Origin of the sequence: Pseudomonas sp. MWU349, assembly GCF_017947325.1 — a bacterium.
GTDB classification, from domain to species: Bacteria; Pseudomonadota; Gammaproteobacteria; order Pseudomonadales; family Pseudomonadaceae; genus Aquipseudomonas; species Aquipseudomonas protegens.
Map to the genome: position 1 here is coordinate 287,935 of NZ_JAFEVP010000001.1, position 55,036 is coordinate 342,970.

Annotated in this window: 56 protein-coding genes (2 of these 56 running past the window's edge); 23 read left to right on the forward strand and 33 right to left on the reverse strand. The window is 62.8% G+C overall.

All coding sequences use genetic code 11. From position 1 onward, the window contains the following. The 15 genes from nuoG to KCG88_RS01265 form a co-directional block, all read right to left on the reverse strand. A protein-coding gene (gene nuoG, locus KCG88_RS01195; RefSeq protein WP_210711546.1) for an NADH-quinone oxidoreductase subunit NuoG crosses the window boundary here: on the reverse strand, positions 1-2,031 show its 5' portion. The gene continues 684 nt to the left of window position 1, outside the view; 2,031 of the gene's 2,715 nt are visible here — the first part of the coding sequence; its start codon is at positions 2,029-2,031; the stop codon falls past the left edge of the window. A 137-nt stretch (positions 2,032-2,168) separates the two neighbouring features. Then, complete coding sequence (nuoF, locus tag KCG88_RS01200; RefSeq protein WP_011062189.1) at positions 2,169-3,524, reverse strand: NADH-quinone oxidoreductase subunit NuoF; 1,356 nt, start codon at positions 3,522-3,524, stop codon at positions 2,169-2,171. Next, complete coding sequence (gene nuoE / locus KCG88_RS01205; RefSeq protein ID WP_011062188.1) at positions 3,521-4,018, reverse strand: NADH-quinone oxidoreductase subunit NuoE; 498 nt, start codon at positions 4,016-4,018, stop codon at positions 3,521-3,523. Before nuoE ends, nuoF begins: the two co-directional genes overlap by 4 nt. A 2-nt stretch (positions 4,019-4,020) precedes the next feature. Beyond that, positions 4,021-5,802 carry an NADH-quinone oxidoreductase subunit C/D gene (gene nuoC / locus KCG88_RS01210; RefSeq protein WP_011062187.1) on the reverse strand — a complete coding sequence of 594 codons (1,782 nt, stop codon included), beginning with the start codon at positions 5,800-5,802 and terminating at the stop codon, positions 4,021-4,023. 70 nt (positions 5,803-5,872) lie between these two features. Next, positions 5,873-6,547: an NADH-quinone oxidoreductase subunit B gene (locus KCG88_RS01215; RefSeq protein WP_011062186.1), complete on the reverse strand. Its 675-nt coding sequence runs from the start codon at positions 6,545-6,547 to the stop codon at positions 5,873-5,875. Between the two features lie 10 nt (positions 6,548-6,557). Continuing rightward, positions 6,558-6,971, reverse strand: coding sequence for an NADH-quinone oxidoreductase subunit A (locus tag KCG88_RS01220; protein ID WP_022639645.1), 414 nt, complete (start codon positions 6,969-6,971; stop codon positions 6,558-6,560). Between the two features lie 603 nt (positions 6,972-7,574). After that, positions 7,575-8,900, reverse strand: a complete 1,326-nt coding sequence (gene aceA / locus KCG88_RS01225) for an isocitrate lyase (protein WP_016964777.1) — start codon at positions 8,898-8,900, stop codon at positions 7,575-7,577. Positions 8,901-9,414: 514 nt separating this feature from the next. After that, a complete protein-coding gene (locus KCG88_RS01230) occupies positions 9,415-10,170 on the reverse strand; it encodes a secretin N-terminal domain-containing protein (RefSeq protein WP_047287901.1) in 756 nt (251 codons plus the stop codon). 178 nt (positions 10,171-10,348) lie between these two features. Beyond that, a complete protein-coding gene (locus KCG88_RS01235; RefSeq protein ID WP_011062182.1) occupies positions 10,349-10,771 on the reverse strand; it encodes a GNAT family N-acetyltransferase in 423 nt (140 codons plus the stop codon). After that, complete coding sequence (locus KCG88_RS01240) at positions 10,764-11,930, reverse strand: cupin domain-containing protein (protein WP_047287900.1); 1,167 nt, start codon at positions 11,928-11,930, stop codon at positions 10,764-10,766. The genes KCG88_RS01235 and KCG88_RS01240 overlap by 8 nt, the downstream gene beginning before the upstream one ends. Before the next feature lie 83 nt (positions 11,931-12,013). Further along, positions 12,014-13,384 (reverse strand): adenylosuccinate lyase, encoded by a 1,371-nt coding sequence (purB, locus tag KCG88_RS01245; protein WP_047287899.1) that lies wholly within the window; start codon positions 13,382-13,384, stop codon positions 12,014-12,016. A gap of 119 nt (positions 13,385-13,503) precedes the next feature. Next, entirely contained in the window at positions 13,504-14,127 is a 624-nt protein-coding gene (hflD, locus tag KCG88_RS01250; protein WP_011062179.1) for a high frequency lysogenization protein HflD, read from the reverse strand. Then, a complete protein-coding gene (gene mnmA / locus KCG88_RS01255) occupies positions 14,124-15,257 on the reverse strand; it encodes a tRNA 2-thiouridine(34) synthase MnmA (protein WP_047287898.1) in 1,134 nt (377 codons plus the stop codon). Before mnmA ends, hflD begins: the two co-directional genes overlap by 4 nt. A 71-nt stretch (positions 15,258-15,328) precedes the next feature. Next, positions 15,329-15,775 carry an NUDIX hydrolase gene (locus KCG88_RS01260; protein ID WP_210711547.1) on the reverse strand — a complete coding sequence of 149 codons (447 nt, stop codon included), beginning with the start codon at positions 15,773-15,775 and terminating at the stop codon, positions 15,329-15,331. 147 nt (positions 15,776-15,922) lie between these two features. Then, positions 15,923-18,148 carry an NADP-dependent isocitrate dehydrogenase gene (locus KCG88_RS01265; RefSeq protein WP_047287896.1) on the reverse strand — a complete coding sequence of 742 codons (2,226 nt, stop codon included), beginning with the start codon at positions 18,146-18,148 and terminating at the stop codon, positions 15,923-15,925. A gap of 504 nt (positions 18,149-18,652) precedes the next feature. On the opposite strand from KCG88_RS01265, the gene icd reads away from it, so the two are divergent. After that, positions 18,653-19,909: an NADP-dependent isocitrate dehydrogenase gene (gene icd, locus KCG88_RS01270; protein WP_011062175.1), complete on the forward strand. Its 1,257-nt coding sequence runs from the start codon at positions 18,653-18,655 to the stop codon at positions 19,907-19,909. Positions 19,910-19,988: 79 nt separating this feature from the next. On the opposite strand, the gene cspD is transcribed toward icd, so the two are convergent. Then, complete coding sequence (gene cspD / locus KCG88_RS01275; protein WP_019092905.1) at positions 19,989-20,252, reverse strand: cold shock domain-containing protein CspD; 264 nt, start codon at positions 20,250-20,252, stop codon at positions 19,989-19,991. 218 nt (positions 20,253-20,470) lie between these two features. On the opposite strand from cspD, the gene clpS reads away from it, so the two are divergent. Next, entirely contained in the window at positions 20,471-20,833 is a 363-nt protein-coding gene (gene clpS, locus KCG88_RS01280) for an ATP-dependent Clp protease adapter ClpS (protein ID WP_011062173.1), read from the forward strand. 29 nt (positions 20,834-20,862) lie between these two features. After that, on the forward strand, positions 20,863-23,133 hold the full coding sequence (gene clpA / locus KCG88_RS01285) for an ATP-dependent Clp protease ATP-binding subunit ClpA (RefSeq protein ID WP_047287895.1): 2,271 nt from the start codon (positions 20,863-20,865) through the stop codon (positions 23,131-23,133). A 126-nt stretch (positions 23,134-23,259) separates the two neighbouring features. Here the strand turns inward: clpA and infA are convergent, their stop codons facing one another. The 4 genes from infA to trxB all read right to left on the reverse strand — a co-directional run bounded on the left by infA (position 23,260) and on the right by trxB (position 26,048). Beyond that, a complete protein-coding gene (gene infA, locus KCG88_RS01290) occupies positions 23,260-23,478 on the reverse strand; it encodes a translation initiation factor IF-1 (RefSeq protein WP_002553999.1) in 219 nt (72 codons plus the stop codon). Positions 23,479-23,578: 100 nt separating this feature from the next. Then, a complete protein-coding gene (locus KCG88_RS01295) occupies positions 23,579-24,286 on the reverse strand; it encodes an arginyltransferase (protein WP_047287894.1) in 708 nt (235 codons plus the stop codon). Positions 24,287-24,344: 58 nt separating this feature from the next. After that, positions 24,345-25,025: a leucyl/phenylalanyl-tRNA--protein transferase gene (gene aat / locus KCG88_RS01300; RefSeq protein ID WP_210711548.1), complete on the reverse strand. Its 681-nt coding sequence runs from the start codon at positions 25,023-25,025 to the stop codon at positions 24,345-24,347. Positions 25,026-25,097: 72 nt separating this feature from the next. Beyond that, complete coding sequence (gene trxB, locus KCG88_RS01305; protein WP_210711549.1) at positions 25,098-26,048, reverse strand: thioredoxin-disulfide reductase; 951 nt, start codon at positions 26,046-26,048, stop codon at positions 25,098-25,100. Positions 26,049-26,343: 295 nt separating this feature from the next. Between trxB and KCG88_RS01310 the strand changes: the two genes are divergently transcribed. The 6 genes from KCG88_RS01310 to cysG all read left to right on the forward strand — a co-directional run bounded on the left by KCG88_RS01310 (position 26,344) and on the right by cysG (position 33,866). Next, the gene (locus tag KCG88_RS01310) at positions 26,344-28,752 is read left to right on the forward strand and encodes a DNA translocase FtsK (RefSeq protein WP_019092904.1); all 2,409 of its coding nucleotides are present in this window, start codon (positions 26,344-26,346) and stop codon (positions 28,750-28,752) included. A 68-nt stretch (positions 28,753-28,820) separates the two neighbouring features. Beyond that, a complete protein-coding gene (gene lolA / locus KCG88_RS01315; protein WP_011062167.1) occupies positions 28,821-29,444 on the forward strand; it encodes an outer membrane lipoprotein chaperone LolA in 624 nt (207 codons plus the stop codon). Between the two features lie 33 nt (positions 29,445-29,477). Next, complete coding sequence (locus tag KCG88_RS01320; RefSeq protein WP_047287892.1) at positions 29,478-30,803, forward strand: replication-associated recombination protein A; 1,326 nt, start codon at positions 29,478-29,480, stop codon at positions 30,801-30,803. Beyond that, positions 30,800-31,174, forward strand: a complete 375-nt coding sequence (gene crcB, locus KCG88_RS01325; RefSeq protein ID WP_047287891.1) for a fluoride efflux transporter CrcB — start codon at positions 30,800-30,802, stop codon at positions 31,172-31,174. Before KCG88_RS01320 ends, crcB begins: the two co-directional genes overlap by 4 nt. 16 nt (positions 31,175-31,190) lie before the next feature. Then, positions 31,191-32,471 (forward strand): serine--tRNA ligase, encoded by a 1,281-nt coding sequence (gene serS, locus KCG88_RS01330; RefSeq protein WP_047287890.1) that lies wholly within the window; start codon positions 31,191-31,193, stop codon positions 32,469-32,471. Continuing rightward, the gene (gene cysG, locus KCG88_RS01335) at positions 32,472-33,866 is read left to right on the forward strand and encodes a siroheme synthase CysG (protein ID WP_047287889.1); all 1,395 of its coding nucleotides are present in this window, start codon (positions 32,472-32,474) and stop codon (positions 33,864-33,866) included. A gap of 71 nt (positions 33,867-33,937) precedes the next feature. Here cysG and KCG88_RS01340 read toward each other — a convergent pair whose 3' ends face one another. From KCG88_RS01340 to tusD, 6 genes are all read right to left on the reverse strand, one after another. Beyond that, positions 33,938-34,939: a glutathione S-transferase family protein gene (locus KCG88_RS01340; protein WP_011062162.1), complete on the reverse strand. Its 1,002-nt coding sequence runs from the start codon at positions 34,937-34,939 to the stop codon at positions 33,938-33,940. Positions 34,940-35,027: 88 nt separating this feature from the next. Beyond that, on the reverse strand, positions 35,028-36,029 hold the full coding sequence (locus tag KCG88_RS01345; RefSeq protein WP_210711550.1) for a glycosyl transferase family protein: 1,002 nt from the start codon (positions 36,027-36,029) through the stop codon (positions 35,028-35,030). Next, entirely contained in the window at positions 36,026-36,361 is a 336-nt protein-coding gene (locus KCG88_RS01350; protein ID WP_016966956.1) for a TusE/DsrC/DsvC family sulfur relay protein, read from the reverse strand. Before KCG88_RS01350 ends, KCG88_RS01345 begins: the two co-directional genes overlap by 4 nt. Further along, entirely contained in the window at positions 36,358-36,654 is a 297-nt protein-coding gene (tusB, locus tag KCG88_RS01355; protein ID WP_210711551.1) for a sulfurtransferase complex subunit TusB, read from the reverse strand. The genes KCG88_RS01350 and tusB overlap by 4 nt, the downstream gene beginning before the upstream one ends. After that, a complete protein-coding gene (gene tusC / locus KCG88_RS01360; protein ID WP_047287885.1) occupies positions 36,654-37,016 on the reverse strand; it encodes a sulfurtransferase complex subunit TusC in 363 nt (120 codons plus the stop codon). Before tusC ends, tusB begins: the two co-directional genes overlap by 1 nt. A gap of 1 nt (position 37,017) precedes the next feature. After that, the gene (tusD, locus tag KCG88_RS01365) at positions 37,018-37,410 is read right to left on the reverse strand and encodes a sulfurtransferase complex subunit TusD (RefSeq protein ID WP_047287884.1); all 393 of its coding nucleotides are present in this window, start codon (positions 37,408-37,410) and stop codon (positions 37,018-37,020) included. A gap of 186 nt (positions 37,411-37,596) precedes the next feature. Between tusD and KCG88_RS01370 the strand changes: the two genes are divergently transcribed. Then, the gene (locus KCG88_RS01370; protein WP_210711552.1) at positions 37,597-38,346 is read left to right on the forward strand and encodes an SDR family oxidoreductase; all 750 of its coding nucleotides are present in this window, start codon (positions 37,597-37,599) and stop codon (positions 38,344-38,346) included. A 15-nt stretch (positions 38,347-38,361) separates the two neighbouring features. Here KCG88_RS01370 and KCG88_RS01375 read toward each other — a convergent pair whose 3' ends face one another. The 3 genes from KCG88_RS01375 to KCG88_RS01385 all read right to left on the reverse strand — a co-directional run bounded on the left by KCG88_RS01375 (position 38,362) and on the right by KCG88_RS01385 (position 39,962). Continuing rightward, positions 38,362-39,066 (reverse strand): YoaK family protein, encoded by a 705-nt coding sequence (locus tag KCG88_RS01375; protein WP_047287882.1) that lies wholly within the window; start codon positions 39,064-39,066, stop codon positions 38,362-38,364. Between the two features lie 55 nt (positions 39,067-39,121). Next, a complete protein-coding gene (locus KCG88_RS01380; RefSeq protein ID WP_047287881.1) occupies positions 39,122-39,445 on the reverse strand; it encodes a DUF6388 family protein in 324 nt (107 codons plus the stop codon). 61 nt (positions 39,446-39,506) lie between these two features. After that, positions 39,507-39,962 carry an RDD family protein gene (locus tag KCG88_RS01385; protein ID WP_210711553.1) on the reverse strand — a complete coding sequence of 152 codons (456 nt, stop codon included), beginning with the start codon at positions 39,960-39,962 and terminating at the stop codon, positions 39,507-39,509. A 184-nt stretch (positions 39,963-40,146) separates the two neighbouring features. On the opposite strand from KCG88_RS01385, the gene KCG88_RS01390 reads away from it, so the two are divergent. Then, positions 40,147-40,899, forward strand: coding sequence for an outer membrane beta-barrel protein (locus KCG88_RS01390; protein WP_210711554.1), 753 nt, complete (start codon positions 40,147-40,149; stop codon positions 40,897-40,899). 72 nt (positions 40,900-40,971) lie between these two features. On the opposite strand, the gene KCG88_RS01395 is transcribed toward KCG88_RS01390, so the two are convergent. Beyond that, a complete protein-coding gene (locus tag KCG88_RS01395) occupies positions 40,972-41,880 on the reverse strand; it encodes a LysR family transcriptional regulator (RefSeq protein WP_210711555.1) in 909 nt (302 codons plus the stop codon). 125 nt (positions 41,881-42,005) lie between these two features. Between KCG88_RS01395 and KCG88_RS01400 the strand changes: the two genes are divergently transcribed. The 8 genes from KCG88_RS01400 to KCG88_RS01435 all read left to right on the forward strand — a co-directional run bounded on the left by KCG88_RS01400 (position 42,006) and on the right by KCG88_RS01435 (position 49,541). Continuing rightward, positions 42,006-43,154 carry a muconate cycloisomerase family protein gene (locus KCG88_RS01400; RefSeq protein WP_011062150.1) on the forward strand — a complete coding sequence of 383 codons (1,149 nt, stop codon included), beginning with the start codon at positions 42,006-42,008 and terminating at the stop codon, positions 43,152-43,154. A 10-nt stretch (positions 43,155-43,164) separates the two neighbouring features. Then, entirely contained in the window at positions 43,165-43,455 is a 291-nt protein-coding gene (catC, locus tag KCG88_RS01405; protein ID WP_011062149.1) for a muconolactone Delta-isomerase, read from the forward strand. 51 nt (positions 43,456-43,506) lie between these two features. Further along, positions 43,507-44,436 (forward strand): catechol 1,2-dioxygenase, encoded by a 930-nt coding sequence (gene catA / locus KCG88_RS01410; protein ID WP_210711556.1) that lies wholly within the window; start codon positions 43,507-43,509, stop codon positions 44,434-44,436. A 136-nt stretch (positions 44,437-44,572) separates the two neighbouring features. Further along, the gene (locus tag KCG88_RS01415; protein WP_011062147.1) at positions 44,573-45,529 is read left to right on the forward strand and encodes an AraC family transcriptional regulator; all 957 of its coding nucleotides are present in this window, start codon (positions 44,573-44,575) and stop codon (positions 45,527-45,529) included. A 222-nt stretch (positions 45,530-45,751) separates the two neighbouring features. Further along, a complete protein-coding gene (benA, locus tag KCG88_RS01420; RefSeq protein WP_210711557.1) occupies positions 45,752-47,116 on the forward strand; it encodes a benzoate 1,2-dioxygenase large subunit in 1,365 nt (454 codons plus the stop codon). Next, positions 47,113-47,601, forward strand: coding sequence for a benzoate 1,2-dioxygenase small subunit (benB, locus tag KCG88_RS01425; RefSeq protein WP_210711558.1), 489 nt, complete (start codon positions 47,113-47,115; stop codon positions 47,599-47,601). The genes benA and benB overlap by 4 nt, the downstream gene beginning before the upstream one ends. Before the next feature lie 10 nt (positions 47,602-47,611). Next, positions 47,612-48,625, forward strand: coding sequence for a benzoate 1,2-dioxygenase electron transfer component BenC (gene benC / locus KCG88_RS01430; RefSeq protein ID WP_210711559.1), 1,014 nt, complete (start codon positions 47,612-47,614; stop codon positions 48,623-48,625). Positions 48,626-48,767: 142 nt separating this feature from the next. Next, on the forward strand, positions 48,768-49,541 hold the full coding sequence (locus KCG88_RS01435) for a 1,6-dihydroxycyclohexa-2,4-diene-1-carboxylate dehydrogenase (RefSeq protein WP_053159416.1): 774 nt from the start codon (positions 48,768-48,770) through the stop codon (positions 49,539-49,541). Positions 49,542-49,616: 75 nt separating this feature from the next. On the opposite strand, the gene KCG88_RS01440 is transcribed toward KCG88_RS01435, so the two are convergent. The 3 genes from KCG88_RS01440 to KCG88_RS01450 all read right to left on the reverse strand — a co-directional run bounded on the left by KCG88_RS01440 (position 49,617) and on the right by KCG88_RS01450 (position 52,391). After that, positions 49,617-50,159, reverse strand: a complete 543-nt coding sequence (locus KCG88_RS01440) for a hypothetical protein (protein ID WP_210711560.1) — start codon at positions 50,157-50,159, stop codon at positions 49,617-49,619. Positions 50,160-50,349: 190 nt separating this feature from the next. Then, positions 50,350-51,732: an ATP-binding protein gene (locus tag KCG88_RS01445; RefSeq protein ID WP_210711561.1), complete on the reverse strand. Its 1,383-nt coding sequence runs from the start codon at positions 51,730-51,732 to the stop codon at positions 50,350-50,352. Next, entirely contained in the window at positions 51,729-52,391 is a 663-nt protein-coding gene (locus tag KCG88_RS01450; RefSeq protein WP_019092959.1) for a response regulator, read from the reverse strand. The genes KCG88_RS01445 and KCG88_RS01450 overlap by 4 nt, the downstream gene beginning before the upstream one ends. A 170-nt stretch (positions 52,392-52,561) precedes the next feature. Between KCG88_RS01450 and KCG88_RS01455 the strand changes: the two genes are divergently transcribed. The 4 genes in view from KCG88_RS01455 to KCG88_RS01470 are tightly spaced (at most 45 nt apart) and all read left to right on the forward strand, a layout consistent with a single transcriptional unit that may run on beyond the window. Further along, positions 52,562-52,828: a PepSY domain-containing protein gene (locus KCG88_RS01455; RefSeq protein ID WP_179600804.1), complete on the forward strand. Its 267-nt coding sequence runs from the start codon at positions 52,562-52,564 to the stop codon at positions 52,826-52,828. Then, on the forward strand, positions 52,828-53,373 hold the full coding sequence (locus tag KCG88_RS01460) for a cytochrome b/b6 domain-containing protein (protein ID WP_210711562.1): 546 nt from the start codon (positions 52,828-52,830) through the stop codon (positions 53,371-53,373). The genes KCG88_RS01455 and KCG88_RS01460 overlap by 1 nt, the downstream gene beginning before the upstream one ends. 45 nt (positions 53,374-53,418) lie before the next feature. Beyond that, complete coding sequence (locus KCG88_RS01465; protein WP_210711563.1) at positions 53,419-54,714, forward strand: sialidase family protein; 1,296 nt, start codon at positions 53,419-53,421, stop codon at positions 54,712-54,714. After that, positions 54,714-55,036 carry the 5' portion of a hypothetical protein gene (locus KCG88_RS01470; protein ID WP_210711564.1) on the forward strand. It continues 289 nt past the right edge of the window, so 323 of the gene's 612 nt are visible here — the first part of the coding sequence; it begins with the start codon at positions 54,714-54,716; its stop codon lies off the right edge, out of view. Before KCG88_RS01465 ends, KCG88_RS01470 begins: the two co-directional genes overlap by 1 nt.

The window sequence follows — 55,036 nt, forward strand, 5'->3', positions numbered from 1 at the left end:
CGCCGTGCTCGCGGCGCAGGCTGCGGTCACGTGGTCCAGTTGGGTCCAGTCCACCGGCTTGTTCAGCAGCGTGCTGCGCAGGGCGTGCAGCCAGCGCCAGCCTTCGTGGACCATGATGCTGGCGTCCAGGTAGGTCGGGTCGAAGACCTGGAAGAAACGCTGGGCGCGACCTTCCTGGCTGACCAGGGTACCGTCGCCTTCGGCAAAGCTGGCCGCCGACAGCACCAGGTGCGCGCGCTCGACGGTAGCGGTTTGTTGATGATCGGCAACGATCACCACCTTCGCCGCGTTCAGCGCTGCATCCACCTTGGCCGCGTCGGTGCGGGTGTACAGGTCGTTTTCCAGTACCACGATGGCGTCGGCACGACCGTCGATCACCGCCTGCAGGGCGGCGTCCACGGATTCACCACCGAGCATGGCCAGGCCGAGGCTGTTGGCCTCTGGCACCACCAGGCTGATGGAGCCGGCTTTCTCGCGTTGCTTCAGGGCCTTGGCAATGTTGGCCGCAGCTTCGATCAGCGCCTTGGAGCCCAGGGAAGTACCGGAAATGATCAGCGGGCGCTTGGCTGCCAGCAGGGCATCGGCGATGCGCTTGGCCAGTTCCAGGGCTTCGCTGTCCAGGCCTTCCACGGCAGGGGCGCTGGCGTCGATGGCATGGGCCACGGCAAAACCGATGCGCGCCAGGTCGTCTGGAGCGGCGTGTACACACTCCTCGGCCACGTCGTCGAGCTTGGTTTCAGCCAGGCTGGCGATGAACAGCGGGTTCAGCGCGTGCTGGCCGATGTTCTTCACCGCAGCGTCGAGCCAAGGCTGGACGCGCATGGCGTCGGCCATTTCCTCGGCCTTGCCCTTGACCGACTGGCGCAGGGCCAGGGCCATGCGTGCGGCGGTCTGGGTCAGGTCTTCGCCAAGGACGAAGACGGCGTCGTGGTCTTCGATGTCGCGCATGTTCGGAACCGGCAGCGGGCTGTCGTTCAGAACCTGCAGAACCAGGCGGATGCGCTCCAGCTCGGAGGCTTCGATGCCGGAGTAGAAGTGCTCGGCACCGACCAGTTCCTGCAACGCATAGTTGCTTTCCAGGCTGGCGCGGGGCGAACCGATACCGACGATGTTACGGCCACGCAGCAGGTCTGCGGCCTGATCCAGTGCCTGGTCCAGGGTCAGCTTGGTGCCATCGGCCAGGCGTGGCTGGCGTGGACGGTCCTTGCGGTTGACGTAGCCATAGCCGAAGCGGCCACGGTCGCAGAGGAAGTACTGGTTCACCGAACCGTTGTAGCGGTTCTCGATGCGGCGCAGCTCGCCGTAGCGCTCACCCGGGGAGATGTTGCAACCGCTGGAGCAGCCATGGCAGATGCTTGGCGAGAACTGCATGTCCCACTTGCGGTTGTAGCGCTCGGAGTGAGTCTTGTCGGTGAACACACCGGTCGGACAGACCTCGGTGAGGTTGCCGGAGAACTCGCTTTCCAGGGTGCCGTCTTCAACGCGGCCGAAGTACACGTTGTCGTGGGCGCCGTAGACGCCCAGGTCGGTACCGCCGGCGTAGTCCTTGTAGAAGCGCACGCAGCGATAGCAGGCGATGCAGCGGTTCATCTCGTGAGCGATGAACGGGCCGAGGTCCTGGTTCTGGTGGGTACGCTTGGTGAAGCGATAACGGCGCTCGTTGTGGCCGGTCATCACCGTCATGTCTTGCAGGTGGCAGTGACCGCCTTCCTCACAGACCGGGCAGTCGTGGGGGTGGTTGGTCATCAGCCATTCGACGACACTGGCGCGGAACGCCTTGGATTCTTCATCGTCGATGGAGATCCAGGTGTTGTCGGTGGCCGGGGTCATGCAGGACATGACGATACGACCACGGGTGTCGTTCTCGTCGGTGTACTGCTTGACCGCGCACTGGCGACAGGCACCGACGCTACCGAGAGCGGGGTGCCAGCAGAAATAAGGGATGTCGAGGCCTAGTGACAGACAAGCCTGTAACAGGTTGTCCGCCCCATCGACTTCGAGCGCTTTGCCGTCTACGTGGATAGTGGCCATGGTTCAAAGTTCTTCGTTGGCCCGGTGTCAGCGGGCGTGGCTAATGGAATCTTGTTATGCGTGCGAATCAACACAGCCGTTCACGGCGTCATCGCACCTCGAGCGCAGGGCACGGACCCGGCGCTCTCATTTAAGCGTTACGCGCCGACTACGATCGGTCGGGCCAGAGGCGGGACGGCGGCGCTGGTGGGCGCGATGCCGGCTTCGAACTCTGGACGGAAATACTTGATGGCGCTGCCCAAAGGCTCCACGGCACCCGGTGCGTGAGCACAGAAGGTCTTGCCTGGGCCGAGGAAGCCCACCAGGCCCAGCAGGGTCTCGATGTCCCCTTGCTGGCCCTGGCCTTTTTCCAGGGCCATCAGCAGCTTGACGCTCCAGGGCAGGCCGTCGCGGCACGGGGTGCAGAAGCCGCAGGATTCGCGGGCGAAGAACTGCTCCATGTTGCGCAGCAGGGACACCATGTTGATGCTGTCGTCCACCGCCATGGCCAGGCCGGTACCCATGCGGGTGCCCACTTTGGCGATGCCGCCGGCGTACATCTGGGCATCCAGGTGCTCGGGCAACAGGAAGCCGGTACCGGCGCCGCCTGGCTGCCAGCACTTGAGCTTGAAGCCGTCGCGCATGCCGCCGGCATAGTCCTCGAACAGCTCGCGGGCGGTCACGCCGAAGGGCAGCTCCCAGAGGCCAGGGTTCTTCACCTTGCCGGAGAAGCCCATCAGCTTGGTGCCGTGGTCTTCGCTGCCTTCGCGGGCCAGGGATTTGTACCATTCCACGCCGTCGCCGATGATCGCCGGCACGTTGCACAGGGTCTCGACGTTGTTCACGCAGGTCGGCTTGCCCCACACGCCCACGGCGGCAGGGAAGGGCGGCTTGGAACGTGGGTTGGCGCGACGGCCTTCCAGGGAGTTGATCAGTGCGGTTTCTTCACCGCAGATGTAGCGCCCGGCGCCGGTGTGGACGAACAGTTCGAAATCGAAACCGCTGCCCAGGATGTTCTTGCCCAGAAGGCCTGCGGCCTTGGCTTCTTCCACGGCGCGACGCAGGTGCTTGGCGGCGGTGGTGTACTCGCCCCGCAGGAAGATGTAGCCGCGGTAGGTTTTCAGTGCGCGGGCACTGATCAGCATGCCTTCGATCAGCAGATGGGGCAGTTGCTCCATCAGCATGCGGTCTTTCCAGGTGTTGGGTTCCATTTCGTCCGCGTTGCACAGCAGGTAGCGGATGTTCATGGATTCGTCTTTGGGCATCAGGCCCCACTTCACGCCGGTGGGGAAGCCCGCACCGCCGCGACCCTTGAGGCCGGCATCCTTGACGGTCTGCACGATGTCGTCCTGGGACAGGTCGGCGAAGGCCTTGCGGGCCGCCGCGTAACCGTTCTTGGCCTGGTACTCGTCGAACCAGACCGGCTCGCCGTCGTCGCGCAGGCGCCAGGTCAGGGGATGGGTTTCTGCGGTGCGCGCAATGCGGTTCGCAGGACCGAAAGAGGTCAGGGTCATACGTAGCCCTCCAACAGTTTGGCCACGCCAGCAGGCTGCACGTCGCCGAAAGTGTCGTCGTCGATCATCAGCGCCGGGGCCTTGTCGCAGTTGCCCAGGCAGCACACCGGCAGCAGGGTGAAGCGGCCGTCAGCGGTGGTCTGGCCGAGGCCGATGCCCAGCTCGCTCTGGATCTGGCTGACCACGGACTCGTGGCCGCCGATGTAGCAGACCATGCTGTCGCAGACGCGAATGATGTGGCGGCCCACTGGCTGGCGGAAGATCTGGCTGTAGAACGTCGCCACGCCTTCAACGTCGCTGGCGGGGATGCCGAGGATCTCGCCGATGGCGTAGACCGCGCCGTCAGGCACCCAGCCACGTTCCTTCTGGACGATCTTCAGGGCTTCGATGGACGCCGCGCGCGGGTCCTCGTAGTGATGCATCTCGTGCTCGATGGCCGAGCGCTCGGTTTCGCTCAGGGCGAAACGGTCTGTCTGGATAAGCGTGCTGTTCATGCTTAGCGGTCCACGTCGGCCATAACGAAGTCGATACTACCCAGGTACGCGATCAAGTCCGCGACCATGCTGCCGCGGATCACCGAAGGGATCTGCTGCAGGTGGGCGAAGCTTGGGGTACGGATCCGGGTGCGGTAGCTCATGGTGCCGCCATCGCTCGTCAGGTAATAACTGTTGATGCCCTTGGTCGCTTCGATCATCTGGAAGGATTCGTTGGCCGGCATCACCGGGCCCCACGAAACTTGCAGGAAGTGCGTGATCAAGGTTTCGATGTGCTGCAGGGTGCGCTCTTTGGGCGGCGGCGTGGTCAGCGGGTGATCCGCCTTGTACGGGCCTTCCGGCATGTTGCGCAGGCACTGGTCGATGATCTTGATGCTCTGGCGCATTTCCTCGACGCGAACCATGCAGCGGTCATAGGCGTCACCGTTGGCGGCCAGCGGGACTTCGAACTCGAAGTTCTCGTAGCCGGAGTACGGACGGGCCTTGCGCAGGTCGAAATCGCAACCGGTGGAGCGCAAGCCGGCACCGGTGACGCCCCACTCCAGGGCTTCCTTGGTGTTGTAGGCGGCAACGCCGATGGTCCGGCCCTTGAGGATACTGTTCTGCAGGGCGGCCTTGGTGTATTCGTCGAGGCGCTTGGGCAGCCATTCGACGAAGTCCTTGACCAGCTTTTCCCAGCCACGCGGCAGGTCGTGGGCGACGCCACCGATGCGGTACCAGGCCGGATGCAGGCGGAAGCCGGTGATGGCTTCGATCACGGTGTAGGCGCGCTGGCGGTCGGTGAAGGTGAAGAACACCGGGGTCATGGCGCCGACGTCCTGGATGTAGGTGCCCAGGAACAGCAGGTGGCTGGTGATGCGGAAGAACTCGGCCATCATGATGCGGATGACGTCGACCTTCTCCGGCACCTTGATGCCGGCCAGCTTCTCGACCGACAGCACGTACGGCAGGTTGTTCATCACCCCGCCGAGGTAGTCGATACGGTCGGTGTAAGGGATGAAGCTGTGCCAGGACTGACGCTCGGCCATCTTCTCGGCACCACGGTGGTGGTAGCCGATGTCCGGTACGCAGTCGACGATCTCTTCACCGTCCAGCTGCAGGATGATGCGGAAGGCACCGTGGGCCGAAGGGTGGTTCGGGCCCAGGTTGAGGAACATGTAGTCCTCGTTGGCACCGGAACGCTTCATGCCCCAGTCTTCCGGACGGAAGCGCGCGGCTTCTTCTTCCAGCTGCTGCTTGGCCAGGTTCAGGCTGAACGGATCGAACTCGGTGGCGCGGGCCGGAAAGTCCTTGCGCAGCGGGTGACCTTCCCAGGTCGGCGGCATCATGATCCGCGAGAGGTGAGGGTGGCCGGCAAAGTCGATGCCGAACATGTCCCAGACTTCACGCTCGTACCAGTTGGCGTTAGGCCAGATACCGGTCACGGTGGGCAGGCTGAGGTCGCCTTCAGAGAGGGCCACCTTGATCATCACGTCGCTGTTACGTTCGATCGACAGCAAGTGGTAGAACACGCTGAAGTCGGCGCCTGGCAGGCCCTGGCGCTTGGTGCGCAGGCGCTCGTCCACACCGTGCAGGTCATAGAGCATGACGTACGGCTTGGGCAGGTTGCGCAGGAAGGTCAGGACTTCAACGAGCTTGGAGCGGGTAACCCACAGCACCGGCATGCCGGTGCGGGTGGCCTGGGCAGTGAACGCCTCAGGGCCGAAACGGTTATTGAGTTCGACGACCACATCCTGGTCGTCAGCCTTATAAGGCGGGATGTACAGAGCACTGCCTGTAGTCATGGTTTTTTATCGCTTTCGGTCAACGTAAAGAGTGAAGCCAGGTTCGTTTCTTTGTCAGAACAGAACTGGATCAGACTTCGTCAGGGCTGCGCAGGTTGGTGACCTGTATACGCTGTTCGCGGCGCTGTTCCTTTTGCGACGGCATCTCGGCGCGATACACGCCTTGGTCGCCGACGACCCAGGAAAGTGGGCGACGCTCCTGGCCAATGGATTCCTGCAAGAGCATCAGGCCTTGCAGGAACGCTTCGGGGCGGGGCGGGCAGCCAGGTACGTAGACGTCCACGGGCAGGAACTTGTCCACCCCCTGGACTACCGAGTAGATGTCGTACATGCCGCCGGAGTTGGCGCACGAACCCATGGATATAACCCATTTAGGCTCGAGCATCTGCTCATAGAGACGCTGGATGATCGGCGCCATCTTGATGAAGCAGGTCCCGGCGATAACCATGAAGTCCGCCTGACGCGGCGATGCCCGGATCACCTCGGCGCCAAAGCGCGCGATGTCGTGGGGCGCCGTGAAGGCGGTGGTCATTTCCACGTAGCAGCAGGACAGGCCGAAGTTGTACGGCCACAGGGAGTTCTTACGCCCCCAGTTGACCGCGCCGCTCAGCACGTCTTCGAGCTTGCCCATGAAGATGTTTTTGTGGACCTGATCCTCTAACGGATCGGAAACGGTTTCCCGTTCGCCGATCGGGTACTGATCGTTAGGAGCATCGGGGTCGATCCGGGTGAGATTGTATTGCATCGCCAAAGCCTCATTGTTTTAGCTTCGCCTGCCGCTTACGACGACCTTCCGGAGCCCAGTCAAGAGCCCCCACCCGCCAAAGGTAGACAAGACCTGCCAACAGAATTGCTATGAAAACGAGAGCTTCGACGAATCCGGTCCAGCCGCTTTCGCGGACGGACACAGACCAGGCAAAGAGAAAGAGGGCTTCGATATCGAAGATCACGAAGAGCATCGCGACCAGATAGAATTTGGCTGAGAGCCGCAAGCGGGCGCCACCGGTAGGTAGCATGCCGGACTCGAACGGTTCGTTTTTGCTGCGGCCCCAGGCTTTTGACCCGAGGAGGCTGGAGAGGCCGAGCATGAAGGCGCAAAGGCCGACAACGCCCAGAAGGAAAATGGCAAAGCCCCAGTTGTGGGCCATGAGTCCTGTCGCTTCGGGCATGCTGGTAATCCTTAACAGAGAGCAAGAGTCTCTGAGCTTGATAAAGAAATAAAGCAGTGACGATATGTCGCAGCGCAATCAATCGCGCTGATTTTATGGCTAAACACCGGGCAAGTAAAATTTCTAAAGCGAAATTGTTTATCGTAATAAGGACATAGCTCACCCCGGTAGCCCCGTAAGCCGCGGCCTGCGGGCATTAGGGGAGGTTTTGTTAATTATGTTTTGTAGCGGCTGTAACGAAAGTTACAGCCGCTAAATGATAATCAATATTGTTTAGAGGCTGTTTTAATCTGCTTTCCTTCGGGGAGTGGGAAAGTTGCTTGTTATATCCCTGTTACTGCAAGTAGCAGGGGCGCACCTTTTAACCTCTTTCGCCCTTGCTAACACCGCCCTGGATCAATGTTTGGCCAGCTTTTTTGCAGGGGGCGGGCATGGCGAGGCTTTTGAGGAGGGCGCACGCAGGGTAGAGGTTCGCCGGCAAGCCGGCTCCTACAGGAGGGGGGCAAAAAAACGCCCCGAACCAGTCGGGGCGTTAGCTGTACAGCAATGCAGTTGTTTTTACCGGGTCTGCATTGGCCGCTCGATCAAGCCGTGAGGCCTAAATCAGTGGAACTGTTCTTCTTCGGTGGAGCCGGTCAGCGCGGTTACCGAGGACGAGCCACCCTGGATCACGGTGGTCATGTCGTCGAAGTAGCCGGTGCCCACTTCCTGCTGGTGGGCCACGAAGGTGTAGCCCTTGGCGGCGTCAGCGAACTCTTGCTCTTGCAGTTTCACGTAGGCGGTCATGTCGTTGCGGGCGTAGTCGTGCGCCAGGTTGAACATGCTGTGCCACATGTTGTGGATGCCGGCCAGGGTGATGAACTGGTGCTTGTAGCCCATGGCGGACAGCTCGCGCTGGAACTTGGCGATGGTCGCGTCGTCCAGGTTCTTCTTCCAGTTGAAGGAAGGCGAGCAGTTGTACGACAGGATCTGGTCCGGGTATTCCTTCTTGATCGCCTCGGCAAAGCGACGGGCTTCGTCCAGGTCCGGCTTGGCGGTTTCGCACCAGATCAGGTCGGCGTATGGAGCGTAAGCCAGGCCGCGGGCGATTGCCTGGTCCAGGCCGGCTTTCACTTTGTAGAAGCCTTCCTGGGTGCGGGTGCCAGTCACGAATGGCTGGTCGTACGGGTCGCAGTCGGAAGTCAGCAGGTCGGCAGCGTTGGCGTCGGTACGGGCCAGGATGATGGTCGGTACGCCGGCAACGTCGGCCGCCAGGCGGGCAGCGGTCAGCTTCTGTACGGCTTCCTGGGTTGGAACCAGTACCTTGCCGCCCATGTGGCCGCACTTCTTCACGGAAGCCAGCTGGTCTTCGAAGTGAACGCCGGCGGCGCCTGCTTCGATCATGCTCTTCATCAGCTCGTAGGCGTTCAGTACGCCGCCGAAACCGGCTTCAGCATCGGCCACGATAGGGGCGAAGTAGTCGATGTAGCCTTCGTCGCCCGGGTTCTTGCCGGCTTTCCACTGGATCTGGTCGGCGCGGCGGAACGAGTTGTTGATGCGCTTGACCACGGTTGGCACCGAGTCCACCGGGTACAGCGACTGGTCGGGGTACATGGATTCGGCGGAGTTGTTGTCCGCAGCCACCTGCCAGCCCGACAGGTAGATCGCCTGGATACCGGCTTTAACCTGTTGTACAGCCTGGCCGCCGGTCAGGGCGCCCATGCAGTTGACGAAATCTTTATCAGGACGGAAGGACGGCTTGGCACCTTGGGTGACCAGGTTCCAGAGCTTCTCGGCGCCCATGCGTGCCAGGGTGTGCTCGGGTTGAACCGAGCCACGCAGACGAACCACGTCGGCAGCGGAGTAGGTGCGAGTCACGCCTTTCCAGCGCGGGTTTTCAGCCCAGTCTTTTTCAAGGGCTGCAATTTGCTGTTCGCGTGTCAGTGCCATGGAGATAAACCTCGTCGCGTCTTGTGTAAAAAGTCGTTCTTGGTTGGAGAATTCCGGCTCCGCCGATCACGCGTCATAACGCTGCGTAAAAGGTTGCTCGCTGACCAGGAAGCTTATGGCGGTCAAGTCGGGTCTGGCGGGATGGCGACGGGTGAACGATGGGCTCGAGGGGAAAGTGAGCAGGTGAAGGCGAGCTGCGGGGCGCATGCGGGCGTCGTGGGCCTTGGTGCGTTCCATCAGTGTGTTGCCGATCTACCTAATTACGCTTCCGTCCCTCGGGACAACTTCGTTCCAGTCGCAATCTCGTCAAACACACCTTGTGGGCGGTACAGACACGAATCGGCTCAGGTGGGTAGGTTAGAGCGGCGATCCGAAGGCCCTTGCCAGGGCCCCTGATTAGCGGGAGCGAGGCCATCATGCCCGCGGTTTTTTGGCTCGTCAAATGTTTTGTAGTGCTTTTTTTGCGGCACTACATCTTTGGTCTAATACGACTAATCAGTCAGTTTTTGGTGCTTTAGTCCAAGGCATCGACCTTGACCCGCAAGGTCATGTCGTCCCGGCCTTGAGTCGAGTAGCTGCGGCCCGGGCCCTGTTTATCGGCCTGGGTCTGGCGATTGACTCCGGCCAGGGTGATCCATTCGCCCAGGCGCCCGCTGACAGTTGTGTCGGTGCTTTGCACGTTCACTACATCGGGACGTTCCTGGCTCATGCGGTCACGGTTGGTGCTGATGCTCAGGTGTACGGTTTCACCGGTAACGCTGGCAGTGACATAGAAGCCCTGGGTGACGTTGCGGTACTGGGTCTGGTTCTGCAGGCGCCCGTAGGGGTCGGTCTGGGTGGTGGTCAACGGCACGCTCTGGCCGACCTGGATCAGCGCTGGCACGCCTTCGCTGGCCTGGATCTGCTGGATGCCGCCGTCGCGGCTCTCGGTGCTGCGGTTGATGATCCGCGTCTGCGGTGCGCCGTTGACCGAATAGCCCTGGTTGTCCTGAAGGTTGTTTTCGTTGGTGTCGACGGTGATCAGCAGGCGTTTGGCGGCGGTGTCCAGCTGGGCGATAAAGGCTCGCAGTTCGGCGATCTTGCCCGGCTCGGCGTTGACGATCAGCTGGTTGCCATAGGCGCTGACCTTACCGTCCTTGCCGAGGAAATTCTGCGCCACCGGCAGCAGGTCGGCACTGGTGCGGTTGTTGAGGGGCACGATCTCGGTGGCGGCCATGACCGAACAGCTGAAGGTCAGCAGCAGCGTCGTGAGCAGGGTGCGTAGGGACATATCCGTTATCTCCGCGATTAGCTGGCGTAAAGCCTTGAGTTTGACACTTTGTCGGCTTTGGGTGGGGCAAGTTGAATCGCGCACGGCAAAACGCCCCGGCATCCTGGTCTCCAGCTTAGTTGCCGGAGGAGGGATGACGGGGCGTTTTGGCTGGCCGTTGCCGCGAGCGGCGTGTCGGTCAGGCGCCGCGAACCATGTCGACGTGGGGAATGCCCGCTTCGAGGAATTCCTCACTGACGATGGAGAAGCCCAGGCGCTCATAGAACGCCGTGGCCTGGACCTGGGCGCTGAGCATCTGCTGCTTCAGGCCGCGCTTTTCGGCTTCATCGATCACCGCGCGCATCAGCGCGTCGCCAACCTTCAGGCCGCGCCAGTCCTTGAGCACCGAAACCCGGCCCACATGGCCGTCGGGCAACAGGCGCGCAGTACCGATGGGGAAGTCGCCCTCGAAGGCCAGGAAGTGCACGGCGCTGTCGTCGTCGGCATCCCACTCCAGCTCGGGCGGCACCGATTGCTCGGCAATGAATACGGCTTCACGGATGCGCCGGATCTCGGCGTTGTCCTTTTGCCAGTCTGCGACACGTACGTGAATCTTATTCATCGGCAAACCCCAGGCTCCCTTGCTTGACCAGTTCACACAACAGGCCGCGCCCATCGTCATCCGCCAGCCACTGGCCGAGGTTGTCGATATGCAGGGCATCGGCGGCGCAAATCATTTTCAGCAGTTCGCGCAGCTTACCGGGAAGCAGGCGGCTTTGGCCGCTGGCGAACAGTAGCAGGTCTTCATCCACTTCCGACCAGGCCAGGCGCGCGCTCGGGTTGCGGATCAGGATCGCGCCCTGTTCCAGGCTGCCCAGCAGGTCTTCTTCTTCCAGTTCGGGGCCGACCACCAGTTCCGGGTAGCGTGGTTCGGTCATGAACTGGCCGAACCAGGTCAGCAGCAGGCGTTCATCGCTCATGTGCTCGGCCAGCAGGCCCTTGAGCCGGTCGAGGGCGTCCTGCTGGATCTGGTGCGGGTCGCTGGCCGGCTGCACGTCGGCGTCGGTGTAGCGGTCTTCGTCCGGCAGGAACTGGCCGAGGAAATCGGTGAAGTGGGTCAGGACTTCGGCGGCGCTCGGGGCGCGGAAGCCGACCGAATAGGTCATGCAATCGTTCACCGCAACGCCATAGTGGGCCAGGCGCGGTGGCAGATAGAGCATGTCGCCGGGCTCCAGGACCCAGCTTTCGGTTTCTTCGAATTCGGCGAGGATGCGCAGATCCGCGTGCTGCAGCAGCGGGCTTTCGGAGTCGCACATCTGGCCGATCTTCCAGTTGCGCTTGCCAAAGCCTTGCAGCAGGAACACGTCGTAGTTGTCGAAGTGCGGGCCGACGTTACCGCCAGGTGCGGCGAAGCTGATCATCACGTCATCGATGCGCCAGCTCGGCAGGAAGCGGAAGTGCTCCAGCAGCTCGGCGACTTCCGGGACGAACTGGTCCACGGCCTGGACCAGCAGGGTCCAGTCGCGTTCCGGCAGCTTGCTGAACTCGTCTTCGGCGAAGGGGCCGCGGCGCAGTTCCCATGGGCGCTCGCCGTTCTCGATCACCAGACGCGATTCGACTTCTTCTTCCAGGGCCAGGCCGGCCAGTTCGTCAGGTTCGATCGGGCTTTCGAAGTCAGGCAGGGCCTGACGGATCAGCAGGGGTTTCTTCTGCCAGTAGTCACGCAGAAATTCCCGTGCAGTGATGCCGCCCAGAAGTTGAAGAGGAATATCAGGATTCATGTGTAACCTATTGAAAAAGTGTACTTTTCTAGCAGGAATAAAAACGCCCGGCGCGGCCGGGCGTCAAAAGGTCGAGCAATCGGTCAGATGCGCTTGGCCTGGGCTGCGGCATTACCGATGTAGCTGGCCGGGGTGAGCTGCTTCAGCTCGGCCTTGGCCGCGGCGGGCATGTCCAGCCCGTCGATGAAAGTCTGCAGCGCTTCTGGGCTGATGCCCTTGCCGCGCGTCAGTTCCTTGAGCTTTTCGTAGGGGTTTTCGATGTTGTAGCGGCGCATCACGGTCTGGATTGGCTCGGCCAGGACTTCCCAGCAGGCGTCCAGGTCTTCGGCGATTTTCTGGGCGTTGAGCTCCAGTTTGCTGATGCCCTTGAGGCTGGCCTCATAGGCAATCACGCTGTGAGCAAAGCCCACGCCCAGGTTGCGCAGCACGGTGGAGTCAGTCAGGTCGCGCTGCCAGCGGGAGATCGGCAGTTTGCTTGCCAGGTGCTGGAACAGTGCGTTGGCGATGCCCAGGTTGCCTTCGGAGTTTTCGAAGTCGATCGGGTTGACCTTGTGCGGCATGGTCGAGGAGCCGATTTCGCCGGCAATGGTGCGCTGCTTGAAGTAGCCCAGGGAGATGTAGCCCCAGATATCGCGATCGAAGTCGATCAGGATGGTGTTGAAGCGTGCAATGGCATCGAACAGCTCGGCGATGTAGTCGTGCGGCTCGATCTGCGTGGTGTAGGGGTTGAAGGCCAGGCCCAGCTCGTCTTCGATGAAGGCGCGGGCGTTGGCTTCCCAGTCGATGTCCGGGTAGGCCGAGAGGTGGGCGTTGTAGTTGCCCACGGCGCCGTTGATCTTGCCCAGCAGGGGCACGGCGGCGACCTGGGCGATCTGGCGCTCCAGGCGGTAAACGACGTTGGCCAGTTCCTTGCCCAGGGTGGTCGGCGAGGCCGGCTGGCCGTGGGTGCGCGAGAGCATCGGCACGTCGGCGAAACGGATCGCCAGCTCACGGATGGCGTTGGCGGTCTGGCGCATCAGCGGCAGCATCACTTCATCACGGCCTTCGCGCAGCATCAGGGCGTGGGACAGGTTGTTGATGTCCTCGCTGGTGCAGGCGAAGTGGATGAACTCACTGACGTTGGCCAGTTCAGGCAACTTGGCAGCTTGCTCCTTGAGCAGGTACTCGATGGCCTTGACGTCGTGGTTGGTGGTGCGCTCGATCTCTTTGACGCGCTCGGCGTGCTCCAGGGAGAAGTTCTCTGCCAGGGCATTGAGGACGGCGTTGGCTTCGGCGGAGAACGCCGGCACTTCGCTGATGGCGCTGTGGGCGGCCAGGCGCTGGAGCCAGCGCACTTCAACGAGGACGCGAGCACGGATCAGGCCGTATTCGCTGAAAATGGGGCGCAGGGCCTGGGTTTTGCCGGCGTAGCGGCCGTCAACAGGGGAAACCGCAGTGAGCGAAGAGAGCTGCATGGGGTGTTCTCGGACAGTCGGGCAACGAAATGGGGCGCGTATCATACATGAAAATATCCGCCGGTCCGTTGCCAACTGACCAGCGTCTTACGCGCAGCTCTTGAAAAATCAGGCGCAGCTCAGCTGCTGCGCATCAACGGATAAAGCTCTTTGAGCAATTTGCGTCGGCTGATCACCAGTTGCCAGCGATGGCCGCCCAGCTGTCGCCACAGGCGTGCCGAGCGGATGCCGGCCAGCAGCAGGGCGCGGATCTTCGAGGCATTGCTGGGCTGCTGCAGGTTGCGCATGTCGCCGTGCACCTGAATGCGCTGGCGCAGGGTGCTCAGGGTGTCCTGGTACAGCCCGCCGCACGCGGCGATGACGTTTTCGTGGGCTGGACCGAAATGTTCGACCTGGGACTGGATCTGCGGCAGGCGTTTGCCGATGGTCTCCAGCAGGTCGTCGCGCTTGGCCAGCTGGCGCTCCAGGCCGAGCATCGACAAAGCGTAGCGCAGCGGTTCGCGCTGCAGGGTGCTGGGGTCGCGCTCCAGAGCGCCGATCAGGGCCCGGTAACCCTCGCGCAGGTTGATGTCGTCGCCGCCGTAGACTTCCAGGGTGTCTTTCGGGTCGCGGATCAGCAGGCTGCCGAGCATGCAGCTCAGGGCCGCTTCGCTGACCTGGCCGGTCTTGGCGATCCGGTCCACCAGCACGGCAGCCAGGAATACACCGCCCAGCGCCGTCAGTTGTTCCTGAATCGGGCTCATGGACGGGCGTCCTTGCTGCTCCAGGGTTCGGCCACTTCGATCACGCCGCCACCTAGGCAGATCTCGCCGTCGTAGAACACCACGGACTGGCCGGGAGTGACGGCGCGCTGTGGGTCGTCGAAGGTGGCGCGGTAGCCGTTGGCGGTCTTTTCCAGGGTACAGGGCTGGTCGCTCTGGCGGTAGCGCACCTTGGCGGTCAGGCGTCGCGGCTGGCTCAGGTCGACGGGGTTGACCCAATAGATGTCGGAGGCCAGCAGGGCGCGGGAGAACAGCCAGGGGTGATCATTGCCCTGGCCCACGATCAGCTCGTTGTGCTCCAGGTCCTTGATCAGCACGTACCACGGCTCTTCGCCGGCGTCTTTCAGGCCGCCGATGCCCAGGCCCTGACGCTGGCCAATGGTGTGGTACATCAAGCCGTGGTGGCGGCCGATGACTTCACCTTCGGTGGTCTTGATCTCGCCGGGCTGGGCCGGCAGGTATTGCTTGAGGAAGTCGCTGAAGCGCCGCTCACCGATAAAGCAGATGCCGGTGGAGTCTTTCTTCTTCGCCGTGGCCAGGTCGTGTTTTTCGGCAATGGCGCGCACTTCGGGCTTTTCCAGCTCGCCTACCGGGAACAGGGTCTTGGCGATCTGCTCGCCGCCAACGGCGTGGAGGAAGTAGCTTTGGTCCTTGTTCGGGTCCAGGCCCTTGAGCAGTTCGGTGCGGCCGTCGATGTCGCGGCGGCGCACATAGTGGCCGGTGGCGATCAGGTCGGCGCCGAGCATCATGGCGTAGTCGAGGAAGGCCTTGAACTTGATTTCGCGGTTGCAGAGGATATCCGGGTTCGGCGTGCGGCCGGCCTTGTATTCGGCCAGGAAGTGCTCGAACACGTTGTCCCAGTATTCGGCGGCGAAGTTGGCGGTGTGCAGCTTGATGCCAATCTTGTCGCACACGGCCTGGGCGTCGGCCAGGTCGTCCATGGCGGTGCAGTATTCGGTTCCGTCGTCTTCCTCCCAGTTCTTCATGAACAGGCCTTCCACCTGGTAACCCTGCTCCATCAGCAGGAGGGCGGAAACGGAAGAATCCACGCCGCCGGACATGCCGACAATGACGCGCTTCTTTTGGTTATCAGAAGGGGCTGGATCACGCATAGGAATTCAACGGGTGTCTTGAAAAAGGACGCGATTCTAACAGGCTGAGGCCTGCAAGGCTAAAACTGCGGTTAAAGCATAGGTCGGATCAGTGCCAGGCTGTGCAACGGGCCACCCAGGTAATCGTCCAGGCACTGCAGGATCAGCTCGCTGCGCCAGTGGGCCCGTTGCTCCAGCAGTTGCTCGCGGCTCAGCCAGCGCGGGCCGATGATGCCTTCATCCAGCTGATAGTCCGGGTGATGGCGCAGTGGCTTGGCGGCAAAGCACACGCGCTGGTAGGTCACGCCGTTGCTGGGGGCGGTGTAGAGGTAGATGCCGACCACGCCGGTCAACTCCACATCCCAGCCGGTTTCCTCCAGGGTTTCGCGGATGGCCGCCTGGAGCAGGCTTTCATTGGCATCCAGGTGCCCGGCGGGCTGGTTGAGCACGGCTTGTTCGCCCTGGTATTCCTCGACGAACAGGAAGCGGCCCTGGTCCTCGACGATGGTGGCGACGGTAATATGCGGTTGCCATTCCATAAAGGCACTCCTTTATAAAGGGTGAGCATTGTAGGAGCCGGCTTGCCGGCGAAGCGAGCGCTGTCTGTTTGGCCGGCGGGCCGGTTGCTGCGGACGCCAGAAGCACAAACCCCGGCGCGGGGCCGGGGTTTGTGTGTTCGCTCGTGCTTACACCAGCGCAGCGATGGCTGCGTTGAGGGTGGCGCTCGGGCGCATGGCCTGGCTCACCAGCTCGGGGTTGGCGCTGTAGTAGCCACCGATGTCTACGGGCTTGCCCTGTACGGCGTTGAGCTCGGCGACGATGGTCGCTTCGTTCTCGGTCAGGGTCTTGGCCAGGGTGCTGAACTGCGCTTGCAGGGCAGCGTCCTCGGTCTGGGCGGCCAGGGCTTGAGCCCAGTACAGCGCCAGGTAGAAGTGGCTGCCGCGGTTGTCGATGTTGCCGACTTTGCGCGATGGCGACTTGTTGTTGTCGAGGAACTGACCGGTGGCCTGGTCCAGGGTCTTGGCCAGTACCAGGGCTTTAGGGTTGTTGTAGGTGTTGCCCAGGTGCTCCAGGGAAGCGGCCAGGGCCAGGAACTCACCCAGGGAATCCCAGCGCAGGAAGTTCTCTTCCAGCAGCTGTTGTACGTGCTTGGGAGCCGAACCACCGGCGCCGGTTTCGAACAGGCCGCCACCGTTCATCAGCGGCACGATCGACAGCATCTTGGCGCTGGTGCCCAGTTCCATGATCGGGAACAGGTCGGTCAGGTAGTCGCGCAGTACGTTGCCGGTCACCGAGATGGTGTCCTTGCCGTCGCGGGTGCGGGCCAGGGTGAACTTCATGGCTTCGACCGGGGACATGATGCGGATGTCCAGGTCGCTGGTGTCGTGATCCTTCAGGTAGGCCTGAACTTTCTCGATCATCACGCCGTCGTGGGCGCGCATTGGGTCCAGCCAGAAGATCGCTGGGGTGCTGCTGGCGCGAGCACGGTTGACGGCCAGCTTTACCCAGTCCTGGATCGGCGCGTCTTTGGTCTGGCACATGCGGAAGATGTCGCCGGCTTCGACTTTCTGCTCCAGCAGCAGGCTGCCTTTGCTGTCGGTGACGCGAACCACGCCGTCAGCCTTGATTTCGAAGGTTTTGTCGTGGGAGCCGTATTCTTCGGCTTTTTTCGCCATCAGGCCAACGTTCGGCACGCTGCCCATGGTGGTCGGATCGAACGCGCCATTGGCTTTGCAGTCTTCGATCACGGCCTGGTAGATGGTGGCGTAGCAACGGTCCGGGATCACGGCCTTGGTGTCGTGCAACTGGCCGTCGGTGCCCCACATCTTGCCGGAGTCACGGATCATGGCAGGCATCGAGGCGTCGACGATCACGTCGCTCGGCACGTGCAGGTTGGTGATGCCTTTGTCGGAGTTGACCATGGCCAGGGCAGGGCGGGCAGCGTAGACGGCCTGGATGTCGGCTTCGATGGCGGCTTGCTGATCGGCAGGCAGCGCCTTGATACGGGCGTACAGGTCGCCGATGCCGTTGTTCAGGTTGAAGCCGATTTCCTGCAGCACGGTGGCGTGCTTGCTCAGGGCATCCTGATAGAACTCGGCAACGATCTGGCCGAACATGATCGGGTCGGAGACCTTCATCATGGTGGCCTTGAGGTGTACCGAGAGCAGTACGCCTTGCTTCTTGGCGTCTTCGATTTCAGCGGCGATGAAGGCGCGCAGGGCCTTTTTGCTCATTACGGCGCAGTCGAGGATCTCGCCGGCTTGCACGGCGGTCTTTTCCTTCAGGACGGTGGCAGTGCCGTCCTGGGCGATCAGTTCGATCTTGACGCTGTCGGCTGCTTCGATCAGGGCCGCTTTTTCGCTGCCGTAGAAGTCGCCGTTGCTCATGTGGGCAACGTGGGACTTGGAGTCCTTGGCCCAGGCGCCCATCTTGTGCGGGTGCTTGCGCGCATAGTTTTTCACCGACAGCGGAGCGCGGCGGTCGGAGTTGCCTTCACGCAGGACCGGGTTCACGGCGCTGCCCTTGACCTTGTCGTAACGCGCCTTGGCGTCTTTGTCGGCGTCGCAGGTCACGGTTTCCGGGTAGTCCGGCAGCGCGTAGCCCTGGGCCTGCAGCTCTTTGATCGCGGCTTGCAGTTGCGGGACCGAGGCGCTGATGTTCGGCAGCTTGATGATGTTGGCTTCTGGGGTGACCGCCAGCTCGCCCAGCTCGGCAAGGTGGTCCGGCACCGCTTTGGTACCCAACTGCTCAGGGAAGCTGGCGAGGATGCGGCCGGCCAGGGAGATGTCGCGGGTTTCCACGGCGATATCAGCCGAAGCGGTGAAGGCTTCTACGATAGGCAGCAGGGAATAGGTGGCGAGGGCCGGGGCTTCGTCGGTGAAGGTGTAGATGATCTTCGAGCGGGTGGGCATATTCGGATTAACTCTCTTCTTTGCTAAAGCGTGCGCAGAAACTCGAGGTGCGCCGGGTAAGCGCTTTCGTTCAAAGGTCATCCATGAGCCGAATGTCGAGGTTTCTTCGCGGTGATGTTGGGTGCATCAGTCGAGCGTCAAGCGGGTGGGCTGCGGTAACAACCCGGCTTTGGGCGGCCATTCTCGGCTTGTTTTATCGGTAGCAGAGCGTTCGGCCGTCGTGACTCTGTGGTCAGCGGCGGCATTATACATAGGTAGCTAGCAAAACGCCGATGCTTCATAGGCGCCGGTGCTCGTCCATTGGTCTAAAGGTCGCAGGCAGGGTGCAGGCGTAGAGTCGCTCGGGGTGCTTTACTTTGGCACTTTTCCCTTTGCTTTCAGGCTTGTAGGCCGCGAACTGTGCAGCTTTCACGGCATATGGGTGGAACATGAGGTTCCCGTCCAGATTCAACTGGGGTACGCTCGAACGCAGGCAGATGTTCAATCCACACAACGGAGTTCAGCATGGGATACAAGAAGATTCAGGTTCCAGCAGTCGGCGACAAAATCACCGTCAACGCAGACCATTCTCTCAATGTTCCTAACAACCCGATTATTCCTTTCATCGAAGGCGACGGTATTGGTGTTGATATCAGCCCGGTCATGATCAAGGTTGTCGATGCTGCGGTTAAGAAGGCTTACGGCGGCGAACGCAAGATTTCCTGGATGGAAGTGTATGCCGGGGAAAAAGCGACTCAAGTGTACGACCAGGACACCTGGCTTCCTCAGGAAACCCTGGACGCAGTGAAGGATTACGTGGTTTCCATCAAGGGCCCGCTGACCACTCCGGTCGGTGGTGGCATCCGTTCCCTGAACGTGGCCCTGCGTCAGCAACTCGATCTTTATGTATGCCTGCGCCCTGTGCGCTGGTTCGAAGGCGTGCCCAGCCCGGTGAAAAAGCCGGGTGACGTGGACATGACCATCTTCCGTGAAAACTCCGAAGACATTTACGCCGGCATCGAGTGGAAAGCCGGTTCGGCAGAAGCCACCAAGGTCATCAAGTTCCTCAAGGAGGAAATGGGTGTCACCAAGATCCGTTTCGACGAAAACTGCGGCATCGGCGTCAAGCCGGTTTCCCTGCAGGGCACCAAGCGTCTGGCGCGCAAGGCGCTGCAATATGTCGTGGATAACGACCGCGACTCGCTGACCATCGTGCACAAAGGCAACATCATGAAGTTCACCGAAGGTGCCTTCAAGGAGTGGGCCTACGAAGTGGCGGCCGAAGAGTTCGGCGCGACCCTGCTGGACGGCGGCCCTTGGATGCAGTTCAAGAACCCGAAAACCGGCAAGAACGTCATCGTCAAGGATGCCATCGCCGACGCCATGCTCCAGCAGATCCTGCTGCGCCCGGCCGAATACGATGTGATCGCGACCCTCAACCTCAACGGTGACTACCTGTCCGACGCCCTGGCGGCGGAAGTGGGCGGCATCGGCATTGCACCAGGCGCCAACCTGTCCGATACCGTGGCCATGTTCGAAGCCACCCACGGTACCGCGCCCAAGTATGCCGGCAAGGACCAGGTCAACCCGGGTTCGCTGATCCTCTCGGCAGAGATGATGCTTCGCCACATGGGCTGGACCGAAGCGGCCGACCTGATCATCAAGGGCACCAATGGCGCAATCTCGGCCAAGACCGTGACCTATGACTTCGAACGCCTGATGGACGGTGCAACCCTGCTGTCTTCCTCGGCCTTCGGCGATGCGCTGATCTCGCACATGTAAGCTGTACGGCGCCCAAAGCAAACCGGCCGACTCAATCCCTTGAGTCGGCCGGTTTTTTTATGACTGGATGTTGGTTGGTTCAGCTCAGGGCGCTTTCGGGCTGGGCCTCGGCGGTGACGATTTCGCCGGGCACCTTCAAAGCGCTGATTTTGATCGCATGCAGGCCCTTGGGCCCTTGGATGATCTCGAAGCTCACAGCCTGTCCGGCTTTCAAGGTCTTGTAGCCATCCATATCGATGGCCGAGTAATGGGCAAACAGATCGTCAGTCTTGCCCTCCTCATTAATAAAGCCATAACCCTTGGCGTTGTTGAACCACTTGACCTTACCGCTAGCCATACTCATATCCCTCTGCAACAGACTCCATCACTGGAGTATCATCCAGTTCATCCGCCGCCAATCTTGGTAAAAAGGTTGACGCCGCGGACGTTTATTACCCAATGTGGGCCCTATTGGTTGTAACACCGTTTTGCCGATAGTCAAGTTGACCCGGCGGTCGGAGTTGAAATCCTTCCAGAGCGCCCCCACCACTGTATTTGCACAACTGACGAACCTTTCTTTCCATGCATGCAATCAGCCAGATTCGACTAACATTCAATCAGGATCGCCCGGACTTGCACGACGACGATTCCGCTGGCTTGGCAGTACAGGAGGCTAAGCCTGCTCTCCAGGCGCCGCCGATGTACAAGGTGGTTTTGTTCAACGATGACTACACGCCGATGGATTTCGTCGTCGAAGTGCTCGAGATGTTTTTTAACCTGAATCGCGAGCTGGCGACCAAGGTCATGCTGGCCGTCCATACCGAAGGGCGGGCAGTGTGTGGATTGTTTACCCGCGACATCGCCGAGACCAAGGCCATGCAGGTCAACCAGTACGCCCGGGAAAGCCAGCATCCGCTACTCTGTGAAATCGAGAAGGACGGTTAACGCCGACCACTTGGGTATGAGGTGAAGCTATGTTAAACCGCGAGCTCGAAGTCACCCTCAATCTCGCCTTCAAGGAGGCCCGTTCGAAGCGTCATGAATTCATGACCGTCGAGCATCTCCTGTTGGCTCTTTTGGATAATGAGGCCGCCGCCACCGTTTTACGTGCCTGCGGAGCAAACCTCGACAAACTCAAGCACGACCTGCAGGAGTTCATCGACTCCACCACGCCGCTGATTCCCGTGCACGACGAGGATCGCGAAACTCAGCCAACCCTGGGTTTCCAGCGTGTATTGCAACGTGCTGTCTTTCACGTACAGAGCTCGGGCAAGCGTGAAGTCACCGGTGCCAATGTGCTGGTGGCAATCTTCAGTGAGCAAGAGAGCCAGGCGGTGTTCCTGCTGAAACAGCAGAGCGTTGCCCGTATCGACGTGGTCAACTACATCGCCCATGGCATCTCCAAGGTGCCCGGGCATGGCGATCATTCTGAAGGTGAACAGGATATGCAGGACGAAGAGGGTGGTGAGTCGTCTTCTTCGGGCAATCCTCTGGATGCCTATGCCAGCAACCTCAATGAACTGGCCCGTCAGGGGCGCATTGATCCGTTGGTGGGGCGCGAGCAGGAAGTCGAGCGCGTAGCGCAGATCCTGGCGCGCCGGCGCAAGAACAACCCGCTGCTGGTGGGTGAGGCAGGCGTGGGCAAGACCGCGATTGCCGAGGGCCTGGCCAAGCGCATCGTCGACAATCAAGTGCCGGACCTGCTGATCAACAGCGTCGTCTACTCGCTGGATCTCGGGGCGTTGCTGGCCGGTACCAAATACCGCGGCGATTTCGAGAAACGCTTCAAGGCGCTGCTGGGCGAATTGAAAAAACGCCCTCAGGCGATCCTGTTCATCGACGAAATCCATACCATCATCGGTGCCGGTGCGGCCTCCGGTGGGGTGATGGATGCCTCGAACCTGCTCAAGCCGCTGCTGTCCTCGGGTGATATCCGTTGCATCGGCTCGACTACCTTTCAGGAGTTCCGTGGCATTTTCGAGAAGGACCGGGCCTTGGCGCGGCGCTTCCAGAAAGTCGATGTGTCCGAGCCCTCGGTTGAAGACACCATTGGCATCCTGCGCGGCCTCAAGGGGCGTTTCGAGCAGCATCACAGTATCGAATACAGTGATGAAGCCCTGCGTGCCGCAGCGGAATTGGCCTCGCGCTATATCAATGACCGGCATATGCCGGACAAGGCCATCGACGTCATCGACGAGGCGGGTGCCTATCAGCGCCTGCAGCCAGCGGAGAAGCGCGTGAAGCGCATCGAAGTGGCCCAGGTCGAAGACATCGTGGCGAAAATCGCGCGGATTCCACCAAAGCACGTCACCAGTTCCGATAAAGAGCTGCTGCGCAATCTTGAGCGCGATCTCAAGCTGACGGTGTTTGGCCAGGATGCGGCGATCGATTCGCTGTCCACCGCGATCAAGCTGTCCCGTGCAGGCCTGAAGTCGCCGGACAAACCGGTCGGTTCCTTCCTGTTCGCTGGTCCTACCGGCGTGGGCAAGACCGAAGCGGCGCGGCAGTTGGCCAAGGCCATGGGGATCGAGCTGGTACGTTTCGACATGTCCGAGTACATGGAACGGCACACCGTCTCGCGCTTGATTGGTGCGCCTCCCGGCTATGTCGGTTTCGACCAGGGTGGCTTGCTGACCGAGGCCATCACCAAGCAGCCGCATTGTGTATTGCTGCTCGATGAAATCGAGAAGGCCCACCCTGAAGTCTTCAACCTGCTGCTGCAGGTGATGGACCACGGGACCTTGACCGACAACAACGGGCGCAAGGCGGATTTCCGTAATGTGATCCTCATCATGACCACCAATGCCGGTGCTGAAACCGCGGCGCGAGCCTCCATCGGTTTCACTCATCAGGATCACTCTTCCGATGCCATGGAAGTGATCAAGAAGAGCTTCACGCCGGAGTTTCGCAACCGTCTGGACACCATTATCCAGTTCGGTCGCCTGAGCCACGAAGTGATCAAGAGCGTGGTGGACAAGTTCCTTACCGAACTTCAGGCGCAGCTGGAAGACAAGCGTGTGCAGTTGGAAGTGACCGATGCCGCTCGCAGCTGGCTGGCCGCCGGTGGTTATGACGTGGCCATGGGCGCCCGTCCGATGGCGCGCTTGATCCAAGACAAGATCAAGCGTCCCCTGGCCGAGGAGATCCTGTTTGGCGAGTTGTCCGACCATGGCGGTGTGGTCCACATCGACATCAAGGATGGCGAGCTGACCTTCGATTTCGAAACCACGGCGGAAATGGCTTGATCGCCGCATAACGCAGCAGTACAGCCAAAGGCACCGGGAGGTGCCTTTGTGCTATCTGGCCTTTGAAACGTTTTTTGCAGACGAACAAAAACGCCCGGCATAACCGGGCGTCTTGTATTGACTTGCTTAGCGAGCGCGGTAAGTGATGCGCCCTTTGCTCAAGTCATAGGGCGTCAGCTCGACGCGCACTTTGTCACCGGTAAGAATACGAATGTAGTTCTTGCGCATCTTGCCGGAAATATGCGCGGTTACGACGTGCCCATTTTCCAACTCCACACGAAACATGGTGTTGGGCAGGGTGTCGACGACAGTGCCTTCCATTTCGAAGCTGTCTTCTTTCGACATGCAGTAAAGCCCTCGGTGTCCAATGAATGGCCCGGTGCAACTGCGCCAGGCAAAAGCGGCGTGCATTGTGCCCGAAAAGTGGGGTTTAAGCCAAGACCTTCTAGTTGAGGATCACCCATCTCTGGTTAACCAGCAGCTCTATGGGGCGATATTGGGTCTTGTAGTTCATCTTTTTGCAGTTCTTGATCCAATAGCCGAGGTACACCGCATCCAGCCCCAGGCGCAGGGTTTCGCCGATTTGCCAAAGGATCGCAAAGCGCCCGAGGCTGCGGCGCTCTTCGTCGGGTTCATAGAAGGTGTAGACCGCCGACAGGCCGTTGGGCAGCAGGTCGGTGACCGCCACGGCCAGCAGGCGACCGTCCAGGCGGAACTCGTAGAAGCGCGAGAAGGGCAGGTCTCGAACCAGGAAGGTCGAGAATTGGTCGCGGCTGGGGGGGAACATGTCGCCATCGGCGTGGCGTTGCTCGATGTAGCGTTGGTAAAGCTCAAAGTACTCTTCGCTGAAGCCTGGTTTGGCTGCGTGTACGGTCAGGTCGCTGTTGCGTTTGAGAATGCGTTTTTGCTGGCGATTGGGCAGGAACTGCGCCACTGGAATGCGCGCCGGGACGCAGGCGTTGCAGTTCTGGCAGTGGGGGCGATACAGATGATCGCCGCTGCGCCGAAAGCCCATTTCCGACAGATCCGCGTAGACATGCACGTCCATGGGCTGGCTGGGATCGAGGAACAGAGTGGTCGCCTGTTCGTCGGGCAGGTAGCTGCAAGAGTGGGGTTGAGTGGCATAGAACTTCAGGCGCGCCAACTCGGTCATGAGTCAACCCTCGGGATAAGCTTTGCAATTAAGTGTAAGCCACCACCGGCAAACCCGCCTAGGAAACCCATATGGCGCGGCTCGGCAGGTCCAGGTGGTGTTTCAGGTAATTCGCGAACTCTGGACGGGAAATGGATCGGGCGCCGAGGCTGTGCAGGTGCTCGGTGGGCATCTGGCAGTCGATCAGTACAAATCCCCACGCCTTCAAGCGTTCCACCAGAGTGGCAAAGCCGAATTTCGAGGCGTTGTCGGCGCGGCTGAACATCGACTCGCCGAAAAACAGCTGCCCCATGGCCAGTCCATACAAGCCGCCCACCAGCACTCCCTGGTCCCAGACCTCCACCGAATGGGCGTAACCGCGTTGATGCAGTTGCAGGTAGGCGCGTTGCATCGCTTCGCTGATCCAGGTGCCCTCGGCATAAGCGCGAGGCGCTGCACAGGCGCTGATGACTGCGGCAAAGTCCTGGTCGAAGGTCACCTGATAGCGTTGTTTGCGCAGCAATTTGCCCAGGCTGCGGGAGACATGCAGTTCGTCTGGGAATAACACTGTGCGCGGGTCAGGGGACCACCAGAGAATCGGCTGGCCTTCGGAAAACCAGGGAAAGCAGCCGTGACGATAGGCCTGGATCAGGCGGTCGGCAGACAGGTCTCCGCCTGCGGCCAGCAAACCATTGGGCTCGCGCATGGCCTTTTCCAGCGGCGGGAAGTCAAGTGTGTTGCGTTGTAACCAGGTCAGCATGGTATCCAGACTTGCGGCAGGGGAGGGCGGTGGCGAGCCAGTGCGGGCTCGCCACAAGCGTAGGGCGAGGGCTTAGTTGTCGTCGAGGAATTTTTCCGCATCCAGCGCTGCCATGCAGCCGGCGCCGGCCGAAGTGATGGCCTGGCGATAGACGTGGTCGGCCACGTCGCCGGCGGCAAATACGCCCGGGATGCCGGTGGCCGTGGCATTGCCTTCGCTGCCGCCACGCACCAGCAGGTAGCCGTCGCGCATCTCCAGCTGGCCCTGGAACAGATCGGTATTGGGCTTGTGGCCGATGGCGATGAACACCCCGGCCAGTGCCAGATCCTTGGTTTCTCCGCTGTGGCTGTCCTTGAGGCGGGCGCCGGTCACGCCGCTGGCATCGCCCAGCACTTCCTCCAGGTGCTGGTTCCAGTGCAGGCGGATATTGCCATTGGCGGCCTTGTCGAACAGCTTGTCCTGGAGGATTTTCTCGGCTCGCAGCTTGTCGCGGCGATGCACCAGGTGCACTTCTTTGGCGATGTTCGACAGGTACAGGGCTTCCTCCACGGCGGTGTTGCCGCCGCCCACCACGGCCACCACCTGATTGCGGTAGAAGAAGCCGTCGCAGGTGGCACAGGCGGAAACCCCCTTGCCGGCAAAGGCCTCTTCGGAGGGCAGGCCCAGGTATTGCGCCGAGGCGCCGGTGGCGATGATCAGTGCGTCGCAACTGTAGGTGCCGCTGTCGCCGATGAGGATAAACGGCCGCTGCTGCAACTGTGCGGTGTGGATGTGGTCATAGACGATCTCGGTGTCGAAGCGTTCGGCATGTTTCTGCATGCGCTCCATCAGCACCGGGCCGGTCAGGCCTTCGACATCGCCGGGCCAGTTGTCGACTTCGGTGGTGGTGGTCAGTTGGCCGCCGGCTTGCAAACCGGTGATCACCGTTGGTTTGAGGTTGGCTCGAGCGGCATAGACGGCAGCGCTGTAACCGGCAGGGCCGGAGCCCAGAATGATCAGGCGTGAATGCTTCGCATCGTTCATAAAAACACCTCATAAGCCTTTGTCACAAAAGAGAATGCATGCTCCAATTGAACAGTGCGTAACAGGCCGTTGACTATGCTGGTCGGAGGGTTCCGACGTGGCATGGCGTGAACAAACCCGTACAATACGACGCTGTACCGGGTTTATTCAGAATTGCACTGTTTCAGAAGCAAGGGGCAGAGTGTTAAAAGTAGCCCCAGTTACGCCGGTCAACTTTATTTACCTGCTCGGATTGAGCAGTATCTTGTAGTCAATCATCCGTTGGACGCGCCCTTGGCGCAGGAAAAGACGCGTTTTGAAGAAATCCACCGCAGCACCTAAACCTGTTGTTCCGCTCTGGCGTCAACAATTGCACTACCGGCTCAAGGAAGGTGCGTTGATCGCCATTGGCGCCCTGTGCCTGTTCTTGATGATGGCACTTCTGACCTATGGGAAAGATGATCCGGGCTGGAGTCATAACAGCAAGATTGAAGACGTGCAGAACTTCGGTGGCCCGGCCGGTTCCTACAGCGCCGATATCCTGTTTATGGTGTTGGGTTACTTCGCCTATATCTTCCCGCTGCTGTTGGCGATCAAGACCTACCAGATCTTTCGCCAGCGCCATGAGCCCTGGCAGTGGAGCGGCTGGCTGTTTTCCTGGCGGCTGATCGGCCTGGTGTTCCTGGTGCTGTCGGGCGCCGCGCTGGCCCATATCCATTTCCATGCCGCCACGGGCCTGCCGGCCGGTGCTGGTGGCGCCCTGGGCGAAAGCCTGGGCGACTTGGCCAAGAACGCCCTGAATGTGCAGGGCAGCACCCTGATGTTCATTGCCCTGTTCCTGTTCGGCCTGACGGTGTTCACCGACCTGTCGTGGTTCAAGGTGATGGACGTGACCGGCAAGATCACCCTCGACCTGTTCGAACTGTTCCAGGGCGCCGCCAACCGCTGGTGGGATGCGCGCGTGGAGCGCAAGCAACTGGTGGCGCAATTGCGCGAAGTGGATGCCCGGGTCGATGAAGTCGTGACCCCGAATGTGGCCGACAAGCGCGAGCAGGCCAAGGTCAAGGAGCGCCTGATCGAGCGCGAGCAGGCCCTGAGCAAGCACATGTCCGAGCGCGAAAAGCAGGTGCCGCCAGTGATCACGCCGATCGCCACCAAGGCGCCGGAGCCCAGCAAGCGTGTGCAGAAAGAGAAACAGGTGCCGTTGTTCGTCGACAGCGCGGTGGAAGGCACCTTGCCACCGATCTCGATCCTCGACCCGGCAGAAAAGAAACAGCTGAACTATTCCCCCGAATCCCTGGCGGCAGTCGGCCACCTGCTGGAGATCAAGCTCAAGGAGTTCGGCGTCGAAGTCTCGGTGGATTCGATCCACCCGGGGCCGGTGATTACCCGTTACGAAATCCAGCCGGCGGCCGGGGTGAAGGTCAGTCGTATCGCCAACCTGGCCAAGGACCTGGCGCGTTCCCTGGCCGTGACCAGCGTTCGCGTAGTGGAAGTGATTCCCGGCAAGACCACCGTGGGCATCGAGATTCCCAACGAAGACCGGCAGATCGTGCGCTTCTCCGAAGTGCTCTCGACCCCGGAGTACGACAACTTCAAATCCCCGGTCACCCTGGCCCTGGGCCACGATATCGGCGGCAAGCCGATCATCACCGACCTGGCGAAAATGCCTCACCTGCTGGTGGCCGGTACCACCGGTTCCGGTAAGTCGGTGGGGGTCAACGCGATGATCCTGTCGATCCTGTTCAAGTCCGGCCCGGAAGACGCCAAGCTGATCATGATCGACCCGAAGATGCTCGAACTGTCGATCTACGAGGGTATTCCGCATCTGCTGTGCCCGGTGGTGACCGACATGAAGGATGCGGCCAACGCCCTGCGCTGGAGCGTGGCGGAGATGGAGCGGCGCTACAAGCTCATGGCCAAGATGGGCGTGCGCAACCTCTCGGGCTTCAACGCCAAGGTCAAGGAAGCCATCGACGCCGGTACCCCGCTGGCCGACCCGCTGTACAACCGCGAAAGCATCCACGACGAAGCGCCATTGCTGACCAAGCTGCCGACCATCGTGGTGGTGGTGGACGAATTCGCCGACATGATGATGATCGTCGGCAAGAAGGTCGAGGAACTGATCGCCCGTATCGCCCAGAAGGCCCGTGCCGCCGGTATCCACCTGATCCTCGCCACCCAGCGCCCATCGGTGGACGTGATTACCGGCCTGATCAAGGCCAACATCCCGACCCGCATGGCGTTCCAGGTGTCGAGCAAGATCGACTCGCGGACCATCATCGACCAGGGTGGTGCCGAACAATTGCTGGGCCACGGTGACATGCTCTACATGCCGCCGGGCACCAGCCTGCCGATCCGCGTCCACGGCGCCTTCGTTTCCGATGATGAAGTGCACCGCGTGGTGGAGGCCTGGAAGCTGCGCGGTGCGCCGGAATACAACGACGATATCCTCAACGGTGTCGAAGAGGCGGGCAGTGGTTTCGAAGGCAGCAGCGGCGGCGGTGACGGCGATGATCCGGAAGCCGACGCGCTCTACGACGAAGCCGTGCAGTTCGTCCTGGAAAGCCGCCGGGCCTCGATCTCTGCGGTACAGCGCAAGCTGAAGATTGGCTACAACCGCGCCGCCCGGATGATCGAAGCCATGGAAATGGCCGGGGTGGTGACGGCGATGAACACCAACGGCTCCCGCGAAGTGCTGGCGCCGGGCCCGACGCGCGACTGATCCTTGTTTCGCTTGCAGCGGCGTGAAATCACGCCGCTCGTATACCCATCCAATTAATGAGGAATTCCATGCGCCTGATTCGCATGTTGCTGCTGCCGGTATTGGCTGTGACCACCTTGTCGGCCCACGCCGACCCCAAAGACGTGGCGCGCCTGACCCAGTTGCTGGAAAAGTCCCAGACCCTGACCGCGCGGTTCTCCCAGCTGACCCTGGACGGCAGCGGTACCCAGTTGCAGGAAACCGCCGGCGAAATGTCCCTGCAGCGCCCAGGCCTGTTCTACTGGCACACCGATGCGCCACAAGAACAGCTGATGGTTTCCGACGGCCAGAAAGTCTCCCTGTGGGACCCGGACCTGGAGCAGGTGACCATCAAGAAGCTCGACCAGCGCCTGACCCAGACCCCGGCCCTGTTGCTCTCCGGTGACGTGTCGAAGATCAGCGAAAGCTTCGACATCACCTCCAAGGAGGCCGGTGGTGTGATGGACTTCACCCTCAAGCCGAAAACCCGCGACACCCTGTTCGACAGCCTGCGCCTGTCGTTCCGCAACGGCATGATCAACGACATGCAGTTGATCGACAGCGTTGGCCAGCGCACCAATATCCTGTTCACCGGGGTCAAGGCCAACGAAGCCATCCCGGCGTCCAAGTTCAAGTTCGACATCCCCAAGGGTGCCGATGTGATCCAAGAGTAAGCAGCCGCAACCGCAAGGTTTCGAAGGTAGTCCATGGACCTGTTTCGTAGTGCCCCGATTGCCCAGCCACTGGCCGCACGCCTGCGTGCGACCAACCTGGACGAGTACGTTGGCCAGCAGCACCTGTTGGCCCGGGGCAAGCCGCTGCGCGAGGCCCTGGAGCAGGGCGCGCTGCATTCGATGATCTTCTGGGGCCCGCCCGGGGTCGGCAAGACCACCCTGGCGCGGCTGCTGGCGGAAGTCTCGGATGCCCACTTCGAAACCGTCTCGGCGGTGCTGGCCGGGGTCAAGGAGATCCGCCAGGCGGTGGAGATCGCCAAGCAGCAGGCTGGGCAATACGGGCGGCGGACCATTCTGTTTGTCGATGAAGTGCACCGTTTCAACAAGTCCCAGCAGGATGCCTTCCTGCCCTACGTGGAAGACGGCACGCTGATCTTTATCGGCGCCACCACGGAAAACCCGTCCTTCGAACTCAACAACGCCTTGCTCTCCCGGGCCCGGGTCTATGTGCTCAAGAGCCTGGATGAAACGGCCCTGGGCACCCTGGTACAGCGAGCCCTGACGGAAGAGCGCGGGCTGGGCAAGCGCCAGCTGAGCCTCAGCGATGAAGGCTTCCAGATGCTGCTGTCGGCCGCCGATGGCGATGGCCGGCGCATGCTCAACCTGCTGGAAAACGCCTCGGACCTGGCCGAAGACGGTGGCGAGATCAGTGTCGATCTGTTGCAAAGCCTGCTGGGTGACACCCGCCGGCGTTTCGACAAGGGCGGCGAAGCCTTCTACGACCAGATTTCCGCGTTGCACAAGTCGGTGCGCGGCTCCAATCCCGACGGCGCCCTGTACTGGTTCGCGCGCATGCTCGACGGCGGCTGCGACCCGCTGTACCTGGCCCGGCGCGTGGTGCGCATGGCCAGCGAAGACATCGGCAACGCCGACCCGCGGGCCCTGAGCCTGTGCCTGGCGGCCTGGGATGTGCAGGAGCGCCTTGGCAGCCCCGAAGGCGAGCTGGCAGTGGCCCAGGCCATCACCTACCTGGCCTGTGCGCCGAAGAGCAACGCCGTGTACATGGGCTTCAAGGCCGCCATGCGCGCCGCTGCCGAGCATGGCTCGCTGGAAGTGCCGATCCACCTGCGCAATGCCCCGACCAAGCTGATGAAGCAACTGGGCTACGGCGACGAATATCGCTACGCCCATGACGAGCCGGATGCCTACGCCGCCGGGGAAGACTATTTCCCCGAAGAACTCGAACCCTTGCCGCTCTATCAACCGGTGCCCCGTGGCCTGGAACTGAAGATCGGCGAGAAGCTCAAGCACCTGGCGGCCCTGGACCGGGCCAGCCCCTTGCAGCGGAGAAAACCTTGATCCCCCTGATCCTCGCAGTCTCCGCCGGCGGTGTTGCTGGCACCCTGTTGCGCTTTGCCAGCGGCAACTGGATCAATGCCAATTGGCCGCGGCACTTCTATACCGCGACGCTGGCCGTTAATATCGTGGGCTGCCTGCTGATCGGCGTGTTATACGGGCTGTTCCTGGTCCGTCCGGAAGTGCCGATCGAAGTGCGTGCCGGATTGATAGTGGGCTTCCTCGGTGGCCTGACGACTTTTTCATCCTTTTCACTGGATACCGTGCGTCTGCTGGAAAGCGGACAAGTGGCGCTGGCCCTGGGCTACGCGGCACTGAGTGTATTCGGCGGGCTGCTTGCTACCTGGGCCGGCCTGTCCTTGACCAAACTTTGATAAACGAGAGAACGACATGCTCGATTCCAAACTGTTACGTAGCAACCTCCAGGACGTAGCGGATCGTCTGGCATCCCGCGGCTTTGCCCTGGATGTGGCACGCATCGAAGCGCTGGAAGAACAGCGCAAGACCGTGCAGACCCGCACCGAGCAACTGCAGGCTGAACGTAACGCGCGCTCCAAGTCCATCGGCCAGGCCAAGCAACGCGGCGAAGACATCGCCCCGCTTATGGCCGACGTTGAGCGCATGGGGAACGAGCTGAGCTCCGGCAAGGCGGAGCTGGAAAACATCCAGAGCGAACTGGATTCGATCCTGTTCGGCATTCCCAACCTGCCCCACGAGTCGGTGCCGGTGGGCGAAGATGAAGACGGCAACGTCGAAGTGCGCCGCTGGGGCACCCCGACCGCCTTCGATTTCCCGATCAAGGACCACGTGGCCCTGGGTGAAACCCACGGCTGGCTGGACTTTGAAACCGCCGCCAAGCTGTCCGGCGCGCGTTTTGCCCTGTTGCGCGGCCCGATCGCCCGTCTGCACCGCGCCCTGGCGCAGTTCATGATCAACCTGCACACCGGCGAGCACGGCTACGAAGAGGCCTACACCCCGTACCTGGTGCAGGCTCCGGCGCTGATGGGCACCGGCCAGTTGCCGAAGTTCGAGGAAGACCTGTTCAAGATCACTCGCGAAGGCGAGGCCGATCTGTACCTGATCCCGACCGCTGAAGTGTCGCTGACCAACATCGTGGCTGGCGAGATCCTCGACGCCAAGCAGCTGCCGCTGAAGTTCGTCGCTCACACCCCGTGCTTTCGCAGTGAAGCCGGTGCTTCGGGTCGCGATACCCGCGGCATGATCCGCCAGCACCAGTTCGACAAGGTCGAGATGGTCCAGGTGGTCGAGCCGTCGACCTCCATGGAAGCCCTGGAAGGCCTGACCGCCAACGCCGAGAAAGTCCTGCAACTGCTGCAACTGCCGTATCGCGTTCTGGCGCTGTGCACCGGCGACATGGGTTTCAGCGCGGTCAAGACCTACGATCTGGAAGTCTGGGTGCCGAGCCAGGACAAGTACCGCGAGATCTCCTCGTGCTCCAACTGTGGCGACTTCCAGGCCCGCCGCATGCAGGCGCGCTTCCGCAACCCGGAAACCGGCAAGCCTGAGCTGGTGCACACCCTCAACGGTTCCGGCCTGGCCGTGGGCCGTACCCTGGTGGCGGTGCTGGAGAACTACCAGCAGGCCGACGGTTCGATCCGTGTGCCGGATGTGCTGAAGCCGTACATGGGTGGCCTTGAGGTCATCGGCTAAATGGAATATCTGCCGCTGTTTCACAACCTTCGCGGCAGTCGTGTGTTGGTGGTCGGCGGAGGGGAGATTGCCTTGCGCAAATCCCGTCTGCTGGCCGATGCCGGTGCGCAGCTGCGAGTGGTCGCACCTGAAATAGAAGCGCAATTGCAGGAACTGATCGTCGCCAGCGGCGGTGAGTCCCTGCTGCGCGGGTATGTCGAGGCGGACCTCGACGGCTGCACCCTGATCATCGCCGCCACCGACGACGAATCCCTCAATGCCCAGGTCTCCGCCGATGCCCATCGGCGTTGCGTTCCGGTCAATGTGGTGGACGCGCCGGCCCTGTGCAGCGTGATCTTCCCGGCCATCGTCGACCGTTCGCCGCTGGTCATCGCAGTCTCCAGTGGCGGCGATGCGCCGGTGCTGGCGCGGCTGATCCGGGCCAAGCTGGAAACCTGGATTCCTTCCACCTACGGCCAACTGGCCGGGTTGGCGGCGCGTTTCCGCGCCCAGGTCAAAGGCCTGTTTCCGGATGTGCAGCAGCGCCGGGCGTTCTGGGAAGACGTGTTCCAGGGCCCCATCGCCGATCGCCAACTGGCGGGGCAGGGGGCTGAGGCCGAACGTCTGTTGCAGGCCAAGATTGCCGGCAAGGCGCCTCATGCGCCGGGCGAGGTGTATCTGGTGGGCGCAGGCCCGGGTGATCCGGACCTGCTGACCTTCCGTGCCCTGCGCCTGATGCAGCAGGCCGATGTGGTGCTCTACGACCGTCTGGTGGCGCCGGCGATTCTCGAGCTGTGCCGCCGCGACGCCGAACGCATCTATGTCGGCAAGCGTCGCGCCGATCACGCCGTGCCTCAGGAGCAGATCAACCAGCAACTGGTGAACCTGGCCCGGCAAGGCAAGCGGGTGGTGCGCCTGAAGGGCGGTGATCCCTTCATCTTTGGCCGGGGCGGCGAAGAGATCGAAGAGCTGGCGGCCCACGGCATTGCGTTCCAGGTGGTGCCGGGAATTACCGCGGCCAGTGGTTGCTCGGCCTATGCCGGGATTCCCCTGACTCACCGTGACTATGCCCAGTCGGTACGCTTCGTCACCGGCCACCTCAAGGACGGCACCAGCAACCTGCCCTGGAGCGACCTGGTGGCGCCAGCGCAGACCCTGGTGTTCTACATGGGCCTGGTGGGCTTGCCGACCATCTGCGAGCAACTGATCAAGCACGGTCGCGGCGCCGACACCCCGGCGGCGCTGGTTCAGCAGGGCACCACCAGCAACCAGCGTGTCTTCACCGGCACCCTGGGCAACCTGCCTGCGCTGGTGGCCGAGCACGAAGTGCACGCGCCGACCCTGGTGATCGTCGGCGAAGTGGTCCAGCTACGCGAGAAGCTGGCCTGGTTCGAAGGCGCTCAGTCCGAGGTCTGAAAAGCTTCGCCGGCAAGCCGGCTCCTACAGATTCCACTGTTGTAGGAGCCGGCTTGCCGGCGAAAGCGTCCTTAACCCCTGCACCAAACCCCTTGTCCGCTCAACCGTTGCCGATCATGTGCGCGGCTGAAGTCCTGTAACGGCCCCTTCGGCACAATCCCGGTCGGATTGATGGTGGTGTGGCTGGCGTAGTAGTGCCCCTTGATATGGGCAAAATCCACCGTCTCGGCAATCCCCGGCCATTGGTACAACTCCCTCAGCCAGTTCGACAGGTTGGGATAATCGGCAATCCGCCGCAGGTTGCACTTGAAGTGGCCGTGGTACACCGCATCGAAGCGGATCAGGGTGGTGAACAGCCGCACATCGGCTTCGGTCAGGTACTCGCCGGCCAGGTAGCGCTGCTTGTCCAGTAACGCCTCCAGGGCGTCCAGCTCGGCGAAGACATCATCGAACGCCGTCTCATAGGCCTGTTGTGAAGTGGCAAACCCGGCACGGTACACGCCATTGTTCAGCGCGGGGTAGATGCGTGCGTTGAGTTCATCGATGCGTGCGCGCAATGGCTGCGGATAAAAATCCAGGCCATTGCCGGTCAGGCCGTCGAAGGCGCTGTTGAACATGCGGATGATCTCCGCCGATTCGTTGCTGACGATGCGCTGTTGCTGCTTGTCCCACAGCACTGGCACGGTGACGCGGCCGGTGTAGTCGGCGGTGTCGGCGGTGTAGCGCTGGTGCATGAAATCAAAGTGATCCAGCGCATCGCCGCTGGAGCCATGGGCGCTGTCGAAGGTCCAGCCGTTCTCGCGCATCAGCCAGCTGACCACCGAGACGTCGATCAGCTGTTCCAGACCCTTGAGCTTGCGCAGGATCAGGGTGCGGTGGGCCCAGGGGCAGGCCAGGGACACATAAAGGTGGTAGCGCCCGGCCTCGGCGGCAAAGCCGCCTTCACCGCTGGGGCCGGGGCGGCCATCGGCGGTGACCCAGTTGCGACGTTGCGCCTGTTCCCGTTGGAAGGCGCCATCCTTGCCGCTTTCGTACCACTGGTCATGCCAGCGCCCTTCGATCAGCAGTCCCATGGAATGCTCCTCAGCTATTTTGCGTTGGAGTGCAGTCTATGCCGCTGGGTTCGAACAAAAAGCGCAAAGCATGGGCGGTTTTGATCGATTAAATCGATCTGTCCCGGGCATCCCAGTACTGCTGGGCCAGGGCGAAGGCCTGCTCCCGGGGCGTGCCCAGGCCGCGCAAGGCCAGGGCCATGGTGGCCAGCAGGGCCAGCTGCGGATAACTGTCCTCAACATCACCGCGCCACAGTGCCTTGAGGTGCTCGGGTTCCAGGCTGGCCGGTTTCACATGGCGCTGGGCCGACAGTGCCGGCCACTCTTCATCCCAACTGACGCCGCCGGTGCTGCCGTACAGATGGCTGGTGGTGTCCGGGTTGATCTCGATCTCGCCGCCATCGCCCTTGATCACGATGACGTTGTCCCCCAGCAGGCCGCTGGCATCGCGGTGCACTGCCTGGTAGCCGGGGTGGAAGATGCTCTGCAGGCCGCAACGGGCGCCCAGGGGGTTGAGGATTCGCGCCAGGGAGTGGATCGGTGAGCGCAGGCCGAGGATGTTGCGCAAGTCGATCATGCGCTGCAGTTGCGGCGCCCAGTCCCCCAGGGGCATGAAGGCCAGGTTGCCCTGGTCCAGTGCCTGGCCGACCGCCTGCCAGTTACGGCATAGGGGAATTCCCAGGGGTTCCAGCAATTGTTCGGTGTACAGGCGCCCGGCGGTGTGGGCGCCGCCACCGTGGAGCAGGATGCGCACGCCGTTCTGTGCCAGGCACTTGGCCGCCAGCAGGTACCAGGGCAGGTGGCGCTTCTTGCCGGCGTAGGTCGGCCAGTCGAGGTCCAGCGCAATCGCCGGGGCGTTCAGGCGTTCACGCAAGGCTTCGGTGAAGCCCGCCAGCTCTTCCGGGCTTTCTTCCTTGTGCCGCAGCAGCATGAGGAAGGCGCCCAATTGGGTGTCCTCGACCTTGCCGTCCAGCAGCATGCCCATGGCGTCCCGGGCTTCCTCGCGCGTCAGGTTGCGCGCGCCGCGCTTACCCTTGCCGAGGATGCGCACGAACTGGGCAAAGGGGTGTTCTTCCGGGGTTTGGGTGAGCAGGGGGGCGAATTCGTTCATAGGCAATTGGTTGGCTTGGGCAGGCCCGCCAGCTTGGCGGCAAGTTTGGCGGGAGTGCCTTTGAACAGTCGGTTCAGGTGCAGGCTGTTGCCCTTGTCCGGGCCCAGCTTGAGGGCGGTGTACTTGATCAGCGGGCGGGTGGCCGGGGACAGCTGGAACTCTTTATAGAAGCCCTGCAGCAGTTCGAGGATTTCCCAGTGCTCTGCACTCAGCTCCAGCTCTTCGTTGGCGGCCAGGGCTTGCGCCACGTCGGCGGACCAGTCGTCGAGGTTGACCAGGTAGCCGTCCTTGTCCAGTTCGATGGCGCGAGCGCCCACGGTCAGGGTACTCATAGCCAGGCATTGACCTTGTCATGCTCAATCGACAGCTCGACGAAGCCCGGATAGTCCACCGCACGGGCCCAGGTCGGCAGGGCCAGGCCGCGGGCGCTCAGGTCTTCTTCCAGCACGTACAGATTCAAGCCGCTACGGGTGCTCAGTTCGCTGCAAATGGCGCTGCCCGGTTGCAGGGCATAGGCGGCGTCGCCGCACAGCAGCAGGCCGTCGGCGCTGCCCAGCAGGCGCAGGCAGCTGCTCAGGCGGGTGTCGGTGAAGGGCGAGTGGGACAACACATGCAAGGTCGACATCAGAGGGTAATCACCTGGTCAAAACGGTCGATGATCCCGGCCAGTTCCGGGGCGTTGAGCAGCTGTACATCGTCAAGACTCAAGCTCGCCGGGTCGAGGCCGCGGGCTGCGAGGCTGGCGCTGCAGGCAAACAGCTCGTCGACGCCGAACAGCGCCAGCGCCTGCAGGTTGGCGCTCAGGTCTTTCTGGCGCAGCAGCGAGGCCTGTTGTCCGGGCGCCAGTTGCAGCACGCCATCATCAAGAAACAGCAGGCCGATGGGCAGGTCGAAGGCGCCGCCGGCCAGGACGATATCCAGGGCTTCCCGGGCGCCGGGGCCGGACCACGGCGCCTGGCGGCTGATCAACAACAGGGATTTGGCCATGTCACGCCCCTCCAAAACAGATCAGGCGGTCGGCGGCCTGTACCGCGTCATGCAATTGCCCGAGCCCCGACAGCTCCCAGGGGGCTTCGACGCTCACCGACGTGCGCTGGTAGCGCTGGGCTTCGTCAGCATTCAACACGCCCCGGCGCAGGGCCGCGGCGATGCACACCACGCCGTCCAGTTGATGCTGGCCGACAAACTCGCGCCATTCTTTGGGCAGGTCCTGTTCGTCCTGGGGCGTGACGATGCTGTTGGCGGCGTTGTACACGCCGTCCTGGTAGAAAAACAGCCGGACAATTTCATGCCCGCCCGCCAGCGCCGCCTGGGCGAACAGCAGGGCGCGGCGCGAGGAAGGCGCGTGGGCGGCAGAGAACAGGGCGATGGCGAACTTCATGACGGACTCGATGGATAAAACTGCGGCCATGATAAAGCTTTCTTTGAACATCGGCTAAACCCGTTTCGCCCCTGGGGCTCTGGTTCCAGGCATGCAGGACATATCGGGTAAAGCATTGCCCGGCCCCAAACTGCGAAGCGAGGGATAGACTCGCGCCTTCATGCAACCGGGGACAAGGAGCAAGGGATGATGGATTTGAATTCGGCGGTGGTCGTGGTCACGGGGGCCGGAAGAGGCTTGGGGGCCGCGCTGGCCATCAGCCTGGCGGACCAGGGCTGCAAGCTGATTCTCTGTGGGCGCAACCCCGAGGCCCTGGCGCAGGTCAGCGCGGCCATCGAGGCACGTACCGGCAGCCCCGCCGATCAGGTGGTGGTGGACCTGGCCAGCAGCGACAGCGTCAAGGCCGCCCTGGCTGAGATCCACGTCCGCCACCCGCAAGTGGACATCCTGATCAACAACGGCGCCATGTGGCTGGAGGCCAGCGAGCAGCCCCACAGCGCCGCTGAAGTCACCGGGGTGATCGACGCCGCACTGAGCGGCACCTTCCTCCTGACCCAGGGCCTGTTGCCGGTGCTCAAGGCTTCCAAGCGCCCGGACATCGTCACCATCGGTTCCATCAGCGGCTTGCCCAATGCACCGCTGCACAGCGTGTCGCTGCCGTTCTATGCGGCCAAGCACGGGCAACTGGCCCTGGCCGATGGCCTGCGGCAAATGCTTCGGGGCACGCCGGTGCGTTCGCTGTGCGTGCACCCGCCGTACCTGGAAGATATCTCGCCGCTGGATGAGGCCTGGCAGCAGATTCCGACGCGGCACAAGGGCGAGCAGGGCACCAACCGTGATGTGGTGGAGGCCGTGATCTTCGCCCTGACCCGGCCGCGGCATATCAGCCTGTCGTCGATCGTGATCGATACCGACAGCGGCGGCCTGTTCAGCTGATAACCGTGCTCAATGTCAGCGGTTCTTGTAGCCCAGTTGCCAGCGGCGGGGGATCCTCAACGACGCCACGCCCAGCAGCGCGGCAAACAACCCGCTGACATACAGCGCCTTGAGCCCCAGGTGCTGTTCCAGCAAGGCCCCCAGCACCGCCCCGGCGAACATGCCGCTCCAGGGCACCAGTTGCACCCGCCAGCCGTTGCGTCGGTCGCCGAGCACCCAGCGCCCCAGGCCGCGGCCAAAGCGTGACAGGGCGCCGGTGACGTAGGTCAGGCCGATGGGCAGGCCGTTCACTTCCTCCACCGCGGCGTTGAGCATGCCCATGGCAGTGATGGCCGCCAGCAGGGCCGGCAGTTGCTGCTCAAAAGGCCAGGCAGCAGAGGCGCAGAGCAGCGCGCCGATGCTCAGCAGCAAGGGCAGGGCACGGTGCCCGGCCAGGCGGCTGACCACCACGCCCAGGGCGTTACCGACGATAAAGGTCGCCACCAGAAGCAGCAGGCGCAGCACCAGGCCCGGTTCCCCATCGCTGATGGCCACGGCCATGCGGGTGGTGTTGCCGCTCATGAAGGACACGAAATCGCCAGTGGCCATGAAGCCGATGGCGTCGGTCATCCCCGCCAGGACCGACAGGCAGGCCACCAGCCCGAGGCCGACCCGTCCGCGCCATTTCTGCGTGTGCTGCAGGGCTGCGCTGGCCGATTGCGTGGAAGTCGAAGGCAACATCGTCGGTTCTCCTGAACAGGGACTGCGAGGGGCACGTGCGGGCCAAGGCCGGGGGTCAAAGGTGGTGCAGGGTGCAGTACTCGTCCCACGGCATGCCGGCCATCTCCGCCACTTCCCGGTGCACTTCAAGGCGCTGGGCGTGGAATTCCTCGGGGCTGGCAGCGGTCAGTTGCAGGCTCAATTCCCAGGCGAACAACCCCAGGCGTTCGGCTTCGGCCTCGAAGGCTTCATGCAGGCGTTCGGCGCGGTACTGCGCCGGGGTTTCGCCCCGGGCCCGGGCTTCCAGGGGGTTGAGGTTGTCCAGCTGTTCGCGCAGCTCGGGGCGCTGTTCGAGGAACGTGACCAAGGCCTGTTCATGCGGGTGTTGATCGATTGCCATGAAGACTCCCGGAAAAAGCGCCACGCCAGGGCGCAAGACTGAATGGGTTACGGCCGGATGCTCAAGGCAGGTTCGGCTGAGCGGCCATCAAGCCACGCAGCCGCGCCAGATCCTTGCACGGGATGACATAGGTGCGCGCTAGCCGGTCGCCGATGCGCTGGCCGCGGCTTGATTCGCAGCAGATCAGCAGGGACACCGGGCTGAGGGCGGCTTCGAAGGGGCGGGTCGCCGAGCGGATCAGTACCTGCAGCAGCGAGGGGGGCTGGCCGATGCCATTGATCACTTGCAGGCCGCAAAGGGCCTTGCCGGCGGTGTAGCCACGCCACAGGTATTCGTTGAGGGGAAAATACAGGCACCAGGTGGCCAGCAGGCACCAGGTGGAGAATTGCTCCATATCCGGGTATCGGAGGCGTTCGGCCAGCCGGCATAGGACAAACCACAGCAGCAGGACCAGCAGGCCGTCGACCAGATAAGCCAGAATGCGCCGGATGATCAGGCCGACTCTCGATACTTCCATGCACTGCCCCGAAGACTACGCCCTGTATTGAGCGCCCTATTGTAAGGCCTAAAGCCCCTGCGGGGGCGAGGCTTCACAGGGATGTGAAAAAAACGTGAAAAATAATTAGAACCTTTTGCTCGCGACTTCCCTCGAAAAGGCTCCTGCAGCATTTGCCTTATTCAAACAGGGAGATCTACACACGATGTCAAAGGTATTCGCAACCCTCCTGGCCAGCACTTCTGCTGCCACCTTGCTGGCCCTTTCCAGCAGCGCCATGGCCGCCCCGGCCACCGGGCCGATTTCCACCCTGGGTATTCTCGGTAGCTACAACGACTTCAAGCTCGAAGGCGGTAGTGAAAGCGACAAGGAGCACCTGGGTGAAGGGGGGGGGTTCTACAACTTCGGCAACAAGATGACCGCCGAATCGGGCCTGATCTACCAGGCCGGGGTTGAGGCCAAGTTCGGCAAGAAGCACGACAACAAGCTCAAGGAAGGCCAGGCCGACCTCGACCTGGGCTGGCGCGCCGCCCTGGACGCACGCAACTTTGTCGATGTGCTGGTGGGGGGGGGCTACACCTGGACCCGCTACGAGCCGGACACCGGCGACTACGACATGAAGCTCACCAACAAGTCGCCCTTCGCCAAGGCTGCCCTGGGCTACAACCACCAGTTCGACGACCTGACCATGCGCGTCGAGCTGGGTGCGCGCCACACCATCAACGGCAAGGCGCGGCTCAAGGTGGATGACGTGGGCAGCGACACCGTGGACCTCAAGGACCGCACCAACCCCTACGCCGAGGTGAATTTCTTGATGAACCAGAACGGCTCGCTGCCGGTCATGGCCGGGGTCTATTACACCCGCACCGAGTACAAGCTGGACGAAGATACGCCGGTGGCTGACAACACCAAGCTCAAGCGTGACGAGTATGGCTTCAAGGTTGGCCTGACCTTCTAAGGGCAGCCGCCCGTTCCAAGCTGCAAGAGAGCCGCCGGTGCCCGTCGTTCGATGGGGCCGGCGGTTGTGCTTTCAGCAGACGATAGGGTGTTCGCGGCCGATCTCGCTGCGCAATTGGGCGATCAGGTGCAGGCAATGGGTGAGGCCCGGCGAGGGCTCGCCGATGCGGCGGCTGAGGATGATCGGCGAGGTGGCCTCGGCCTCCAGTAGCGGGCAGAAGCCGATGTCGTCGCGGTGCAGCACCTGCACCGAGGCCGGTACCAGGGTGATGCCGATGCCGGCGCCTACCAGGCCGATGGCGGTCTGCAATTCGTTGGTCCACTGGGCGATCTTCAGGTTCAGGCCGCGGGCACTGAACAGCGCGATCACATGGTCGGCGTAGCTCGGGCGCGGGTTGGCTGGGTACAGCACGAAAGGCTCGTCCGCCAGTTGCGCCAGGCTCACCGGTTGCCCCAGCAGCGGGTGGCCGGCGGGCAGGGCGACCACCAGGCGGTCTTCGGTCAGCACCTTCTGCACGATGGCCGGGTCGTCGATGTGGATACGCCCGAAGCCGATATCGATGCGCCCGGCCTTCAAGGCTTCCACCTGCTGCAGGGTAGTCATCTCCGACAGGCCCAGCTCCAGTTCCAGGGTTTCGTTGCTGCGCAGGCGGCGGATCAGCTGCGGCAGCACGCCGTACAGGGTCGAGGGGGCAAAGCCGATGCCCAGCCAGGTCTTGTGCCCCAGGCCGATGCGCCGGGTGTTGTCGCAAACCTTGCCCAACTGCTCCAGCACCCGGTTGGAGTGTTCAAAGAAAAACCGCCCGGCGGCGGTCAGGCGCAGCGGTCGGCCACGCTCCAGCAACAGCACCCCCAACTCGTCTTCCAGTTGCTGGATCTGCCGGCTCAGCGGCGGCTGGGCGATGTGCAGGCGCTCGGCGGCGCGGGTGAAATTGAGGGTTTCCCCCAGCACCTGGAAATAGCGCAGATGACGCAGTTCCATGACAGCTCCCCAGTGGTTAAGTGCATACCTTAAAGGTATCAAGCCAGACCAATTCTATATTGGAACCCCGGAAAAAGCCGGGACAGAATCGCTGGCAGAACTTCAAGAACCTCACGGGTATGGAAATGCACGCTTCTGCCATTGAATCGATCGAGACGATCATCGTCGATCTGCCGACCATCCGCCCCCACAAGCTGGCCATGCACACCATGCAGAACCAGACCCTGGTGCTGATCCGCCTGCGCTGCGCCGACGGCATCGAAGGCCTGGGGGAATCCACCACCATCGGTGGCCTGGCCTATGGCAATGAAAGCCCGGACAGCATCAAGACCAATATCGACCGTTTCGTCGCGCCGCTGCTGATCGGCCAGGACGCCAGCAACATCAACGCCGCCATGCTGCGCCTGGAGCAGAGCATCCGCGGCAACACCTTCGCCAAATCCGGTATCGAAAGCGCCTTGCTCGACGCCCAGGGCAAGCGCCTCGGGCTGCCGGTCAGTGAACTGCTGGGCGGCCGGGTGCGCGATGCGCTGCCAGTGGCCTGGACCCTGGCCAGTGGCGACACCGCCAAGGACATCGCCGAAGCGCAGAAGATGCTCGACCTGCGCCGCCACCGCATCTTCAAGCTGAAGATCGGCGCCGGTGAAGTGGACCGCGACCTGGCCCACGTGATCGCCATCAAGAAGGCCCTGGGCGACAGCGCCAGCGTGCGGGTCGACGTCAACCAGGCCTGGGACGAAGCCGTGGCCCTGCGCGCCTGCCGCATCCTCGGCGGCAATGGCATCGACCTGATCGAACAACCGATTTCGCGCAACAACCGCGCCGGCATGGTGCGCCTGAATGCCAGCAGCCCGGCGCCGATCATGGCCGACGAATCCATCGAGTGTGTGGAAGACGCCTTCAACCTGGCCCGGGAAGGGGCGGCCTCGGTGTTCGCCCTGAAGATCGCCAAGAACGGCGGCCCTCGCGCCACCCTGCGCACCGCGGCGATTGCCGAGGCGGCGGGCATCGGCCTGTACGGCGGCACCATGCTCGAGGGCGGCATCGGCACCCTGGCCTCGGCCCACGCCTTCCTGACCCTGAACAAACTGAGCTGGGACACCGAACTGTTCGGCCCGTTGCTGCTGACCGAGGACATCCTCGCCGAGCCGCCGGTGTACCGGGATTTCCACCTGCATGTCTCAAAGGCACCGGGCCTTGGCCTGAGCCTGGACGAAGAGCGCCTGGCGTTCTTCCGTCGCGACAAAACCACCCCCGTGCTGCATCACACCTGAGGAGGGCTGCATGCTATTCCACGTGAAAATGACCGTGAACCTGCCGGTCGACATGAACCCCGAGCGCGCCGCGCAGCTGAAAGCCGACGAAAAGGCCCTGGCCCAACGCCTGCAGGCCGAAGGCAAGTGGCGCCACCTGTGGCGCATCGCCGGGCTGTACGCCAACTACAGCGTGTTCGACGTTGACAGCGTGCAGGAATTGCACGACACCCTGATGCAATTGCCGCTGTACCCCTACATGGCCATCGAAGTTGACGCCATGTGCAGGCATCCTTCGTCCATTCATGAGGATGACCGCTGAGCCCGTGCCAGCCCGTTCACCACTCTAATAAATACAAGATGAGGATTAATCATGAACGTCAGAATTTCCCACACTGCCAGCGCCCAACGCTTTCTTGAAGAAGCCAGCGGCCAGTTCACCGAGGGCGGCAACCCCCGGGCCAAGGCCATCATCTACCGCATCCTGCGGGATTCGGTGAACATCATCGAAGACCTGGAGATCACCCCAGAAGAGTTCTGGAAGGCCGTCAACTACCTCAACGTTCTCGGCGCCCGCCAGGAAGCCGGGCTGCTGGCCGCGGGCCTGGGCCTGGAGCATTACCTGGACCTGCTGATGGACGCCGCCGACGAACAGGTGGGCAAGACCGGCGGCACCCCGCGCACCATCGAAGGCCCGCTGTACGTGGCCGGTGCACCGCTGAGCCAGGGCGAAGCGCGCCTGGACGACGGGGTCGACCCGGGGGTGGTGCTGTTCATGCAGGGGCAGGTCCGCAACACCGCCGGCGAGCCACTGGCCGGGGCCATCGTCGATGTCTGGCACGCCAACACCGGCGGCACCTATTCCTACTTCGACGGCAGCCAGTCGGAGTTCAACCTGCGCCGGCGCATCGTCACCGACGCCGAGGGCCGCTACCGCTTTCGCAGCATCGTGCCGTCCGGCTACGGTTGCCCGCCGGATGGCCCGACCCAGCAACTGCTGGACCAACTGGGCCGCCATGGCCAGCGCCCGGCGCACATCCACTTCTTCATCTCGGCCGATGACCATCGCCACCTGACCACCCAGATCAACCTGGATGGCGACCAGTACCTGCACGACGATTTTGCCTATGCCACTCGCGATGAGCTGATCGCCCAGATCACCTTCAGCGAAGACCAGGCTCGGGCCAAGGCCCTGGGGGTCAGCGGGCGCTTTGCCGAGATCGAGTTCGACTTCAACCTGCAGTCTTCGGCCCAGCCGCAAGAACAGCAGCGCCACGAGCGGGTCCGCGCCCTGGAGGACTGAAGCGCCGACCATGCCTGGCCCGGCCACGGAGCACCGACCCAGGTGCCCGTGGCTTTTGCCGTTATGCCAGGCCTGACGAGACTGCGTTGCGTGCCTGAAGCGCAGACCCAATAAGAACCATCAGAGTGGCCCGATCATGCAGATGCATCTGTTGAGTGAGCGCAGCAGCGTGTTTGTTCAAGCCGATCCCTATGCCGTATCCGGTTACGTCAACCAGCACGTGGGCAGCCACTGCATCCGCCTGCCCCGGGCCGGCCATCCCCAGGCCAGCCTGCAGCACCGGGCCCTGGCCAGCCTGGATTTGTGCAGCATCAGCTACGGCGCCAGCGTGCGCGTTACCTCGCCGGCCCTGGAAAGCATCTACCACCTGCAAGTGCTGCTGCGGGGCCACTGCCGGTGGCGTGGCCCGGGCCAGGAGCACTACTTCGCCCCGGGGGAGCTGCTGCTGATCAACCCCGACGACCCGGTGGACCTGACCTATTCCGACGACTGCGAAAAATTCATCATCAAGATTCCCACCCACCTGGTGGAAAACGCCTGCCAGGAACAGCGCTGGCAGTACCCGGGGCAGGGCGTGCGCTTTCTGCGCCAGCGCTACCAACTGCAGGAACTGGAAGGCTTCGTGCCCTTGCTGAGCCTGCTGTGCCAGGAAGCCGAAGCCCTGGAAAGCATGCCCAAGGTCCAGGAGCACTACGCCCACATCCTGGTGGGCAAACTGCTGGGGCTGATGCAGACCAACGTGCAGCGCGGTGCCCTGGGCGCCTCGGCGGCGACCTTCGAACGGATTGCCGACTACATCGAACGCAACCTCAAGCACGACATCGGCTGCGAAGAATTGGCGCAACAGGCGCGCATGAGCCTGCGCTCGCTGTACGCGCTGTTCGAACGCAACGCCCGCACCACGCCGAAGAACTACATCCGCCAGCAGAAACTGCAACGGGTGCACGCCTGCCTCAGCGACCCGCACAGCCCGGTGCGCAACGTCACCGAACTGGCCCTGGATTTCGGCTTCCTGCACCTTGGGCGTTTTGCCCAAAGCTACCGCCAGCAATACGGCGAACTGCCCTCCGACACCCTCAAGCGCCGGCACTGATCCTCAGGCATCGGCCTCTTGTAGGCGCTGGCTTGCCAGCGAAGGGGCCGGCAGGCTCAGCGCCCCACCCAGGGGCCTGTTCGCCGGCAAGCCGGCTCCTACTCAACCCACCGTCGGCGCTTTTGCAGAAAACGGATACAGGTCTGCAGGCATTGGCTATTGCCCGTTCCAAACCCGCCCTAGCATGGCCCTGCCTGAATAAAAACAATGGAGGCGGCGGCCATGTCCCTGCGACCCGAATACCTGCATTCCCTGCTTGAAGAAGACCCCGACCAGGGCGTCTACCGCTGCAAGCGGGAGATGTTCACCGACCCCCGGCTGTTCGACCTGGAGATGCAGCACATCTTCGAAGGCAACTGGCTGTACCTGGCCCACGAAAGCCAGATCCCCAACCCCAACGACTACTACAGCACCACCATGGGCCGGCAGCCGGTGTTCATCGCGCGCAACAAGAACGGCGAGCTCAATGCCTTCATCAACGCCTGCAGCCATCGCGGCGCCATGCTCTGCCGGCACAAGACCGGCAACAAGGCCTCCTTCACCTGCCCGTTCCACGGCTGGACCTTCAACAACACCGGCAAGCTGCTCAAGGTCAAGGACCCGGCCGCCGCCGGCTACCCGGCCAGCTTCAACTGCGAAGGCTCCCACGACCTGACCCGCGTCGCGCGCTTCGAGTCCTACCGTGGCTTTCTGTTCGGCAGCCTCAACCCCGACGTGTTGCCCCTGGTGGAGCACCTGGGGGAGTCGGCGAAGATCATCGACATGATCGTCGACCAGTCCGCCGACGGCCTGGAAGTGCTGCGCGGTTCCTCCAGCTATATCTACGAAGGCAACTGGAAACTCACCGCCGAGAACGGCGCCGACGGCTACCACGTCAGCTCGGTGCACTGGAACTATGCCGCCACCCAGAACCAGCGCAAGCAGCGCGAGGCCGGGGAAGACATCCGCACCATGAGCGCCGGCACCTGGGCCAAGCAGGGCGGCGGTTTCTACTCGTTCGACAAGGGCCACATGCTGCTCTGGACCCGCTGGTCCAACCCCGAGGATCGCCCGCTGTACGAACGCCGTGACGAGTTGGCCCGAGACTTCGGCCAGGCCCGCGCCGACTGGATGATCGAGAACTCGCGCAACCTGTGCCTGTATCCGAACCTCTACCTGATGGACCAGTTCAGCTCGCAGATCCGCATTGCCCGGCCGATCTCCGTGGACCGCACCGAAATCACCATCTACTGCATCGCCCCCAAGGGCGAGAGCGACGAAGCCCGGGCCCGGCGCATCCGCCAGTACGAAGACTTCTTCAACGTCAGCGGCATGGCCACCCCGGACGACCTGGAGGAATTCCGCTCCTGCCAGCTCGGCTACCAGGGCAGCACCACGGCCTGGAACGACATGTCCCGCGGCGCCGAGCATTGGGTCCAGGGCGCGGACGACGCAGCGAAAGAAATCGACCTGCAACCGATCCTCAGCGGGGTGCGCACCGAGGACGAGGGCCTGTTCGTGATGCAGCACAAGTACTGGCAGCAAACCATGCTCGCGGCCCTGGAGCTTGAAGCCTCTCGCCAGATCGACGTGGATGCCGTGCAATGACCATTTCCTACGACGCCGTGCGCGATTTCCTGTATCGCGAAGCCCGCTACCTGGACGACAAGGACTGGGACAGCTGGCTGGAACTCTACGCCCCGGACGCCACCTTCTGGATGCCCTCCTGGGACGACAGCGACCAGTTGACCGAAGACCCGCAGCGGGAAATCTCGCTGATCTGGTACGGCAACCGCAGCGGCCTGGAAGACCGGGTGTTCCGCATCAAGACCGAGCGCTCCAGCGCCAGCATTCCCGACACCCGCACCTCCCACAACCTGAGCAATATCGAGCTGCTGGAGCAGGGCAACGGCCAGTGCAAGCTGCGCTTCAACTGGCACACCCTGAGCTTTCGCTACAAGACCGTGGACAGCTACTTCGGCTGCAGCTTCTACACCCTCGACCTGCGCGGCGAAAACCCGCTGATCCTGGCCAAGAAAGTCATCCTGAAGAACGACTACGTTCGCCAGGTCGTCGATATCTACCACCTCTGAGGCGACTGCCATGAACCATCAAATCGCACTCAACTTCGAAGACGGCGTGACCCGTTTCGTCAACGCCAACCCGGGCGAAACCGTGGCTGACGCCGCCTACCGCCAGGGCATCAATATTCCCCTGGACTGCCGCGACGGCGCCTGCGGCACCTGCAAGTGCCTGGCCGAGGCGGGGCGCTACGAGCTGGGGGAGGACTACATCGAAGACGCCCTGAGCGCCGACGAGGCCGAGCAGGGTTTTGTCCTCACCTGCCAGATGCGCGCCTTGAGCGACTGTGTGGTGCGGGTGCCGGCTTCGTCCCAGGTCTGCCGGGCCGGGCAGGGGACTTTCCAGGCTCGCATCAGCGCGGTGCGCCAGCTGTCCGACAGCACCATCGCCCTGTCGATCAAGGGCGAGGCCCTGAGCCAGCTGGCGTTCCTGCCGGGGCAGTACGTCAACCTTGGGGTGCCCGGCAGCGAACAAACCCGGGCCTATTCCTTCAGCTCGCTGCAGCGCGATGGCGAGGTCAGTTTCCTGATCCGCAATGTGCCCGGCGGCCTGATGAGCAGCTTCCTCACCGGTCTTGCCAAAGCCGGTGACAGCATGACCCTGGCCGGGCCCCTGGGCAGCTTCTACCTGCGGGACATCCGCCGGCCCTTGCTGTTGCTGGCCGGTGGCACCGGGCTGGCGCCGTTCACCGCCATGCTGGAGAAGATTGCCGAGCAGGGCAGCGAGCACCCGTTGCATTTGATCTACGGCGTGACCAACGACTTCGATCTGGTGGAACTGGAGCGCCTGGAAGACTTTGCCGCGCGCATCCCGCAGTTCAGCTTCAGCGCCTGCGTGGCCAACCCCGAGAGCCAGTACCCGCGCAAGGGCTACGTGACCCAGCACATCGAACCGGCGCACCTCAACCAGGGGGATGTGGACGTCTACCTGTGCGGGCCGCCGCCAATGGTGGAGGCGGTGAGCCAGTTCATCCGCGAACAGGGCATCGCCCCGGCGAACTTCTACTACGAGAAGTTCGCCGCCAGCGCCGCCTGAAGATCGCCTCGCCGCTGTAGGCGCTGGCTTGCCAGCGAAGGCGTCCATCAGGACGCTGCAAGGCTCAAGGGCCTCTTCGACGGCAAGCCGGCTCCTACGTTGGGTGGTGTTCTCCCTATCTTTTTGCATTCACGAGGTTTCCATGAACCGTTTCCACAACCAAGTCGCCCTGGTCACCGGCGCCGCCCAGGGCATCGGCCGTCGCGTTGCCGAACGCCTGGCCGAGGAGGGCGCCCGCGTGGTGCTGGTGGACCGCTCCGAACTGGTCTTCGAACTGGCCGCTGAACTCAGCCCCCGCTACCCGGTGCTGGCCCTGACCGCCGACTTGGAGCAGTACAGCGAATGCAGCCGGATCATGGCCGCCGCCATCGCCCACTTCGGCCGCCTCGACATCCTCATCAACAACGTCGGCGGCACCATCTGGGCCAAGCCTTTCGAGCACTACGAGCCGGCGCAGATCGAAGCCGAAGTGCGCCGCTCATTGTTCCCCACCCTGTGGTGCTGCCACGCCGCCTTGCCGCAGATGTTGGAGCAGGGCCGCGGCGCCATCGTCAACGTCTCGTCCATCGCCACCCGCAGCCTCAACCGCGTGCCTTACGGCGCGGCCAAGGGCGGCATCAACGCGCTGACTGCGTGCCTGGCCTTTGAAACCGCCGGCCGCGGCGTGCGGGTCAACGCCACCGCTCCCGGCGGCACCGAGGCGCCGCCACGGCGTATTCCGCGCAACAGCGCCGAGCCCAGTACCGAAGAGCAGGCCTGGTACCAGCAGATCGTCGACCAGACCCTGGATAGCAGCCTGATGCACCGCTACGGCAGCGTTGACGAGCAGGCGGCGGCGATCCTGTTCCTGGCCTCCGACGAAGCCTCCTACATCACCGGCACGGTGCTGCCGGTGGGCGGCGGCGATCAGGGCTGAACGAGGGGCGAACTGGACGCCCTTACCTGTAGCTGGCCACGGCGGTGCTTATGCAGCTGGCCAGCCCGAGGGCCTCTATGGCTGCGGTGGAATGGGGTAGGGCAAGGTGATCGGCGGTGCATCCTGCAGTTGCCGCGAAGACTGCGCCATCAGATAACCGATGATCTGCGCCGAGCTCAGCTCGATATGCAACATATCTTGATCGCCAAACCACTCGTTGGGCCAGAAGATCAGGTCCGAGGCATTGGCCTCGGGGAAGTTGGTTTCCAGCAGGTTCAGGGCGTAGTCCGTGTCAGATTCCGTGCCTTCGCACTGGCAGATGAAATCCGCCAGGGCGCAGGCCTCGGCAAAGCTCAGGTCGTCAACGTAGCGCTCCTGATGAAAGGCGGTGCGCAGAAAGTTCGCCTCGCTGGTATGGCTGTGCATCACGAGAAACTCATGGAACTCGAAAGGTCGGCCGGCGTGGCTGTTCCACTGCTGGATCAGCGCACTGATCTCGGGGCTTTCCCGTTCCTGGTTGTCCCAGATCCGATCGAGGATCTGCGTCAGCAAGCCCTTCATCAACGCACGTATTTTCGGCGTGGCGCGTGTTGGTTTCAGCCGTTCCGGCATGGCCATGTGTGTCTCCCTGATTGTCAGTTCGTTTGTAGGAGTCGGCTGCCGACGAAGGCGATCTTGCGGACGCTTTCGCCGGCAAGCCGGCTCCTACGGGGGCGTGCTTGTGTAGGAGCTGGCTTGCCAGCGAATACGCCCGCAAGGCCGCCCCCATTCCCGAGCGGCGCACAGGATAGGCCCTTCGCGCCGCCGACTAAAGCGCCGGCCCCAGCAACAACAACGCACACAACCCGCCCTCAGGCCGATTGCGCAACTCCAGGCCACCGCCGATCTTGCTGACGATCATCTGCACGATGGCCAGCCCCAGCCCGGCGCCATTGGCATTGCCCTGGCTGTAGAAGCGCTCCAGCAAACGCTCGCGCTGCTGCTCGTCGATACCCGGCCCCGCATCTTCCACACACAGGTGCATCGCGCCGTCCGCCTGGGGCCGCAGGCCGACCCGTACCTCGCTGCCCGCGGGGGCAAAGTTCAGGGCGTTGGTCACCAGGTTCTGCAGGGCGATGGCCAGGGCCACCGGGTCGGTAGCGATCAGGCAGCCTTCGTCGCCTTCCAGCACCAGTTCGACGTCTTTCTCCAGGGCCAGGGGCGTCAGTTCCGCCAGCTCTTCGCGCACCAGGGCGCTGAGGTCGATGCGGCTCAGGCGCGGGCTGTTCAGCTGCGGTTCGATGCGGGCCATGGTCAGCAACTGGCTGCCGATGCGGGTGGCCCGGTCGACGCCGCTCACTAGAAAATCCAGGGCCTCCCGGCGCTGCTCCGGGCTGCCGGCACTCTGGGCGTTCTGCGCATGAATCCGCAGGATCGCCAGGGGCGTGCGCAGTTCATGGGCGGCGTCGGCGATAAAGCGACGCTCGCGCTCCAGCAGGCTGTCGATCTGGGCCAACAACTGGTTGAGGGCGGTCTGCATCGGCTCCAGGTCCTGAGGCAGGGGCTTGAGCCCGAGCGGCTGCAGGGTGTCGCTGCTGCGCCCGCGAATGGCCCGGGCCATGGCCCGCAGCGGCGCCAGGCCCCAGCCGATGGTCAGCCAGATCAGCAACGCCAGCAGCGGCACGCCGATCAGGGTCGGCCACAGGGTATGGCGCACGATGCGCTGGATCAGGTCCTGGCGAATGTCATCGCGCTCGCCAACCCAGATCAGCAAGCCCTGCTGTGGGTCGGCGAGCAGGAAGGCGCACCAGTCCTTGCCGTTTTCCAGGATGTCGTGGGCCCCCAGGGTGGTGGGCGGCGCCTCCAGCAGCGGGGCCTCGGCGGAGCGCATCAGCAACTGGCCGTCGTCACGCCAGACCTGGAAGGTCAGGCGGGTTTCATAAGGGTGGGCCGCGCCTGCCACGCCGACCCGGCTCATGGCCTGGTCGAAGGCCTGGTGCAGGCGCTCCCAGTCCGCCGCGTCCGGCTTTTGAGCCGGGTCGCGCTGGCGCAGCACCCCTTGCAGCAGGCGCGCGCTCTGGGCCAGCTGGGCGTCGTAGACCTCTTCTATTTCGTGGTGGCTGTCGCGCAGCACCAGCCAGCTGATCAGCAAATCCCCCAGCAACACCAGGAACAGGACCGGCAGCAGAATCCGCGTGCGCACTGAGTTCATGGCTTGAGCGCCAGCACGTAACCGACGCCGCGCACGGTACGGATCAGCTCGCTACAGAGCTTCTTGCGCAGGTTGTGGATCAGCACTTCCAGGGTGTTGCTCTCGACCCGGTCCTGCCAGCCGTACAGCGCCCGGGACAGGCGCTCGCGGGTCACCACTTTGCCCGGGCGTACCATCAGCTGGTGCAGCAACTGGTATTCCATGGGCGTCAGCACCACCTCGTTATCTTGGTAGTGCACCTGCTGGTTGGCCGGGTCGAGGCGGATACCGGCGTGTTCCAGCAGCGGCTGGGCACGACCCTGGCTGCGGCGCAGCAGGGCGCGGACCCGGGCCTTGAATTCCTCGACATCGAAGGGCTTGACCAGGTAGTCGTCGGCCCCGGCATCCAGCCCGGCGATGCGCTCGGCGGTGCCGTCGCGGGCGGTGAGAATCAGCACCGGCAGGTCCTGCTGGGCGGCGCGCAATTGCTGCAGCAGTTCCAGGCCGTCGAGCCGCGGCAGGCCCAGGTCCAACAGCAACAGGTCGAAGCTTTCGGTGCGCAGGGCGTGCAGGGCGCTGGCGCCGTCCTGCAGCCAGTCCAGGGTGTAGCCTTCGGCGCTCAGGGCCACGCGGATGCCCTGGCCGAGGGCACGATCATCTTCGACAAGCAGCAGGCGCATGGGCGGTTCTCGGTAGGGCGAGGGGGCAGGGAAGGGGCGCATGATGACGCCGGCCAAGCTCGGCCGGCAGGGGTTTTTGGTGGGGAAAATGTTACCGCGCGTTGCCAACTAAGCTTTCACTAAGCTTGGTTTTGCACAGTGGAATCTCCCCCATCACCGGAGCGTTTTCCATGCGCAAGATCCTCCTGCTGTCCCTGATCATCGCCAGCCCCCTGGCCGTCGCCGGCCCGCAATGCACCACCGCCGAACGCTCGCAATGGCAGGATCAGAAGGCCTTTCAGGAACAGCTCAAGGCCCAGGGCTACCAGATCAGCAAGTTCAAGGTCACCGACGGCAACTGCTACGAGATCTACGGCTTCGACAAGGACCAGCGCAAGGTCGAGATCTACCACGACCCGGTCACCGGCAAAGCGGTGAAGACCGAGATCAAAGGCTGATGCCGCACGCTTCCCTGCGGCTGTGGGACCCGCTGGTGCGACTGTTTCACCTGTCCATCGCCGGGGTCTTTATCGGCAACTACTTCTTCAATGAAGCCGGTGACGACTGGCATGTCTGGCTCGGCTACTACGCCATGGCCTGGCTGCTGTTGCGCACTCTGTGGGGATTTGTCGGGCCGCGCAGTGCGCGCTGGTCCGACTTCTGGCCGACCCGGGCCCGGCTAGCGGGGCATCTGCGCTCGCTGCTGGCCGGGCGCCCCGAGCACCGCCTGGGGCATTCACCCCTCGGGGCTTTAGTGATGTTGCTGATGCTGCTGGCGCTGTTGCTGATCGGTATCAGCGGTTTCCTGATGGAAGAGATTGATGCCCTGTGGGGCGCCGATTGGCCGCTGCAAGTGCATGAGACTAGCGCCGATGTGCTGCTGGGGCTGGTGCTGTTGCATGTGTGCGCGGCGATTTTTGAAAGCCTGCAGGTGCGCGACAACCTGCCGTTGTCGATGCTCACCGGCCGCCGCCGACCCTTGCCGGACAGTGATCGGCACTAATGGTTTTTCCCTTGTTCCCACCCTGTATTTGCCACGGGCTCCTGTATGCGTGCGCTGTCCTTTCGCCTGATCTTCCTCTGCGGCAGCCTGCTGTTGGCCGTCGTCTTTATTGCCGCCTGGCGCAGCCATCCGCCTCACCAACTGGCGCCGTTCGCCCAGGCTGCCGTTAGCGGCGATGCGGCTAAAGCCAACAGCACACCGCACTACAGCAGCCGCTTCGTCTCCTCGGAGCTGGATGACTTCGTGCATTCGTCCTCGGTGACCGCCTTGCCCGGCGGCGACCTGATGGCCGTGTGGTTCGCCGGCTCCCGGGAAGGCGCCGCCGACGTCCAGGTGCGCAGCGCACGCTTTGACGCCAAGACTGGCGAGTGGGGCGCCGAGCAGGTGCTGGCCACCCGGGAATCGACCCGTGACGGCACCGGGCGCTACATCCGCAAGCTCGGCAACCCGGTGATCGCCCTGGGCCCGGACCAGCGCCTGTGGCTGTTCTACGTCTCGGTGTCGGTGGGCGGCTGGGCCACCAGCGCCATCAACCTGATGGTTTCCGATGACCTGGGGCGCAGCTGGTCGGCGCCGCGACAGCTGGTGACCTCGCCGTTCTTCAACATCAGCACCCTGGTGCGCGCCGCGCCGGTGTTCCATGCCGACGGCTCGATCGGCCTGCCGGTGTACCACGAGTTCATGGGCAAGTTCGCCGAGTACCTGTACCTGAGCGCCGACGGCGCGGTGATCGACAAATTCCGCATCAGCCGTGGCAAGCACTCCCTGCAACCGACCATCGTGCCCCTGGACGAACGCCGCGCCATAGCCATGCTGCGCTACGCCGGCGACACCCACCACAAGGTCCTGGCCAGCCGCACCGAAGACGCCGGGCAGACCTGGAGCGAGCCCTATCCGCTGCAACCGTCCAACCCCAACTCCTCCCTGGCGGCGGTGGGCACCGACGACCAGGGCCTGCTGGTGGCCCTTAACGACCTGCAGGACGGGCGCTTCAAACTCAGCCTGTATGGCACCGACGCCGGCCTTAGCCAATGGCGCCCGCTGGTGGAACTGGACCAGTCCCCCGATCCCCTGGGCCAGCCGTTTTCCCATGAGGCCTACAAGGACATCATCGGCGAAGGCTTCCGCGCCTCCAGCGGCGCCCGGCGCCTGCCCCTGGAACAGCGCTTCCTGAGCAACCTCGACTATCGGGTGTGCAAGCCCCAAGGCTGCGACTTCGAGTACGAATACCCCTACTTCAGCCGCGGGGCGGACGGGATGTACCACCTGGTCTATTCCTGGAACAACACCTTTATCAAGCACGTCAGCTTCAACGCGGCGTGGCTGGCGGAGCGCCTGTGATGCTTTCCCTGTGGCAAGCCCACCTGAGTTTTATCCTCCTGGGCTTTGTGCTGCTTGGCAGCCTGCGCCTGACCGCGCCCTGGCGGCCCTGGCTGCTGCCCGTGCTGGCCCTGGTCAGCTTTATTCCGCTGAACCAGCTGCCGCTAGCGGCCTATGTGCGCAGCTTCACCGATGATCTGGCCATCAGCACCCTGGTGCTGCTGGGCTGGGTCAGCCTGCGGCACTTGGGGGTGATGACGCCCTTGCCAGCCAAACACCGGGTGCAGGTCCTGCTGCTGTTTATCGGCCTGACCCTGAGCCTGTACCCCGCGACCCTGGGCCT

Excerpts from the sequence above, each read along its gene's own strand:
- nuoF (WP_011062189.1), bottom strand. The coding sequence starts at position 3,524 with ATGACCCTGACCTCTTTCGGTCCTGCGAACCGCATTGCGCGCACCGCA.
- nuoE (WP_011062188.1), bottom strand. The coding sequence starts at position 4,018 with ATGAACAGCACGCTTATCCAGACAGACCGTTTCGCCCTGAGCGAAACC.
- nuoC (WP_011062187.1), bottom strand. The coding sequence starts at position 5,802 with ATGACTACAGGCAGTGCTCTGTACATCCCGCCTTATAAGGCTGACGAC.
- KCG88_RS01215 (WP_011062186.1), bottom strand. The coding sequence starts at position 6,547 with ATGCAATACAATCTCACCCGGATCGACCCCGATGCTCCTAACGATCAG.
- KCG88_RS01220 (WP_022639645.1), bottom strand. The coding sequence starts at position 6,971 with ATGCCCGAAGCGACAGGACTCATGGCCCACAACTGGGGCTTTGCCATT.
- aceA (WP_016964777.1), bottom strand. The coding sequence starts at position 8,900 with ATGGCACTGACACGCGAACAGCAAATTGCAGCCCTTGAAAAAGACTGG.
- KCG88_RS01230 (WP_047287901.1), bottom strand. The coding sequence starts at position 10,170 with ATGTCCCTACGCACCCTGCTCACGACGCTGCTGCTGACCTTCAGCTGT.
- KCG88_RS01235 (WP_011062182.1), bottom strand. The coding sequence starts at position 10,771 with ATGAATAAGATTCACGTACGTGTCGCAGACTGGCAAAAGGACAACGCC.
- KCG88_RS01240 (WP_047287900.1), bottom strand. The coding sequence starts at position 11,930 with ATGAATCCTGATATTCCTCTTCAACTTCTGGGCGGCATCACTGCACGG.
- purB (WP_047287899.1), bottom strand. The coding sequence starts at position 13,384 with ATGCAGCTCTCTTCGCTCACTGCGGTTTCCCCTGTTGACGGCCGCTAC.
- hflD (WP_011062179.1), bottom strand. The coding sequence starts at position 14,127 with ATGAGCCCGATTCAGGAACAACTGACGGCGCTGGGCGGTGTATTCCTG.
- mnmA (WP_047287898.1), bottom strand. The coding sequence starts at position 15,257 with ATGCGTGATCCAGCCCCTTCTGATAACCAAAAGAAGCGCGTCATTGTC.
- KCG88_RS01260 (WP_210711547.1), bottom strand. The coding sequence starts at position 15,775 with ATGGAATGGCAACCGCATATTACCGTCGCCACCATCGTCGAGGACCAG.
- KCG88_RS01265 (WP_047287896.1), bottom strand. The coding sequence starts at position 18,148 with ATGCCCACCCGCTCGAAGATCATCTACACCTTCACCGACGAAGCCCCG.
- icd (WP_011062175.1), top strand. The coding sequence starts at position 18,653 with ATGGGATACAAGAAGATTCAGGTTCCAGCAGTCGGCGACAAAATCACC.
- cspD (WP_019092905.1), bottom strand. The coding sequence starts at position 20,252 with ATGAGTATGGCTAGCGGTAAGGTCAAGTGGTTCAACAACGCCAAGGGT.
- clpS (WP_011062173.1), top strand. The coding sequence starts at position 20,471 with ATGCATGCAATCAGCCAGATTCGACTAACATTCAATCAGGATCGCCCG.
- clpA (WP_047287895.1), top strand. The coding sequence starts at position 20,863 with ATGTTAAACCGCGAGCTCGAAGTCACCCTCAATCTCGCCTTCAAGGAG.
- infA (WP_002553999.1), bottom strand. The coding sequence starts at position 23,478 with ATGTCGAAAGAAGACAGCTTCGAAATGGAAGGCACTGTCGTCGACACC.
- KCG88_RS01295 (WP_047287894.1), bottom strand. The coding sequence starts at position 24,286 with ATGACCGAGTTGGCGCGCCTGAAGTTCTATGCCACTCAACCCCACTCT.
- aat (WP_210711548.1), bottom strand. The coding sequence starts at position 25,025 with ATGCTGACCTGGTTACAACGCAACACACTTGACTTCCCGCCGCTGGAA.
- trxB (WP_210711549.1), bottom strand. The coding sequence starts at position 26,048 with ATGAACGATGCGAAGCATTCACGCCTGATCATTCTGGGCTCCGGCCCT.
- lolA (WP_011062167.1), top strand. The coding sequence starts at position 28,821 with ATGCGCCTGATTCGCATGTTGCTGCTGCCGGTATTGGCTGTGACCACC.
- KCG88_RS01320 (WP_047287892.1), top strand. The coding sequence starts at position 29,478 with ATGGACCTGTTTCGTAGTGCCCCGATTGCCCAGCCACTGGCCGCACGC.
- serS (WP_047287890.1), top strand. The coding sequence starts at position 31,191 with ATGCTCGATTCCAAACTGTTACGTAGCAACCTCCAGGACGTAGCGGAT.
- cysG (WP_047287889.1), top strand. The coding sequence starts at position 32,472 with ATGGAATATCTGCCGCTGTTTCACAACCTTCGCGGCAGTCGTGTGTTG.
- KCG88_RS01340 (WP_011062162.1), bottom strand. The coding sequence starts at position 34,939 with ATGGGACTGCTGATCGAAGGGCGCTGGCATGACCAGTGGTACGAAAGC.
- KCG88_RS01345 (WP_210711550.1), bottom strand. The coding sequence starts at position 36,029 with ATGAACGAATTCGCCCCCCTGCTCACCCAAACCCCGGAAGAACACCCC.
- KCG88_RS01350 (WP_016966956.1), bottom strand. The coding sequence starts at position 36,361 with ATGAGTACCCTGACCGTGGGCGCTCGCGCCATCGAACTGGACAAGGAC.
- tusB (WP_210711551.1), bottom strand. The coding sequence starts at position 36,654 with ATGTCGACCTTGCATGTGTTGTCCCACTCGCCCTTCACCGACACCCGC.
- tusC (WP_047287885.1), bottom strand. The coding sequence starts at position 37,016 with ATGGCCAAATCCCTGTTGTTGATCAGCCGCCAGGCGCCGTGGTCCGGC.
- tusD (WP_047287884.1), bottom strand. The coding sequence starts at position 37,410 with ATGAAGTTCGCCATCGCCCTGTTCTCTGCCGCCCACGCGCCTTCCTCG.
- KCG88_RS01370 (WP_210711552.1), top strand. The coding sequence starts at position 37,597 with ATGATGGATTTGAATTCGGCGGTGGTCGTGGTCACGGGGGCCGGAAGA.
- KCG88_RS01375 (WP_047287882.1), bottom strand. The coding sequence starts at position 39,066 with ATGTTGCCTTCGACTTCCACGCAATCGGCCAGCGCAGCCCTGCAGCAC.
- KCG88_RS01380 (WP_047287881.1), bottom strand. The coding sequence starts at position 39,445 with ATGGCAATCGATCAACACCCGCATGAACAGGCCTTGGTCACGTTCCTC.
- KCG88_RS01385 (WP_210711553.1), bottom strand. The coding sequence starts at position 39,962 with ATGGAAGTATCGAGAGTCGGCCTGATCATCCGGCGCATTCTGGCTTAT.
- KCG88_RS01390 (WP_210711554.1), top strand. The coding sequence starts at position 40,147 with ATGTCAAAGGTATTCGCAACCCTCCTGGCCAGCACTTCTGCTGCCACC.
- KCG88_RS01395 (WP_210711555.1), bottom strand. The coding sequence starts at position 41,880 with ATGGAACTGCGTCATCTGCGCTATTTCCAGGTGCTGGGGGAAACCCTC.
- KCG88_RS01400 (WP_011062150.1), top strand. The coding sequence starts at position 42,006 with ATGCACGCTTCTGCCATTGAATCGATCGAGACGATCATCGTCGATCTG.
- catC (WP_011062149.1), top strand. The coding sequence starts at position 43,165 with ATGCTATTCCACGTGAAAATGACCGTGAACCTGCCGGTCGACATGAAC.
- catA (WP_210711556.1), top strand. The coding sequence starts at position 43,507 with ATGAACGTCAGAATTTCCCACACTGCCAGCGCCCAACGCTTTCTTGAA.
- KCG88_RS01415 (WP_011062147.1), top strand. The coding sequence starts at position 44,573 with ATGCAGATGCATCTGTTGAGTGAGCGCAGCAGCGTGTTTGTTCAAGCC.
- benA (WP_210711557.1), top strand. The coding sequence starts at position 45,752 with ATGTCCCTGCGACCCGAATACCTGCATTCCCTGCTTGAAGAAGACCCC.
- benB (WP_210711558.1), top strand. The coding sequence starts at position 47,113 with ATGACCATTTCCTACGACGCCGTGCGCGATTTCCTGTATCGCGAAGCC.
- benC (WP_210711559.1), top strand. The coding sequence starts at position 47,612 with ATGAACCATCAAATCGCACTCAACTTCGAAGACGGCGTGACCCGTTTC.
- KCG88_RS01435 (WP_053159416.1), top strand. The coding sequence starts at position 48,768 with ATGAACCGTTTCCACAACCAAGTCGCCCTGGTCACCGGCGCCGCCCAG.
- KCG88_RS01440 (WP_210711560.1), bottom strand. The coding sequence starts at position 50,159 with ATGGCCATGCCGGAACGGCTGAAACCAACACGCGCCACGCCGAAAATA.
- KCG88_RS01445 (WP_210711561.1), bottom strand. The coding sequence starts at position 51,732 with ATGAACTCAGTGCGCACGCGGATTCTGCTGCCGGTCCTGTTCCTGGTG.
- KCG88_RS01450 (WP_019092959.1), bottom strand. The coding sequence starts at position 52,391 with ATGCGCCTGCTGCTTGTCGAAGATGATCGTGCCCTCGGCCAGGGCATC.
- KCG88_RS01455 (WP_179600804.1), top strand. The coding sequence starts at position 52,562 with ATGCGCAAGATCCTCCTGCTGTCCCTGATCATCGCCAGCCCCCTGGCC.
- KCG88_RS01460 (WP_210711562.1), top strand. The coding sequence starts at position 52,828 with ATGCCGCACGCTTCCCTGCGGCTGTGGGACCCGCTGGTGCGACTGTTT.
- KCG88_RS01465 (WP_210711563.1), top strand. The coding sequence starts at position 53,419 with ATGCGTGCGCTGTCCTTTCGCCTGATCTTCCTCTGCGGCAGCCTGCTG.